Genomic DNA, 57,671 nt, shown 5'->3' with positions numbered 1-57,671 from the left:
ATCGTTTGGACTAACGCAGAGAAAAATTGACGTGGGATCGCGGCGGAGATCATAAATTGAAAAATCCGACTTCGTTGTAGCTGCCTTGATTAAGGGGTCCGCCCAGAGATTCAGGCCGCCGTCACCAAGGACAGAGGTGTAGGAAGTCAGGATCTTTGTATCATTACCGGCCATGTTATCGAAGATTCGCTGTGCCTCTTGATTTTGCGTTTCCTCAGCTAGCTGGGCGAAAAGCTTGTATTTCTCACCGGGCTGGGTGAATAGGTCGTAGACGGCACCGATCGTCGGCGTACCGCGTTCGATGCAGGCGAGTATGCCGGCGATAAAAAGGTCTCGGGCGCCCTCAATAAAGCCTTCCGATCCCTTCCCCTTTGCAACGATCAAGTTAACGGCCAGCCGCCGCGTCTCGCTGAAACGGCGCTCCGGCGGCATGTTGACGATGTCAAGCACAGGGTTGTAACTGTGGGTCCGTCCCGCACTGTCGAGTGGCGCGAACTTGAAAACCCGATCGCCCCGCGCCATGCGGGCGCGCGAAGTGAGCTCGAATAGCTCCCCCTTCACGTCGAGCGCCAGAATCGAACCGTTGAAGGTCAGAAGCGTCGGGATGACCACGCCAACGCCCTTGCCGGCGCGCGTCGGGGCCACGACGAGACTATGCGGTTGTTCGCCGTTAGTTAGATATCGACCCGGCCAACGCGGCCCAACCGTTTTGCCAAAGATCGGTCCGGTTATGTTGCGAAAACGCCTGATATAGCCCGCTCGCTGTAGTTCCTGCCGCGTGGCCCAGCGCGCTGTGCCATGATAATTCCGCTTTTTTAAAATCACAATGGCGCCCACCATTGTAGTGATTACGGCAGTACTGACGGCGATGGTCAAGCCACGGAGGAACACCGGTGTGGCGTAGCCAACATAGAGGGGCGTTTCGTACCAGAAGGAGAAGATGTCGAAGCGATTGATAGTTTCGCGGCTGATGCCGTGCCGACAGAAGCTTGCATAAATACTCGCGAACAAAAGCCCCATCGTCAGCGAAAAAAGGAAGGCAAACAGTAGCGTGTTCAATTTCCGAGTCGTGCTCCCGTCCATTCCTCTAGACCTCCGCGGCGCTTCTATGCTCACCCCAGCTTCGCTGCGGTCCCTCGAGCGTTTAAGTCATTAGCCGGGCATGCGCCCCGGGAACTGATGCAGAATGCCCGCGAGCAACGTCGGCGTGGCTACTCCTGATATTCGTTCCAGTAGCCAGTTGGATCGTCGTACATGCCGTTGCGCTCTTCGCCTGGCCTGCTGTAGGATGTTCTGCCTGGAACGTTGGTCTCGGCGAGTTCACCCGGATGGATCAACCTTGTACCCATCCGCCGACTGTCCCCATGCGACGGGCATCGAAGAGCTAAGATAAGGCCGGCTTCTCATCATAGGTCATAGACAAGCGGACCGACGGTTACGGCGAACAGCTTACTGCATCCAGACGCTCATCTTTCACGAAGAGCGCTTGTCGATATAAACAAACCGCCCGCAGACATTCAAGAATGTACGGTTACAGTTGCAATATAATTCCCGCTTCTGCGTGCTGTATTCACAATCTTTCAGGCGGTCATTTTGGTATAGAACGACCAATTTACATACAAATTCTCGTAGGGAAGACGCGGCCGCACCAAGGAGTTTTCAATGCAACTTGTAACCTGCTGCTCATTTAAAGGAGGCGCTGGGAAAACAACAGCGCTGATGGGCCTCTGCTCGGCACTTGCCGCAGATGGTAAGACAATTGCACTTTTCGAAGCCGACGAAAATCGGCCACTCAGCAAATGGAAAGAAAATGCGACGCGACGTAACGCCTGGGATCCACTTTGTGAGATCTTCATCACGGACGAGGTGCCGCTTCTTGAGGTCGCCTACGAAGAGGCAGCAGGCCGCGGGTTCGACTATTGCCTAGTGGAAACTCACCATGGATCCAGCGAGCTCAATAACACAGTGTTCGGCGATGTCACGTTGTTTGATCAACGGCCGTAAAGTCGCTTGTCGGTAAACTCATGCAATTGCAGCGGTCACGGCTTTCCACTGCGCCATGGCGCGGATCCGATGAATATGGGTGGCTAGGGCTGAGTGTCTCTGGTGCGGCGCGACGAAAAGATTTCGGACTGCTGAAAAGACCGAGATGAAACGTTGCAAACCTCCGACGGATCGAAAGCCCTGCATCATCCGCTCTCGTTTTCGAAGCGGCACGTGAGAATTCTCTGCGCGATTGTTAAGACCCTTGTGCGATCGATGTTCGACGCCGGGCATTACATCCCGTTTTGCCGCGCCGTATGAGCGCAGTTTGTCGGTGACGATGCGCTTCGGTGACAGGCCCTGCTTCTTCAGCAGCCTGACCAGCAATCTCTTGGCAGCCTTGGTATCGCGGCGGGTCTGGACGATCTCATCGAGAACGTAGCCGTCCTGGTCAACGGCGCGCCAAAGCCAATGTTTTCGGCCGCCGATGGAAATCACGACCTCGTCCAGATGCCAGATATCCTTTCGCGACGGCTTCTTTCTATGCAACTGCTTGGCGTAGGCCGCCCCGAATTTGCGGCCCCATCGCCGTATCGTTTCGTAAGAGACGACGATGCCGCGCTCCAGCAACATTTCCTCGACCAGCCGCAGGCTCAACGGGAACCGGAAATACAGCCAGACCGCACGGGCGATGATCTGCGCCAGATATCCTTCCGCGACGGCTTCTTTCTACGCAACTGCTTGGCGTAGGCCGCCCCGAATTTGCGGCACCACCGCCGTATCGTTTCGTAAGAGACGACGATGCCGCGCTCCAGCAACATTTCCTCGACCAGCCGCAGGCTCAACGGGAACCGAAAATACAGCCAGACCGCACGGGCGATGATCTGCGGTGGAAAGCGGTGGTTCTTGTAGCTGATGGTCGATGAGGTCATCTCAACCGAATTATCCGCCACCCGTTAAGTTGCCGACAACGTGACATCGCCGACGGCAGGACTGTTCATCCCAACCCATTATCCGACAACCGTTAAGCCGCTCACAACGTGACATCACCATCGTCCCTACCGGGACCAACAAACGGCGCACGAATGCACAAACAAAGAAAGGCTACAAAGCGATATATCCTGCCAAGCCAAGCCAAGCCAAGCCAAGCCAAAAGTTGGATGTGACGCGTTGTTGACTTAGCAATCCCGCTGCCCTTTGCAGTTCGCTAAAGTCGTGCCCTTTGGACTGCACGGAAACGGCGATTTCTACGGCGACCCTAGGGACACGTCCAAAGGATGCCTTTTATTGGACCGAAACGGCAACAACTGGACCTTTCAAGATTTTCAAAATTCGGTCCAATAAGGAAGAGCACCCCTCTCTATATAAACCTCATTTTATCCTCACAGACAATCAAACCTCCTCTGCCTCCATCTTTACTCTCGCCGAATACCACCAGCGTTCTCCCCCTCCTTGTCACGATGGCTGCGTGGGACGTTCCAGAGGCATTCTTGGTTCCCGATTGTGACGAGCTGGCGGCGCACCTCAATGCCCAAAGGTCGGCGTACGCAGTCGCAAACAATATTGCTGATGTCCATAGTTTTAAGCTCATCTACCTCTACACGTTCAATGAGCATGCTATTGACTGTGTTCAGAACCGAAATTTTCAAGGCCTCCCTATAAATCGATGGACTAATACGATAAGGATCCCGCTTTTTGGTCCAATAGGCCCGTGGAACTGGTTCCTAGCTGTCCCACTGGATTGGTACACTGCTAACGCCACAAACGACCAGACCCTCCACAACGCCGTCGGTTTTCCGGTGGTCGCATGGGGGCCCGTGTTATTGTCACGAACATAAAAGCCGCCACAGACCGGCTGGCGCGTATTTGTAATGTTGTGGGTTTTGTTCAGTGAGTTTTTATTTCCAATGGTTTGTAACGTTTCCTATTGTTGTTTTTCTTGTTTTCGTTAGGCTTTTGCGCCTATCGTACATGTTATTGTACTGTTCGCTCAATTCAATAAGCCAGCCACGTTTGCACGTCTATATTATATGTATTTTGTAATGTTGCGTTTTGTTAATCAGTTGTTCGAGTTTTACTTGGCTTGCAAGCGTTGCCGTCGTTGTTGTTCTTTGTTAGTTTTGTTTTTGCCCGAGAGCGCGCTCGCTTATGTATACCTCTGTTCAATTAGTGCTTCTAAGGCCGAACAGATAACTACATACCCAAACGCAGATTGCGATATATTATACTGCATACAAGACACCCTTTACGAGTTTAGATATTGTACAATACTAGTAAATATTTTTTGAAAGGTATCCGCGGTCAATGCTCTCTGCGGCGGGCAGAAAATGACCTATCTGACGTAGACTGAAAGCGACGTCATATGTCGTGCGAGACAGAAAATGGCAACTTCCGGGCTCGCGCTGGGCGCGAGCCCGGCATGACATTTACATCAGGATATATCCTGCCGCCTCCGCCTTGCCGCCTCCGCCTTGGATTGTGACGCCCGCAGCGGCTTAAGCGAAGAAGGCATGCCCTTTGTGGGCACCAGTCCATTGAGCTGCCGGATCGGAAGGCGAGATGAACTTCGGCCTCACCGGTGACGCAGCACCAACAGCCGCGTCATCGAGGACCGCCAGATATTCCTGCACCGATCGGCCGGCATCCTCTTTAACTTCCCATTCCGAGCCAGGCACTGAGCGCTGCTTGTTGGCGTCCGCCGCGATCAAGCTGGCATCGACGGCAAAGCCTTCAGCGCCGCTTCCCTGGCTTCGACGAGAAGATCGTGTCGATGTATGCGCGTGGGATGAGCACGCGTGAGATCGTGGGGCATGTCCAGGATCTTTACGGGATCGACGTGTCGGCCGACTTGATCTCGGCCGTCACCGACGCGGTGCTGGACGAAGTAGCGACCTGGCAGTCGCGGCCTCTGGAGCCGGTCTATCCGTTGGTGTTCTTCGATGCGCTGCGGGTCAAGATCAGAGACGAAGGCCATGTCCGCAACAAGGCGGTGCACATCGCGCTCGGCGTGGCGGCGATGGCACGAAAGAGATACTCGGATCGAAACGAATGAGGGTGCCAAATTCTGGCTGCGGGTGATGAACGAGATGAAGAACCGCGGCGTCGAGGACATCCTGATCGCCGTCGTCGATGGCCTGAAGACGCCATCAATGCCGTCTTCGCGCAAACGACGGTGCAGACCTGCATCGTCCATCTGCTGCGCAATTCTCTGAAGTTTGCATCATGGAAGGACCGCGAGGATTTGGCCCGCGAGCTGAAAGCAATCTACGGAGCCATCGATGACGGCGGCGGAGGCGGCGCTGACAACGTTCGAGGGTGGCTTTTGGGGCCGGAAATTCCCAGTCGTCGCCCAGATCTGGCGGCGAGCCTGGCAGGAGGTCATCCCCTTCTTCGCCTTTCCAAAGGATGTTCGCCGGATCATTTACACCACCAACGCCATCGAAGCCCTAATTCCAAGCTGCGTCGCGCCGTCCGGGCAAGAGGTCATTTTCCGAGCGATGAGGCGGCGACAAAACTGCTCTACCTGGTCTTGAACAGATCGGAGAAAGAGTGGAAAATGCCGCCGAGGGAGTGGGCGATGGCAAAATCTTAATTCGCCATTCTCTTTGCGGACCGCTTTCAGGCCGCAAGGGCCTAAGAGCAAATGTTCAACCGCACGCCCGTACACGAAATTCCTGACAGTCCCGCAGTGAAGGTTCTTTCCAACGGGAAGCGGCGTTTCGATCCGGTCGAGAAAGACCGGCTGATCGACGCATCGACGCCAGGCAATGGCCGCGTGGGAAGCCGTGAGGGCACGGCCTGCCTGAAAAGCGCAGGCTCGGCCTCACGTGGCCACATTCGAACAACGTGACAACGCCTTTCGATCAGCTCTTACCACTTAAATTGAGATCGCCCTGATATCTATCAGCAACATCGCCATGCGACAGAGCCCTTGCCTGTTGATCGATTGAAAATCAGAGAAGCCGGCGCCCAATGACTTGGTCTGCATATCTCCATTGTTGGAAGCTTCCAACAATGCGTTTCCGTCCAGATCCAACGGATATCCCTACCCCGACCTGGTCCGAGTTGGCGCAGCGGTCCGCATCAGCGCCATCAACATGGGACCGAGGCTAAATTCGCCCCTTCCCGCCCGCGCGGTTAGATCTCGAAGATATGCGCCGGCTGAATTAATGTGGCCCGCCCGCTCCAGGATGCAGGCCATCGCAACTGCGGCATGTTCCGGCCCCATGACCTCGCAAGGGGCCTGTCGCAAATTTTTCCGCTTAACCCTATGTTGACCATCCGCAGAGAATTTGCCGCTCCGAAAGTTGCGGAGCGAACCGATGATTCTGAATGCCATAGCCGAAAAGCTGAAGCGCCAGTCGAAGGATGATTTCAAAGGCAGGCATTTCGAGGCATGGCTGATTGTACAGGCGGTCGCTTGGTACCTTCGTTATCCGCTCAGCTATCGGGATATCGAGGAGATGTTCGGGGAACGCGGCTTCGTGGTCGATCACAGCACAATTAATCGGTGGGTATTGGCCTACGCGCCGATGATTGAGAAGCGGCTGCGTCAGTTCCGCCGGCCACATTGCGGCTCTGTTCGCGTCGATGAGACCTATGTCAAGATCCGCGGCAAATGGCGATACCTATATCGGGCCATCGACAAACACGGCAATCCGATGGACTTCCTGTTGACGGCGAAGCGCGATCTCGACGCCGACAAACGGTTCTTCCGCAAGATGCTCAAAGACGAGCCCTTGTTGTCGCCGAATAAGATCGGGACGGACGGGGCCAACACCTTCCCGTCAACGATCAAAACGTCGGTTGATGATGGGCTTCTACATCCGGACCCCGTCCACTATGTCACCAAGCACCTCCAGCAAGGCATCGAAAGTGACCATTTCCGGGTAAAGAAGAACATGCCAAAAATCGGTGGCTTCCAATCTTTCAACACGGCGCGGCGAACCATCGCGGGTTTCGAGGCGATGCTGTGGCTGAGGAAAGGCTTCGGCCTCTCGGGCAGTTGGACCATTAACGATCAGAACGATCTGCTTGCGCGCCTCTTCGGACTGCAGAAAGTTAACAAAGCATGAAACTGAAGATGCTCAAGGGATAATCGCGCGCTCCGAAAATGTTTGCGACAGGCCCATTCAGAATCATCCGTACGCTCCACAACATTTGGAGCGGAAATTTCTCCTCCGACGGTCAACATACCGTTAAGCGCAAAAATTTGCGACAGGCCCGGCAAAATCCAAGGAGTTTCGCAGCAGATGAACGATGCAAGTCTGTACCGTCGTTTCTGCGAAGACAGCATTGATAGCCTCGGGAAAGCCCTTTAGGCCGTCGACGACGGCGATCAGGATGTCCTCGACCCCGCGGTTTTTCATCTCATTCATCACCCGAAGCCAGAATTTGGCACCCTCGTTGGTTTCGATCCAGAGGCCGAGGATTTCCTTCGTGCCGTCGCCGCGCACGCCGAGCGCTATGTGCACTGCCTTGTTCCGGACGTGGCCTTCATCCCTGATCTTGACCCTCAAGGCATCGAAGAACACCAACGGATAGACCGGCTCCAGAGGCCGCGCTTGCCATATCGCCACCTCGTCCAGCACCGCATCGGTAACGGCCGAGATCAGATCGGGAGAGACGTCGATACCATAGAGGTCATGGACATGCCCGGCGATCTCGCGCGTACTCATCCCACGCGCATACATCGACACGATCTTCTCGTCGAAGCCTGGGAAGCGGCGCTGGTATTTGGCCAGCAATTGAGGATCGAAACTCGACTGCCGGTCGCGTGGGATGGCAAGCTCAAGCGAGCCACTATCCGTCAGCACCGTCTTGCGGCCATAGCCATTGCGGCTGTTGCCGGCAGTCCCTTCGCCGGAGAGGTGATGATCCATCTCCGCGTTCAAAGCCCTTTCCGCCAGCGCCTTCTTCAACTGATGGAGAAGCCCGTTGCTCTCAAATGCCGTCTTCGCGTCCGAACCCGCCAGAAGCTGGTCCAAGATGCTATCCGGGATAATCGGCTCTTTCCGTCGTGCCATGGGTGATCTCCTTTGTACCCATTATGCACGCCCGTACACGAAATTCCTGACACTCCCCCGGGCAATGGCTTGAGGAGAAACATGGCGCCAGATCACGCCGCAACTGGCGCAAATTCCATCTGGCAGTGGATGCCAATGGTGGCGAGATCATTGCCCATAGGCTGACCGATCAGGGCACGGATGATCCTTCCCAGGTGGAGCCGTTGCTCAGCCAGATCGACGGCGAGATTGACCAGTTCACAGCCGACGGAGCCTATGATGGCAAGCCAACCTATCAGACGGTCCTGCAGCACAGAGCAACCGCGAACGTCGTCATTCCACCGCGTTCGACGGCGGTGGAAAGCAATGGTGATACAGGGCCACCTGATCAAAGAGACAAGCACATAGCGGCGATCGCAAAAGACGGTCGGCTGCAATGGCAGGCGGCCACCGGCTACGGCAAGCGTGCACTGATCGAAACCGCCATCGGGCGATACAAGGGGCTGATCGGGCGACGTGTGCGGGCTCGTTCGTTCGCCACCCAGCAGACAGAGGTCGCCATCGGTTGCATCGTTCTCAACCGCATGCTGGCATGTGGACGCCCGCAGTCTGTCCGGCGTCAAGTCAGGCAGGCATAACCGACAACATCAAAGGCCGAAATGCGTTCGATTTCATATCCGCGCACCAACGCCGCGCTTACGCGCCATTCAGTATGAACGCATGCACAAAGAAAGGCGACACGGCAATATATCCTGCCCAATGTGGACCCCACAGCGTCTCCCCACCGAAGGACATTCCACTCTCTTTAAATGGCGTTCAATAATAGCCAATCACTCAATATCACAGATTCCCAAGAGCGGTGGGGGACGCCGCTAAGCTGGCTCTTCAAGATCCATTGGATCACCGATAATCTTGAAGAATGCGACGCGTGTTGACTTACCAATTCGGCCGGCCTTTATAGAACGCTACAGTTTTGCCCTTTGACCTGAAGCGAGAGATAATGGCTGCACAAAAGTTGCGACTCTACGCAACCTAAATGGACACACAGCCAGAACATGACATTTTATTGCACCGAAGAGGCAACAATGGCGACAGTTGTACATTATAAACTCTTTCCAATAACAAAGAGTTATCTCTCAGCCTATATAATCCTAGCTTCTTCCACCGCAGAGCTCCTTGCTATCTCCTAACTCTCTTGCACATCACCACAAGCACTCTTCTGCCGCTATAACATCGTATTCATTCCTTCCCTTCCCTCACGATGACCTGGAACGTTCAAGGGCCATACAAACAATCTGATCCTTCCATACTTGCGGCTCTTCTCGAGACAGACAGATGTATTTACGCTGTTGGGCACGGGCCTGCTACTCTCTCTTACGTGTATCTGCCTCTGGTGGAGGCAAGGAACTGTGTAGCGGCTGGCAGCTTTAGCGGAGCGACCACCGCGATCGTCGTGACGAATTTGTCTCCGGCCGCTGCTTGTCCTGCTACTCACAATCAACAGCTTAATTGCTTCATCGCAGTTACTGATCTGCTCACAATGGTGTCATGGGGACACGCCAGCTGGGCGGTATAAAGTAGCCGTACAATGGCCCTACTGTATTTGTGTTTTTTATGTTCTTGTTAAATCTTCTATGTTTACCGTTATAAGCTTTTCCGTACCATATCATTCCATCGTGTAACGTTATTGTATTGTCTTAATATTAATAATAAAGGGCCTGGCAAATTATCTAATCTACTTGTTGACCATATTCTTGCGTTTATGAAATATATGAGTGCGCATATACACCTGTGGTGTTGACGCATATAACCTGCGGTACAAACAATCAATTAAGGCCCCCTGAGCACTGCCGGCCAACCCTGGCACTTAATAGTATAATAATGATTAGTACATAACCCATCAACAGCACTCTGATGTAGACAGAAAATTGCCCTCTTGAGGTAGAACCCTGTCTGCCTCGCAGATTTACATCAGGATATATCCTGCCGCCTCCGCAACTGCGACTGGGGCCTGTCGCAAATTTTCCGCTTAACCCTATGTTGACCATCCGCAGAGAATTTGCCGCTCCGAAAGTTGCGGAGCGAACCGATGATTCTGAATGGGCCTGTCGCAAACATTTTCGGAGCGCGCGATTATCCCTTGAGCATCTTCAGTTTCATGCTTTGTTAACTTTCTGCAGTCCGAAGAGGCGCGCAAGCAGATCGTTCTGATCGTTGATGGTCCAACTGCCCGAGAGGCCGAAGCCTTTCCTCAGCCACAGCATCGCCTCGAAACCCGCGATGGTTCGCCGCGCCGTGTTGAAAGATTGGAAGCCACCGATTTTTGGCATGTTCTTCTTTACCCGGAAATGGTCACTTTCGATGCCTTGCTGGAGGTGCTTGGTGACATAGTGGACGGGGTCCGGATGTAGAAGCCCATCATCAACCGACGTTTTGATCGTTGACGGGAAGGTGTTGGCCCCGTCCGTCCCGATCTTATTCGGCGACAACAAGGGCTCGTCTTTGAGCATCTTGCGGAAGAACCGTTTGTCGGCGTCGAGATCGCGCTTCGCCGTCAACAGGAAGTCCATCGGATTGCCGTGTTTGTCGATGGCCCGATATAGGTATCGCCATTTGCCGCGGATCTTGACATAGGTCTCATCGACGCGAACAGAGCCGCAATGTGGCCGGCGGAACTGACGCAGCCGCTTCTCAATCATCGGCGCGTAGGCCAATACCCACCGATTAATTGTGCTGTGATCGACCACGAAGCCGCGTTCCCCGAACATCTCCTCGATATCCCGATAGCTGAGCGGATAACGAAGGTACCAAGCGACCGCCTGTACAATCAGCCATGCCTCGAAATGCCTGCCTTTGAAATCATCCTTCGACTGGCGCTTCAGCTTTTCGGCTATGGCATTCAGAATCATCGGTTCGCTCCGCAACTTTCGGAGCGGCAAATTCTCTGCGGATGGTCAACATAGGGTTAAGCGGAGAAATTTGCGACAGGCCCATTTTCGGCGCGCGTGAGCAAAACAGAAGGCCGGCGTCACAGGGTTCTGCTTTGACACCGCCTTCCGCCTGGCGAAGAATGGCAAGGATTTGTGGTTCGCTAAATCTGCTCGTCTTCATCGAAATCTCCTCGATCATAAAGCCCGAGAAAATTCCACTTTTGAAGCCCCTTAATGGCGGGGAGGATTACCGAGTGAACGAATACACAAACAAAGAAAGAAACAAAGAAAGGCGACAAAGCGATATATCCCGCCAAGCCAAGCCAAGCCAAGCCAAGCCAAGCCAAAAGTTGGATGTGACGCGTTGTTGACTTAGCAATCCCGCTGCCCTTTGCAGTTCGCTAAAGTCGTGCCCTTTGGACTGCACGGAAACGGCGACTTCTATGGCGACCCAAGGGACACATTCAAAAGATATAAAAAAAGCGGTCCAATAAGGAAGAGAGCCCCTCTCTATATAAGCCTCATTTCGTCAGTGCATCCACCACACAATCAACTCTCCTCATTCTATATAAACCACACTCTTATCTTCCATCATACCTTCACCATGGCAGACAACTATCCAACCTACACGCGCCCCACCTTTGACAGCATCTGCCTGACGCAGTTGTCCAAAGACGAGCGCAAAAATGGCCTTCAGGAGGCAGTCAATGCATATCGTGCTTACCTCGAGACGGTCATGGAGGCTCAGAAAACGTGGCTGGCTGAGGCGCGGGCTCATGAACAAGCTGAGGGACTTCCTCAAAGAGATTTTGGGGAATTCGAAACGGAGCCCTGTATGACCGAAACTCCAATGGAAGAGATCGTGTTTGAAACCATCCATCAAGATCCCTACCCCTTGTATGCCTATTTGCCCACAGGTATTGTAGAAACCTGTGTTGCAGCCAGGAACTTAGAAGCAGTCCCAGAAAGATATTTTCCTTGGGTGGTGCTGGCGTTCGAACTCCGTCCATACGATCCGTGGATCTCTCCTAAATCTATAAGTGATAAGTACCACCGGCGATGGTGCTATCAAGTGGAGCGTGAAGACATGGAGTCTTTCATCGCTATCTTTCCCACTGACCGCTTCCAGGCACAAGGAGAGGGTGTATGGACCCGCTATTCAACAAAAGGGCACTTCGACATCGTGGCCCATGGAGAGATGAATTGGCCCTCCCGTATGCCTGAATCTTACACTCCGGCTGCAACTGGTTGGGAGGAGGAGGAAGAGGAGGAGGAGGAGGAGGAGGAGGAGGAGGAGGAGGAGGAAGAGGAAGAGGAGTAGTGTCACTCTCGCAGCCAACACGCGGTGCTGGTCCTGGCCCTCATCGCAATGTTTACGTCCGTCTCGTTTGCTTGTTATAGCATTTATGTTACCGTTGCTGTTATTTATCTTTTTTTGTTTTTATTTCTCGTTTTGCGCCAGCGGCGTTATGTTGTTGTACTGTTCATTGCTTTCAATTCAAAGCCAGGCAAGTTTGCATGTCTATATTATTTATTCTTGCATTTAGTCCTTTTTTACAAACGCCTGTACGCACCGTTATCTGCACTAAGACGTTGCACTAACAGGAATCACAATATCGTCTATTTCATGCATAGTACGCTATGGAGCCATGTTGTTGCACTGTTCCGTGACTACAATAACGGCCTGACATACTTTCGTATATATACTTTTATTATTATATTTGTTACCTCTACGGACGAGCAGATAGCTTCCTCTCTATGCCGGTATTATTATAAACGCAAATGGAGATATACTGTACTGTACACACGACAAATTTATCAACTCTAGATATCGTAAAATACTAGTGCATATTTTTTTGAGAGCACCTGGCATGACATTTACATCAGGATATATCCTGCCGCCTTCGATTGGAGGTAAATTGGTCCCGGTAGGGACGATGGTTACCCATCGTCCCTCGGCCAGATCCGTACGTGCGGCACTACCGCATACGGCTCCTATCGGATGTTGTGACGGTGAACCGAGCATCTGGATGCGGGTGCAACAAGCGACATGGCGGCAGGTATTTGCGAAGCAGCCTTTGGAAACGATCCCAAGACAGCCGGTTTCGTTGGCTTCGACGCATCAAAGCGTGTCGCCAAGTTCGACCAACTTCCCAACGGAACCCTCCCAATCGTTATACCAGGGTGAGCGATCTGTGACTCTTTTTGAGGTTTCCAAATCAGTTGAGTTCTGAATCAATACCGCAAACGGAGGTTTGCGGATGACATCAGGACTTCCACTGCGCGATGACTTCGACGGCTGGGCTCTTCGGGCGTTGGCCAAAGGCACGAAGGATGCGGCACAGGCTCGGCGGCTTCTTGCCCTTGCCGAAATCTATGATGGCCATTCCCGCAGCGATGCGGCCAGGATCGGAGGCGTGACCCTGCAAAGTAAGCGACAAGCCGGGGCCGTTCAGGCGGCGTAGTTCCATGGCATGAGGGCGTCGATTTCACTGTTGGGCCATCCATTCGCAAGGCGCTCAAGCGTCTGGGTCAACCAGGCTTGCGGATCGACGGCATTCATCTTTGCCGTTTGCAGGAGCGTCGCGATGGTCGCCCAAGTCCGGCCGCCACCGTCGCTTCCAGCGAATAGACTATTTTTTCTCGTGATCGCTTGGGGTCTGATTGCTCGCTCGACTATGTTGGAGTCGAGTTCGATGCGGCCGTCGGTCAGGAAGCGCTCGAAGATGTCTCGACGCGAGATGGCATAACGCAGAGCCTCGGCGAGTTTGGATTTTCCAGAGACCCGCGGCAGGGTCGCCTGCCAGAGAGTGAAGAGGTCACGGACGATCGCTGCGGAGATCTCCTGGCGTGCAGCGACACGAGCTTCAGGGCTTTGGCCGCGCACACGCTCCTCGATCTCCCATAACCTCGCCATACGCTCGACGGTGTCGGTAGCGACTTTCGAGCTCTTTGCGACATGCAACTCGTAGAACTTTCTCCGGCTGTGCGACCAACAGCCGGCCAGGATGGCGCTGTTATTGCCTCCATCTTTCCGGACGAGCTTGTTATAAGCGGCATATCCATCGACCTGCAGGATTCCACGATAGCCGTTCAGGTGTCGTGCGACACACTCGGTGGCTCGACTGTCCTCGAAGCGATAGGCTACCATCGGTGGACCGCTGCCCCCAAAAGTCCGGTCATCCCTGGCATACGCCCATAGCCATGCCGTCTTCGCTGATCCGGAACCAGGAGCAAGTGTGGGCAAGGTCGTTTCGTCGGCAAAGATCCGTTCGGCCTTCTTGATCTCATCGAGGATGTAGTCGGCGAGGATATTGAGCTCGAACCCCAGCTTGCCCATCCATTGAGCCATTAGCTTGCGGTCGAGTTCGACCTTGTCGCGTGCGTAGATGGCTTCCTGGCGATAGAGTGGCAGCCCGTCGGCATATTTGGAAACGGCGATCTGGGCCAGAAGTGCTTCCGTGGGAATGCCACCTTCGATGATGTGTGCCGGAGCCGCCGCCTGGACGACACCATCCTCGTTCCTAAAGGCATACTTCGGCCGGCGGGTGACGATGACACGGAACTTCGCTGCCACGACATCCAGCCGCTCGGAGACGTCTTCGCCAATCAGGATCTTGGTCTTACCTGCATGTTCTGGAAGCTCTTCCGGTTCGATCACGACCTCGACGCGCTCAAGATGAGGCGCAAAGCCCTTGCGTGGCCGCGGAGCGCGTTTGCTGTCCGCGCTACCGCGGCCTTTCGTGACCTGAGCCTTGATCGTCGCAATGCCGGTCTCGATCTCTTCGAAGACAAAGGCATGCTGCTCGTCATCGACGGTGGATGATGCAAGCCTTTCCGAGCGTCGGCCAAATCGGGCGCGATCGAAAGCCTTCAGGATCTGCGTCAGCCGCTCGATGCGCTCATCGGCGTCCGCGTTGCGGGCCTCTAGATCGTCAACCTGTTTCTCCAAAGCCTCGACGCGGGCTGCTTTTGCAGCCATGGCAAGAACCATGGCTTTGAGAGCCTCTACATCATCCGGGAGCTCAATCTCGGGCCGCGTCATGGGTATGATCAGAGCATATTTTGCCGCGCTCCGCCCATGCTTTCAGGGACCTGATTCACTTCGCCGCAGCGGTTTTACCCAACAATCTCGGGAGGCTTCACCGGCGCGGATCGAACTCGCTTCCAGTCCATTCCGTCGACCAAAGCCAGAAGCTGGGCATGATTGAGCTGGACGCGATGATGGCCGATCCGGGGCCAGCAGAACTGGGCTTTTTCCAGCCGCTTCGCATAGAGGCAAACGCCGGAGCCATCCCACCACACGATCTTGACTCGGTCTGCTCTCTTGGCCCGAAAGACATAAAGTGCACCGTTGAACGGATCACTGCCAGCATCCCGTACCAGCGAAAGCAAGCTGTCCGGCCCCTTTCGGAAGTCGATGGGATGGCTCGCAAGAAAGACCTTCACGCCGGACGGGATCATGCCGACCGCACCGCTCGGATCACCCGCTGCAGCTGTGCTTCGCCGATATCTGCGTCGGCACGGATAATGACGTCGCCGATCACAAGCTCGATCATCGCACGTGTGCCAATCGTCCTGGTCCCTGTCTGACCAGCCCGATCTTGCGAGAAGGATCGTTGTCCGTCACGAGCATCACGACGCCAGCCAAATAGCTGCGAGGGATGTATGCCGATGCGATGCGCAATGGCCGAGACGCTTGCGCCGGGCTCCATTGCCTCAGCCACAGCCTGCGCTTTAAAATCATCGGACCAGCGGCGCCGAAATTGCCGTGGGGCGCCCTCAAGCCGTTCCGGAACAGCCTCAATCATATGGAAGTTTCTAGTTCCAGAGCTAGGCGCAGACATAGAAGCTCACAGTTTGTGAATCGTCTGTCCGCAATACAGCGGCCAACGCTACCGACGCCAGATGGGGTCAGCTTGTCGCTTACCCTGCAAATTGTCCGCGACTGGGTTATTCGCTTCAATGCGCGTGGCCCGTCAGGGCTCATCAATGGCAAAGCACCCGGCAATCAAGGAAAGCTTTCCGACGTGCATCGCCAGGCTTTGGCAAAGATCGTCGAAAGTGGCCCGATACCGGCGGTGCATGGCGTTGTGCGCTGGCGGCGCAAGGATCTTGTTCAATGGCTGTTCCAGGAATATCGGATATCCGTCGATGAAACGACCATTGGCCGCGAATTGACGGCGCTCGGCTTTGCAAAGCTGTCTGCCCGCCCGCGCCATTACGCCCAGAACGAAGGCGACCTGGAGAGTTTTAAAAAAACTTCCCCGCCACACTGGCAGCCATCAAAGGCAGGCTCCCGAAGAACGTCGAGATTGAGCTCTGGTGGGCCGACGAAGCTCGGATAGGCCAAAAGAACAAGATCACCCGGCGATGGGCACGCAAGGGAACAAGGCCTTCGGCACCACACGATCAACGCACGATGTGGACCTATATCTTCGGCGCTATCTGCCCCAAGAAGGGCAAAGGTGCGGGTCTCGTTCTTCCCTACTGCGACACCAGCGCCATGAACCAGCATTTGCTCGAAATCAGCCAGGCCGTCGATGACGGCGCTCATGCCGTGCTGATCGTTGATCAGGCGGGGTGGCATGTCACGCCGAAGCTCGACGTGCCCGACAACATCACACTGCTCTTCCTGCCGCCACGCTCGCCCGAATTAAATCCCGTCGAGAACGTGTGGCAATTTCTGCGTGACAACTGGTTGTCCAACCGGATCTTCAAAGATTACGAGGACATCGTCGCCCATTGCTGCGACGCATGGAACAAGCTGGTCGCTCAGCCGTGGAAGATCATGTCGATTGGAATGCGTGACTGGGCGCACCGGTTTTGATTAGCGCTCGTTGGTATTAGATTGTCTGGCACCGCATGGTAGTTCAAATACCCTTGTAACACTTGCCGTAGCCATCGACCTACTACTGCGATCGGTTCATGGCGTCTTCGCATTAGCGTTTCCCGAATGGCCATCAGCGTCGTGCGCATGCGCTTCTTGATTGTCAGACGGACAATCTTGAAGCCCCGGACCATCACGAGGTCCAAATTGCTGCTTTCCAGACTTGGCTGAGACGGCATCGAGGGATATCCGAGCGCACAGTCCATCGCCCATGGTCACGCGTTTGCTTGCCGGCCTCGGTCGTGATCCAAAACTGTACGACGCCCGTCTTGTTCGGCAAGTGGTTCTTGACGAGGCCCAGCGAAGTTCGCGCGCCAACCTCAAAACGATGACGATGGCGTTGCGAGGCTACCTCAAGTATCTGGCTACCCAGAGTTTGTGTCAACCGGGGCTTGATCAGGCAATACCGACGGTCCCGCAATGGCGGTTATCGGCCTTGCCGCTCTACATCTCCACCGCCGACGTTGATCGGGTGGTTGCGTCGTGCGACGTCACGACACCGGTGGGCATGCGCGATCACGCGGTTCTGCTGCTGCTTGCACGTCTCGGCCTGCGCGCCGGCGACGTTTCGAGCATGTGTCTAGAAGACATCGACTGGCGAGAGGGCACTTTATGTGTGCGCGGCAAGGGCCGCCGCGAGATCCGGCTTCCGCTGCCTCAGGACGTCGGTGAAGCGATCATCGACTATTTGCGGGAGGCCCGTCCGCCCGCCGCCTACGAGGAGATCTTCCTGCGGGCTGTCGCGCCGCATCGGCCGTTAGCGAGCGCGACTGTCTCTAGCATCGTCAAGCTTGCGCTTGTTAGGACGGGTATCGACAACGCTCCCTCCCGAGGCGCCAATCTCCTGCGGCACTCCGCGGCGACCAGCATGCTTCGGGCCGGCGCCACGCTGGATATGATCGGGACAGTGCTTCGCCATCGATCGGTCGACACGACTGCCCACTATGCGAAGGTGGACATCAACATGCTGCTCCAGATCGCCCAGCCTTGGCCGGGGAGTGCGTCATGCTGAGCCAGGATCTGTCGCGATATGTGGAACTCCAGCGCACGGTGGGCTTCAAGTTCCGCGTCCAGCACACGCTCTTGAGGAGCTTCGCCACCTTCGCCGAAAGGCATGGCGATCGGCACATTGAAGTCACTCGTGTACTTGAATGGGCGACGCTTGCGCCATCCCCACAGCAGCGCCGCAACCGGCTGGTGACGGTCCGCCGCTTTGCGTTGGTAATAGCAGCCGAGGACCTGCGCCATCAGGTTCCTTCCGCAGAAGCCTTGGGGCGCAACCTGCTCAAGCGGCGGATCCCGCACATCTATACGCCGGATGAGATCAGCGCGTTGTTGCAGGCGGCCGCACGATTGAAGCCGTCAGACACGATCCGGCCGCTGATGTACGAGACCCTGTTCGGATTGTTGGCCACCACCGGAATGCGCATTTCCGAAGCCCTCGCGCTTCGACTTGAGGACGTGACCGCCGATGGGTTGGTTATCCGACAAACCAAGTTCCAGAAGAGCCGCTTACTGCCGCTCCACGACACGACGCGGGACGCCCTGGATAAGTATTTGTTGGCGCGTCGTCGGCTCGGAACCTTGAACAGCATGCTGTTCGTTTCCGCTATGGGCGCGCCGCCGGCCTACAGTACCGTGATTGCTGTCTTCCTCCGCCTCGCACGATCGCTCGGTTTGCGGGGAGAGCCTGGGCAAACCGGCCCCCGCATTCACGATCTGCGGCACACATTCGCCGTGCGCTCCCTCGAGCAATGCCAGCCCGATCATCATGCCGTTGGCCGCCACATCGTCGCCCTCAGCACCTACCTCGGCCATGCCCACGTCACTGACACCTACTGGTATCTGCAGGCAACGCCGATCCTGTTGAGGCAGATCGCAGCGGCTGGCGAGGCCTTGCATCAAGGAGCCGTCACATGACCGCGCTGGCTCCGCATCTCACCACCTTCCTACGAGAACATCTGCCGCAAGAGCGGCGGGCAAGCCCACACACCTGCGAGGCTTACGCCTACAGCTTCCAACTGCTGCTCTGCTTCGCCGCTAGCCGATTGAAGACCACCCCGTCCCGCATCGAGGAGGCGCTCGTCAGCCATCTCAGCCGCGACGAGATGCAGGCTTTGCTTGATGCACCGAACCCGCGTCAGGTATCCGGCATTCGCGATCGAGCGATGCTGCATCTGGCCTTCGCTGCCGGGCTGCGCGTCTCCGAGCTCGTCAGCATCCGCCTCGACCAGATTGACCGCCAGACGGTCACCAGCATCCACATCATGGGTAAGGGACGCCGCGAAGGTGTGTTGCCCTTGTGGAAAGAGACCACGGCGGCGTTGACGGCTTGGCTGGCAGTCCGCCCGGCGAGTGGCGACACCGAACTCTTCCTCAATGCCGTGGGACGCGCGATGACCCGGGCCGGATTCGAATATATCCTTGCCAAGCACGCCGCTACCGCGGCGCAGAAGCTCCCCTCTCTCGCCGATAAACGCGTTACCCCACATGTTTTGCGCCATACCTGTGCCATGCACACTCTGAAAGCGACCCGCGATGCGCGCAAGGTGTCACTCTGGCTCGGCACGCCAGCCTGCAAAGCACGGAAATCTATCTGCGGGCTGATCCAACCGAAAAACTGGAGGCGCTTGCAGCGATGGCGCCGCCGTCGCTCAAGCCGGGTCGCTTTGCTGCTCCCGACAAGCTACTCGCGATGCTGAAGTCCATCGGACGATCGAAAAATTATGTCGAGTAATCCCACTCCCAAACGCCGCAGGCGGCAAGTAGTTGTCGCGGCGGACTCCACATAACTGCACGCTTCACATAATTGCGGAAGTCGACGGGCTTGTTGGCGATCATCACCTTTACCGCACCGGACGTACCGATCACGATTGAGCCTTCAAGGCCTGGATCACGGCAGCAATGGTCGCGCTGTCCGTGCCAGATGCGATCCTGAGTATCGCACCGCCAACCTCCAGCTCGATTGCTGCAATTGGAAGTGCGCTCCTCCTTATCGTCTTTCGCCGTGTCGGGGGTGGCTCTCCCGGACGATCAATTACCGCTGGCACAAACATGGACGGCGAGTCTTGCTTCGCAAGACTTCGCACCTGCCGACGCCAGGTAAACAATTGTCCGGGCGACAACCCATGCCGACGCGCAACAGCACTGACCGACATCTCGCCGCTATAGCTCTCGGCGACAATGCGGTCCTTCTCCTCGTCGCTCCAGTCGCGGCGACGGCCTGTTCCCGTGAAAACCTCAAACCGTTGCAACGGCACATCTTCACTGGTGTCATGCGTAAATCCTGTAATCGTCATATGTCGAAGCCTCGTTCGGCAACAACATCAACAATCACACGCTGATCCGGACCGGTCAAGGCACCGCTTACTATCAGTCACCCCGCAGGCCAGATAAACCTGCACATTCCCCGAAGGCCCGATCATGCCGCCTCCACACAAGCGACCAGTGATGATAGCACTTCGAGATCCATGTCCGCTGCAATTCTCAGTAAGCGGCCGTTCCTCAGGACGATTTCAACGTCTTTCCATCTCGACCGAGCACTGCTCCTCTTGGAACCGTCACTCACGCTCTCAGACGCTCCGATAAGCGATACCGGGATGAACGATGCGGCCTGGGGAGATTCGGGTGGCAAGAGCTTCTTTCGCCAGGCGTAAATCTGCTGCGGAAGAACGTCATGCCGGCGCGCGACATCCGAAACGGTGCCATCCGCGCTGAACGCTTCTTGCAGTATTGAAAGCTTCAGTTCCGTCGAACATCGCCGTTGTCGCTCAGCACCCGTCAGGATCTCAACCTTGGCCATTCATACCCTGTTACGTCACAAATGAATCATCTGTGTCGTAACTTGAGCCAATCCCGCACCTAACCAAAATCCGCTCACCGGACGCTCACACTTAGATTGAGATCGCCGTGATATTTATCAGCAACATCGCCATGCGACAGAGCCCTTGCCTGTTGATCGATTGAAAATCGGAGATGCCGGCGCCCGATAGCTTGGTCTGTATATCTCCATTGTTGGGAGCTTCCAACAAAGCGTTTCCGTCCAGATCCAACGGTATATCACTACGCCGACCTGGTTCGAGTTGGCGCAGCGATCCGCATCAGCGCCATCAACATGGGACCGAGGCTAAATTCGCCCCTTCCCGCCCGCGCGGTTAGATCTCGAAGATATGCGCCGGCTGAATTAATGTGGCCCGCCCGCTCCAGGATGCAGGCCATCGCAACTGCGGCATGTTCCTGCCCCATGACCTCACAAGCCTCCTGATATCCCGACGGCGAAACACCCAGCATGGAACGAACCACTACAGCAGCGGCCATTAAATCGCGCCATTGCCCAATTCGCCCGCCGGGGGCGTAATCTGATATCTGCGGGCACGTTCGAACGACCATCCCAAGCGGAAAAGATCTTATCGGCTCGCGTTGTCGCTTCGCCTTTCGGTTCGGCCTCTCGCCCTGCTCAGTTTCGGAGCTAGGTTCAAATTCGAGGATGGATTCGGTATTTGAATACTGTATGTGCTGACGGTTTTCGGCACCATTGGTGTCGGATTTTTCTGAAATAAGCTGAACTTCCAACAAGTTGACGATCCCTTCTCGCAATAGTGTGAGTTCGTCGAGGCTTTCCGCCAGGCCTGCGTCCGCTTTTACCGTTCGAAGACCCCTGGTGATCGCAACGAAACGGTCCTCAATGCTCTGCCAGTCGCCCGCAGCGCCCTCCTCGGTCGCGGCGGAAATGAGCTTACGTATATCCCGACGAGCAATGGTGATCTTCTCCTTGATCACCTTCAAGCGCAGTTTTCCTTCGGCAACCCGCTGAGCCAAGAGGGCGAGTTCTTCGGATCGCGCGAGCAGCGGCGCAAGGTTGAAGCCGTAAGCGGTTTCAATGGAACCGTCTCGTCCCTTTCGGGCATAACGCTTGCCGTTTGGGCTATCGTTTCGATGAATCAGACCAGCCCGCACAAGAAACCCAAGATTCTCCCGAAGAGTCGTGCCGGCGATGCCATTGGCACGAACAATTAGCTGCGCGTTTGACGGAAACACAACAAGATTGCTGCCCTCGATCAGATCGGTTTCGGGATAGAACGACAGAAGTGCGTTTAGCACTGCTAGCGCCCGATCGCGCAGCCCGAGCAGGGAACGCGCCTCACAGGTGTCACGGTAGATCTTCCACTTACTAGCAGATTTTCCCTTTTTGATCCTCGCGGAATCGAACTGGCTCTTCACTGACGCAAGCGTCATCCGCCGCCGCCCAAAGGGCGTCGCTATGTGTTCAGTCTGCATTTTCGTCTACCTTTCGAAAGGCAACAGAAAAACGCTCACCAAAACGATGCCAAAGACTCTTGACGTGGATTCCCAGCAATGTGGTTCTCTTAGCTGTAACCAATTGAGAAGGGCTTCCGGGATCCGTTTCGGCGCCTTTTTCTTTGCCGTGTGGATGCAGTCTAGCTACTTTCGTTTGGGGGGCGTCCTGTGGCTCGAACCGCGTCAGCAAATATCGGATGAAATGACACTTGAGGTCACTGCCGGCATCACGAACGACACCGAGGAGGTCCCGGATCATCAACAGAAACCAGCTCATCGACGAGATATCGAGCATCTGCGGGTGCACGGTTACAATCATCGCGGTCGCTGCGCACAAACCGCTTAAGGTAAGGAAGCCGAGCTGTGGCGGACCATCGATCACCATGACGCCGTAATTGTCGGCAACCTCGTCGAGTGCCTCCGTGACACGCGTAAAGAAAAGCGTTTCACCGCCAGCGCCAGTGCTCAACGCCTTGGGCGTCGTGTGCTCGAACTCCATCAGCTCAAAATTGCCCAGTACGAGATCGAGGCCATCGAAATAGGTCGGGCGAATAACATCAGAGAGACCGCGGCGGTTCCGGTCGTATCGAATCGCAGCATAGAGCGTCTGGTTGGAAGCAACATCCAGTTCGGGGAGAACGCCGAGTAGGGCAGATAAGCTCGCTTGAGGCTCGAGATCCACCGCAGGAACGCGATAACCCTGCAGCGCTTGATATTGCACTAGATGTGCCGACGTTGTCGTCTTACCTGAGCCACCTTTGAAGTTGGTTACGGCGAGGACCTGAAGATGCCCTCCGGGACGGCGATGGGGAGCGAACTCGATGCTTCCGCGCCCGCGGGTTGATTGCGCAAGCAAATGCCGAATTTGATTTATGTCAGGCAAAGTATAGAGCCGCCTGCCGTTGCTAGTCGTTTCAGGCTGCGGGCCTTCGCCAACCAAGCTCATCTTTCTCAACGTGGAATCAGATACATTCATCAACCGCGCGGCTTCGCCGGACGTGAACTTCCGCAGAATCTTCTGAGACGTAAGCGGAAATGCTTCACTCATCGACTGAAGGTGCGAGCTTAGCAAATCAGCCTGCTCACCAATTGTTTCATAGACGCTGGGCAACGCCCTACGGTTTGGGTTTGTCGCGACGGTCACGTTAGAATCTCTCATCACGTCAAATTTACCGCTCCAAACCCTCTCGTTTGCAAGTACTTAATGGTTAACAGCTGGTTAATCAGAAAAATCTAGCCAGCCAGAATTCGACATGTATTCAGATAGTTAACGAGGCGAATGCCCTGCTTCTCTCCCTACTTGTTCTTCTGTGAATCCTACAAACGTAACGCAAGATCGCGACTATTACGCAATTCCATCGCGTTTTTGGCTAACTGGTCCATGCTGCGAACGTAACCGCCCGATTGCTACCGCGGCGATTTTGCTTTGATGCGAGCGACGAGCAGTTCGTCGTCAACAAAGCTGTCGAGGAAGTCGTTCCATTCTTGGGATGTGCGGCGGGCATCTTTGATGCATCTGCTCCAATTCGTCCATGCCGTCGTCCGTCAGTGCGGTCACGGATTCGTCGTCTCCGGTGTACACGGAGATGATGCTGCCGTAGCTCAGATTATCATCGTTGGAGACGATTGCCTGAAGAAGTTCCGGGTCCTCTTCGAGAATTTCGGCAACAAATTTGATCGTACGGACGTAGGTGACTGTCGCCATCAGGCTGAGCTATGGTGGAAAATGGGTGATGACGGTTTGAGAATGGCGGCGTATCGAGGCGGGTGATTGAAGCCAGCCAGACCCTCTCAAGGAGAGCGATACGCCATGAATGAGATGTCAACGGCGGAGTAAAAACCGGCCAGGGGGCGGAGCAAAACCAGGCCACTGGTGGGGCGCGCATGAGACCTCCGGGAGGGCGTAGCCCGAGCGGGGGTCTCATGCGCGCGGCGATTTTTTGAGAGGGTTTCAGCCGGGCTTGCGGGCTCGACTTTGAGCGAGACGATAGCTGTCGCCGTTCATCTCGAGGATGTTGACGTGGTGGGTGATGCGATCGAGAAGAGCGCCAGTGAGACGCTCGGATCCCAAGGTCTCCGTCCATTCGTCAAACGGACGATTGCTGGTGATCAGGGTGGCACCGCGTTCGTAGCGTTGCGAGATCAGCTCGAACAGTAACTCCGCGCCGGTTTTGGAGAGCGGCACGAAGCCCAGTTCATCGATGATGAGGAGCTGGTAGGCGGCCATCTGCTTCTGGAAACGGAGCAGACGCCTTTCGTCGCGCGCCTCCATCATCTCGCTGACCAGCGCGGCGGCGGTCGTGAACCCTACCGAGAGGCCCTTCTGGCATGCGGCCAGGCCGAGGCCGAGTGCAACAGGGGTCTTGCCTGTACCGCTTGGACCGAGCGCAATGACATTCTCGCGACGCTCGATCCATTCGCATCGCGCCAGTTCCAGCACCTGCATCTTGTTGAGCTTCGGGATGGCGGCGAAGTCGAAGCTGTCGAGGCTCTTGACGACAGGGAACCTGGCCGCCTTGATGCGGCGCTCGACCTTGCGGCGATCCCGTTCGATCATCTCCCGTTCGGAAAGCCGGGTGAGGTATCCGACATGATCGACGCCCTCGGTGGCACATAGCCGTGCTAGCTTTTGATACTCGCGCTGGAAGGTCGGAAGTTTGAGGATTTTGAGATAATGGGACAGCAGGATCTCCGGGACTTCGGTGCTCATGCCGCTTCTCCCGCATCCGACGACAAGAGGCGCATGTACGCTTTCGTCGAAGTCGTCTCGACCGTCGCCCTCGGCAGGTAGGGATAAATAGACAGGTCCAGTCTCGGTGGTCGGCGCTCCACCCGGCACAGGGTCAGATGCTTGACGGCGTCGAAGCCGATCGCGCCGAGATGCAGAGCTTGCTTCACAGCCGCATGCAGGTCTGCAAGCTCGAAGCTTTCCAGCAAGCGCAGAACTTGCACATACTCACGCCGGCCATGCTTTGCCATGCGCCCTTCCATCAGGCGGCGCAGCGTGGCGAATTCCTCTGGCAAATCCCAGCCCTGGAGAGGCGCTGCCTGATCCAGCGAATTGATCTTCTGCTCGATCAGCGGCAGGTAATGCACAGGATCAAAGACGACGTCTTCCCGTTCCCAGCTCCGGGGATGGCGGGCGATGATCTCGCCGCGGCAGCCGATCGCCACTTCGTCGACATAGCCCCGGACCCAGACGTCCTGATGGCCGTAGGCGACCGGAACGGAATAATCGTTGGTCTTGTAGCGGACCAGCGACTGAGCCGTGACCTTGGCACTGGCCTGATCGCAGGCATCGAAGGGCGATGGCGGCAAGGAACGCATGACAGCCAGATCCCGGTGCAGCCGTTCTCCGATCGTCTCGCTCTCGCCGCGCAGCCTGTCGCGCTGGCGCTTGCGGCATTGCTCTTCCAGCCAGGCGTTGAACGCCTCCCATGTCGCAAACTGCGGGATCGGAACCATGAAGTTGCGGCGTGCATAGCCAACGAGCCCCTCGACGTTTCCCTTATCGTTGCCCTTTCCCGGACAGCCATAGCGGTCCCGGATCAGGTAGTGGGACAGGAAGCCGCTAAACAGCGCTGCCCGCTTGCGCGTGCCGTCCGGCATGCCCTGGCGGATGAGCCAGTGGCACGAACACCTCCTGGCGGCGCTGATCCCGCTCGCGCACGTAGTCCTTGATGATCGTGTAGCCGCCGGTGAAACCGCACTCGTCCCGAAGACGGTCGAACACCCGCTTGGCAGTATGGCGCTGCTTGCGCGGCACCTTCACATCCTCATCAAGCCAATGCTCGATGGTTGAAACGAACGCATCCAGCTTGGGCCGCTGGGTCGGTGACCGGCGCTGATAGCCGGGTGGTGTCGAATACGACATCATCTTGGCCACACTGTCGCGAGATATGTTGAAATGCTTTGCTGCCTGACGCCGGCTCATTCCTTCAGAACAAGCCAGACGAACCTTCAGATAAAGTTCCACGGTGTAGATCCTCTGACCCTCCTGCATTCATCGCAGAAGGGTAAATAGGTGGCCGACTTTTCCACCGCCGCTCTCACGAGACCCGCACCTTTGCCCTTCTTGGGGCAGATAGCGCCGAAGATATAGGTCCACATCGTGCGTTGATCGTGTGGTGCCGAAGGCCTTGTTCCCTTGCGTGCCCATCGCCGGGTGATCTTGTTCTTTTGGCCTATCCGAGCTTCGTCGGCCCACCAGAGCTCAATCTCGACGTTCTTCGGGAGCCTGCCTTTGATGGCTGCCAGTGTGGCGGGGAAGTTTTTTTAAAACTCTCCAGGTCGCCTTCGTTCTGGGCGTAATGGCGCGGGCGGGCAGACAGCTTTGCAAAGCCGAGCGCCGTCAATTCGCGGCCAATGGTCGTTTCATCGACGGATATCCGATATTCCTGGAACAGCCATTGAACAAGATCCTTGCGCCGCCAGCGCACAACGCCATGCACCGCCGGTATCGGGCCACTTTCGACGATCTTTGCCAAAGCCTGGCGATGCACGTCGGAAAGCTTTCCTTGATTGCCGGGTGCTTTGCCATTGATGAGCCCTGACGGGCCACGCGCATTGAAGCGAATAACCCAGTCGCGGACAATTTGCAGGGTCACGCCTCCGATCCTGGCCGCATCGCTGCGGGAATGGCCATCATAGATTTCGGCAAGGGCAAGAAGCCGCCGAGCCTGTGCCGCATCCTTCGTGCCTTTGGCCAACGCCCGAAGAGCCAAGCCGTCGAAGTCATCGCGCAGTGGAAGTCCTGATGTCATCCGCAAACCTCCGTTTGCGGTATTGATTCAGAACTCAACTGATTTGGAAACCTCAAAAAGAGTCACAGATCGCTCACCCTGGTATGAGCATGTCGAAGACAGGCTTCGTGATCATGTGAACGGCATCGCAAACAAGTGGTGGGCATCGATGCGGCCCCGGAAATAGCGCTGATCGACCTTGTCGGGGACGCCCTGTGTTGCAGCGAAGCGCCGCCGCATCTTCACGACAGCGGTCTTTGAACGGCGGGTGCTTCAAGGTGGGACGTAGACAGCGCTTACATCTCACCGGCGCAATTGTCGTATTTGTTGTCCGGGATCGACTGGCGTAATCCGCAGGAAACCTGGCGTCCGACACGGATCGGATAGCATTATTACATTGAAAATATTGAGTGAATCTGATCGAATGGCTTCATGACCTCGAAGCCTGTTGACCTTGCCCCGTTGAAATAATCCATTTTGAAGTAAGCTCTGGCCCATTGAGAGGACCAGAGGATGAAGCGCAATCGTTTCACGGACGAACAGATCATCGGCATATTGAAGGAGCACGAGGCAGGCACGCCGGTCTCGGAGCTTTGCCGCAAGCATGGCGTCAGCGATGCTAGCATCTATAAATGGAAGGCCAAGTTCGGCGGCATGGAGGTGTCCGAGGCCAAGCGGCTGAAGACGCTTGAGGACGAGAACACGAAGCTGAAACGGCTTCTGGCGGATGCGATGCTCGACAATGCTGCCTTGAAAGACCTTTTGGGAAAGAAGTGGTGACGCCCGCGGCCAAGCGGAACGCTGTCGCGCATCTGATGAGCCATCATGAGATGAGCGAACGGCGGGCGTGTAAAGCCATTGGTTTTTGCCGAATGACGGTCCGTTACGAGACCAGGCGCGACAATGATCATGAGCTTCGCGAGCGAATGAAGGCGTTGGCGCATGAACGTCGCCGCTTCGGATATCGGCGCATTCATGTGCTGCTCCGGCGGGAGGGTCACCTCGTGAACCACAAGAGGCTCTTCCGGCTCTATCGGGAGGAGAAACTGACGGTGCGCAAGCGCGGCGGTCGCAAGCGAGCGATAGGCACGCGAGCGCCGATGCTGGTGCCGATGGTGGCCAATGATCGTTGGTCGCTGGACTTCGTGTCGGATCAGTTCACCGATGGGCGCAGATTGCGGATTCTGACCGTCGTCGATGATTGCACGAGGGAGTGCCTGGCGCTCGTCGCCGATACATCGCTTTCCGGTCTTCGCGTCGCACGGGAGCTTGACCGGATTATCGAGGAGCGCGGCAAGCCGAGGATGATCGTCAGCGACAACGGCAGCGAGTTCACCAGCAACGCGATCCTGCAATGGGCGGACCGGACCAAGGTTGACTGGCATTACATTGCGCCTGGCAGGCCTATCCAGAACGCTTTTATCGAAAGCTTCAACGGGCGGCTGCGAGACGAGTTCTTGAATGAAACTCTGTTCTCGTCGCTTGCTCACGCCCGGTCTGCGCTTTCAAACTGGCGTAGCGATTACAACGATCAACGCCCTCATTCAGGCCTTGGCTGGCTGACACCGGCCGAATTCGCTCAGACACTCAACCCGCGACGTGATGCGGTGCTGCGCAGCCGAAATGGCTCCGCACCGCAACCCGCCGCTACCGAACCAACAACAGCAACCAAAAACCGCTGGAGCGAACTCAAAACTGGATAAAACTTGGGGGCAAGGTCACTGTGGATCTTCCTGCGGACCTTGCGGGCGCCTATCTGGCGCTGCTTTCCGAGCGTGAGATGTTACAGGCTGAACGTGATGTCGTTGTTGCTGAGCGCGACACCGTCGTCGCCGAGCGGGACATTGCGGTGGCGCAAGCCGCCAATGCGCAGGCTTGGGGCGGTTCACACCGTCGGCTGTGAACTGTCCGATCGGACCGCCAATCTGGTCGAGGAGTGGCGCAACTTGAGAGACATCGCCAGCATCCTGATCCGTCAGGGTATGGGCAACGATCTCGCCGCTATCGGCCTCCAGTGCCAGATGCAGCTTTCGCCAACCTCGGCGGGATCTGGCGCCATGCTTCTCCTCCAGCCACTGGCCCGCGCCGTAAACCTGCAGGCCGGTGCTGTCCACCAGAGCATGCAACGGTCCGGCAGGTGGAACCTGATTTCCGGGCCGCTCCCCGGCAGATCGCCATGCGCGCGCCCGACGGCTCAGCGTGGTGTGATCGGGGATCCGATCAACGGACTACATCAGCGCCAGCGGCATGAACGCGCCGCAATCAAAGGCCGTATACATGCCCGCACCCGACTAATCGTCAGAAACGCCAAAAAGCCCTTGCCACGCGGAGGCCGTCCATACATGCCACTGAAGTTTCATCCGGCTGCGACGATGATCCCGGCGTAGCCTGGCGGGGTCTGGTATCCGAGCGACGAGTGTGGCCGGAAATGGTTACCGTTCGCTCTGTACAAAAGCTGCGCGCAATCGCGGAAAGGACGGGAGCCAATGTCGTCACCGGTCCGAGCCTGCACTCTTGGCTGCTTCATCACGGCGTTTCGCTGCTAAAATCATAGCCACTCGCCTATCATTAAATGATTGGTTATTCGAGGCCTGCAGCTTAACCCCGGCAACAGGGTTCGCCTCGTTGTGTGAGAGCACGGCATCCCCGTCTGCCTGGGTTCGCCCTATAGCCGCCATAATTCTGGCGAGGTTGTCGTTGGAACTCTCCTTCGATGACGCATTTGCGTCTCTAGCATTTCTTCGGTTGGCGTTGTCCACGAACGTATCGTTGTCAAATTTGCTTTGTCCACCGGGAGGTTGCGGTTTGTTGAGATCATGTTGACCCGCGTCCCGGCCCATCTGTGCCAACTCTCTTCCGTCCGACGCAATTGGGTTTGTCTGGGGGGGCGGTCGCTTGGCAGTTAACGTTCTTGATGGACTTGATGTCGTGTAAGGGGGCGGCGTTGCGTGTGCCTCGCCCAGTTCCCCACTGCCGTCGAGTTGAGCTACCCCGCTCCCAAGCTCCTTCGTCATGCTGGAAGGCGGCAATTTTGGCGTGATCACGACACTCTTCCAAGCTTCTTTATGCTGGGCTGCTTCTTCGGCTCCCATCTCGAAAGCCTTACTCTCGTCGCTGGTGAGCTTTTTCAGGTCCGTACGAAGCTTCATTCCAAAAAAACGTTTTGATACGACCTTCATGCCATTGGAAAGATACCTGGTCTCGCTTTTGTACATTTTACCAACCGTATGCTTGGCCTCGGTTAGTTGATTTGTCTTCTCATCGAATTTCGCCGATCGTTTGTTCAGCAACCTTCGATGGGACCTAATGTTTCTGCCCACCTCATTTCCATTCACATCTAGGAGAGACTGGTATGTTTTGCTACCGAAGAGACTCTTTCTCTCCGTTTCCTTGGTTCTCCCATCTCGCGATTTTGTCGAAAATTCCCGAAACCCACGCGCTTTGCGTCCAACCAGTTCCAGATTGGCATCCTCATCCCGCTCGAAGACCTCTGTTTTGGAGCCTTTCCTGCGGGCCAGAAGGCGATACTTCTTGTTGTCAGGACCACTTTCGTACGGGGCGCTCAACTCCTCTGAAATGGAGCCGAAAATCCTACCGTCCCGCAAACGGTTCGTGAAATAGCTTGTGCGGACCAGATTGCCGGTTTCATCGCGTTCCCATCGTTCGCGGAAACTCCCGTCTTTCCGCTCGCGGCTTAGAGAGTGAAGTTCACCCTTGGCGCCAAACTCGTAACTCCTCTTTTTCCGCCAACCCTCCTTCCCAAGTCGGCTGATGTAAACACTCCCTGAGTCGGGGTCGCGTCTTAGGACCTCCGTCTTCCTGCTAACAATGCCACTCTTGTGAGTGAGCTCGCCATCCCTGGCGATATTCAGCCTCTTGTTGCCTATCAGCTTATAGCCGACCTCTCCGCGATAGCCCTCCCCGACACTGTCAAAGATGTCCATCACTTTAGCATATCGCTTTTGCTTGCTTGGTCGCTCAAGCTCACGCTTTATTCCGCGCGCCTGTTGGGCCGTCTCCAGCGCTCGAAGCCGTTGCTCCTCTTCACGCCTAGCTGAACGTGCCTGCTTATAGGCTGGATTCCGCAATTTAACTGGTTTCTTTCCAATATCTGCCATAAGCGTTACTTTCCTACAAAGAACGTCGATTGACAACGACAGCAAGGTGACTGATTTTGCTCAGCTCATTTTCAACTGAACCCGAGCCGGCCCACGATTCAAACACTGTTGGCGGCGTCACGTATTCTGTTGTGACGCGCGTCATACCTGCTATCCGCAGTCGGAGGAGGCTGCGGGCTCGCCACGTCTATGACGTCGCCCAAGTGGGGTCCGCTACGCCCTATGAGGATATCAGTTACGCAATTCGGAATATCCAGTCGTTTACCTTCATTCTTCTGCTGAGTAGCTCTCTGCAGAGTTTGAGCTAGAGACGTAAATGAGGGTTTCGTATATATTCCGCCTCTATCGGTTTTTCCGTCATCTGCGTAGAAAATCCTGTCTGAAGCATAGGTGTCCACTATGGACGCACGATCTTTAAGTTCAATGGAACCGGCGTTAACTAGCGTTCCATCAACCTCCACAAGGACACGAGAATCGGAGGCATATTTATCAAGCATCTTATTCCAGTCAGGCTTAAATTTACCCCATTGTTGGTTAATCTGGTGTTCGTTGCACACACTTTTGAAGTATTCCGGATGATGACTCGCTACAAAATCCGGCGTGGCGAACGTATTGCCCTCAGGCATTCTGATGATCATCCGGTGCTCCATCGCATCCATGGAGGGCTTTCCCTGGACGGCCTTCGCGGCAGGGTCGTCGGGCAATCCCTCTACAACCTCGTTGATTGGAAAGTACGTCGTGTCGATCTTTACGTAGGCACTATGCGTATTCCCGTTGTAGCCTCGGTCTTCACCGACATAGTCCCGCAAACGGTAGGTGGCTTGATCTGTACCCTGCGTGCTCTCGATGTAGTCGATTGTTTGGTAGCCGTGAAGTTTCGACTTCAGCCAAACCTGGCCGCCAAGATCGGCCTCCATTTCCCAAGCGCTAACCGTCTCATAACCATCATTCGGAAGTCGCGAAAACCCCTTTATCTTACCATCCGACCTTCGATGCAGGATGTCAGGCGCCTGCTCGCCGCTTGTGTGATAGTCCCTGTGAGCAAATTCGCGCCTTCTATCCCCAGCTGGGGTTTTATAGATCTGCTTCTCGCCGTCCAGTCTATATAACGGAACTTTTTCTGGTTTTCCGTCCTTGAATACCGTTTTTCCGTTTTGATCTTTCTTAACGGCTTCGCCGTTTTGGTAGAGCCTGTTGTCTCGCTCTGCGGTCAAGCCTAATGATGTTGTTATGGTCCTGAATTCATAGTCCTTATAGTCTTTTGTTGTCTGTTGGCCGTCTGGCGCCTTTATCGCATGCCATAGGCCGTTCTTAGTGTAATAGTTTCCGTGGTACATTATGTACACAAGCTCGTGGTCAAGCTCTTTGGGCGTTTTGTTGCCAACCCCATTAAGAGCCTGAAATTCTGTCCCCTTGAAGAAGGTATAAGCGTTTTTCGCTGGATCGTCCTCTGAGGCGTCCCGACCCACTGGCACTACAGGAATACCGAGCCTTTTAAGTTCGATGTCTTGAACCCCAATCAACATAATTTCATTCGATGGGAGTCTGGCGGCCTTTGGAGGCCGACTGGCCACCACTTTAAGCCTTGACAACCGCTTAGCAACGGCCTCGATCTTGTCCTCGTCAGAGTCCGAGGACTCGTTCTTGACCAGGCCGTCGATCTTGTCCTCGTGAGAGTCCGAGGACTCGTTCTTGACCAGGCCGTCGATCTGCATATTGTTGTCTTCACTATCACCCACAGAAATCGTCCTTCCGTAGCTTATTGCAAGTATTTCACTTTATATTCTTGTGTTTTTCGTCCCGAGCCTTAACTGCTCTTTTCATTGCCATAAGGCGGCGCTCTCGATCAGCCATGAACAACTCCGGATTGTCCATTGGAGGATAGTCGTCCGAATTCTCGATTGTATTATTCCTCCCCGCAGGCCATTCGGCGGTACGAGTGCGTTTGATACCTGACGTTGACAATTTTATTTTCATGTAGTGCGTTACCTTTTCCCTTGCATATCGTGAGCTATTCCGCCTTCCTAATTGCAATAGATTGTGCATGTATTTTGAGTGGTCAATCTAAATTGTGTTACGTCTGAAAGTAAGCGTTGAGCTCAGACCGTCTGAGCGTCTGTTCAAGAATGGCTGGCGGTCGTGGGGTTGAGTGAAGGGCGGCAATCAGATTCTTTGTATTTTGCGACAAATACGGAGACATCGAATGGCCTGGACACCCTTCACGGGCCTGTCGCAAATTTTTGCGCTTAACGGTATGTTGACCGTCGGAGGAGAAATTTCCGCTCCAAATGTTGTGGAGCGTACGGATGATTCTGAATGCTATTGCCGAAAAGCTGAAGCGGCAGTCGAAGGATGATTTCAAAGGCAGGCATTTCGAGGCATGGCTGATCGTACAGGCGGTCACCTGGTATTTGAGATATCCCCTGAGCTATCGAGATCTGGAAGAAATGTTCGAGGAGCGCGGCTTCGAAGTCGATCATAGCACGATCAACCGCTGGGTATTGAGCTATGCGCCGATGATCGAGAAGCGTCTTCGCCAGTTTCGCCGGCCGCATTGTGGATCGGTTCGGATTGACGAGACCTACGTTAAGATCCGCGGCAAATGGCGCTATCTGTACCGAGCCATCGATAAGCATGGCAACCCGGTGGATTTCCTGCTTTCCGCAAAGCGAGATCTCGAAGCCGCCAAGCGGTTCCTTCGCAAGACGCTGAAAGATCAGCCCTTACTGTCGCCGAACAAGATCTGCACAGATGGTGCCAATACCTTCCCGTCGGCGATCAAAGCTTCGGTTGAAGACGGGCTTCTACAGCCCGACCCCGTGCACTATGTGACCAAGCACCTGCAACAAGGCATTGAGAGCGATCATTTCCGTGTGAAAAAGAACATGCCGAAGATCGGCGGCTTCCAATCCTTCAACACGGCGCGGCGAACGATTGCCGGTTTCGAGGCGATGCTGTGGTTGAGAAAAGGCTTCGGCTTTTCCGGCGGCTGGACGATCAACGATCAAAACGATTTGGTTGCGCGCCTCTTCGGACTTACAAAGGTTAACAAAACATGAAAATAGCATCCTTCAGGGGATAGCCGAGGCCTCTGTGGAAGTTTGCGACAAGCCCGGTAAAAGCCTCCCCGCTAAAAGCAGCCTCGACGTTCATTCGCAAGATCGCTCATCCGCGCAATCGCCGAACCGTCGGTTCGCGAAGCTACCTATCGGTTCATACTCCCAATCCGCAAAAAGCTAATTGGCTCAACCACCTATTCGCTGAAATCGTCTATGAGCAATAAGCGCGATCGCCGGTTTGCCGATGCGCGCAGTTGGCGAAGCACCCCCTCACCTATTCTCCGAGCCGCACAATCGCTGACGAACCTATTCGCTGATCCACCGACCAGCCCAACCGCCGAAACGCGAGAACGCCTGATTGGCGAAGCGGGGGAATTGCCCGCTCGCCGATTCACAGACCAGCGATCTAATGTGCCGCCGTGAGAAGGTGCCTCTTTCTGCCGCCGAACGACCTCTACCAAGACCAAATCCATGTCCCCGGCAGACCCTACCCCTGCGAATAAGCGGCGACAGATTCCGGCACTGATCACGCCTCTCGGCCATCGCCCCTCGGGCGAAAACGGCTAACGGTATACCGATAGCCTATCCTGCCATCTCCCATCAAATCGGCCTGGACACCGTGCCCGAGGCGCTGATGCTGTTGCGAGTCGTGAGACAAAGCAATAGCGCTCACAGGGGCAAGCCTGTGATCCGCGCCGGAGGAACAGCACGGTGTCCAGGCCGATTTGATGGGAGATGCTGAAGCGAGCTGTCGTCGTGAGGAGTCGAGAGGACCGTGACCGGAGGGAACGGGCATCGACGACATGCGAACGATGAGACGGCGAGCGCACTGCAGGAGAGGATGAACACCTGGAGCGGATGCCCGAAGAATGCGGGCGTAGCGCAAGGAGTTCATCCTCTCCGTCTTGTTTGGGGAAGTCGCGGCAGCGTCCGCCAACCGGCCCGAAAGGCCGGGCGGGTGTCATCCCGCACCACAGGGAGAGGGGTGTTTGAGGGGAGAGGCGGCAAGTTTCTCCCCTCAGGAACGCGCGCTGGCTCGATGCCTGCAAGCGGTCAAGCCAGTGGGAAAGACGAGAGGCGGAACGGCCTCTCGTCCCATCAGCTTAATCGTAAACGACGCGCACCACGCTGATGGCAATACCTGTTTCCCGCGCAATCGTGGATGATCGTAGCGAGGGGACCGATCTCCGTGTCGCTCACCGAGACGGTCGTCGGATAGCTGATCTCGATGCCGTCGTAGTCTGCCGACAAGGCGTTGTGCCATTCACCGTCGTTGACCCGATACTCATAGGTGAAGTAATCGATCTCTAGCTCATCGAGGAGCACAAGCGTGCGGCGGGCGAGGACTTCCTCCTCGCCTTGGAGTTGGCATGAGATCACCCCGTCGGTATCGTCCTCAGCGATCAATTCACGCTGCAGGGCCACGATACGGCGCGTCGAGCGGATCGCCCCATCAAGGCCGGCCATCAGCCGGTCGTGGAGCATCTTTGAGAATTCATCCTCGCAGCCGATACGGTTCGCGCTCACGAGAAGCTTGAAGCCGGCGAGCTTGGCATGAAGCATGAGAAAGTTGAAATCAGACATAAGAAGTCTCCTTTTCGTTCTGACGAAAAGGTGCCCGCATTGGCGACCCAAGGGGTCAAGGATCGCGAAAGCGACCGCCAGCGGCGGCGAGCGGAGGAACCGATTTTTTCGTCGTGTCGCGTCAGCGGCGCGGCGGAAAAATTGGAGGGGCCGCGATGTCCTTGAGGCCGCCGGGGCGAATGCGACAATAGGAAGTCAGAGAGAGATAGACCACGTCGCCGACAGGCGACGTGACCGTTTGCCGAGCGCAGCCGGCCCTGCCGCCTTTTAACCTGGTTGCCCGGCAGATAATCGCACTGAGGGTGCGGCAGCCGCGAGAGGGCGTCACCCGAATGGGCGGAGACCGCCTTCGGGCTCCGTGAGCGCCAGCGAATAGCACCGTCCGCCGCAGGCGGCTCGCCCGGATCATGCTGCCCGTCGGGGCAACTCATCACCATCATGAATCAATCGACACGGACCGATTCAAATGTCTCGTTGGACGTCGAGTCGGCTCTCAGCGATCCTGCCGCCATGATCGCGCAACCCTACCAGCTCTATTTCGAACGCACGGACGCCACGAAAAATATGGCCCGCTACTATGCCATGTCGATCGAGCCCACCCTGTTCGGCGAGGCCTGTCTCATCCGCCGATGGGGCCGTATCGGCGCAAAAGGGCAAAGGCGGGAGCATCATTTCGCGCGGGAGGAAGAGGCGGTCAGGCTGTTCCTTCAGCTTTTGCGAAAGAGGCGGTCGCGCGGATACAGGCCGAAACCGCATATACGGCAAGATGCATCGGGTGATCGATAGCGAAGGGAGTGCCGCGGAGGCGGATGCCATCTTCATGTCGATCGTATGGGATCGAAACAGGAGTTGGGGTATCCCACCGCTTCCGCTCTTCCCGCAAGAACCTCCGCAGGTTCTGACATCTGCGGGTTGCGCGCGAAGCTGGCCTGAAGCGCCGGTCGATCCGGCGCGTCAGGCCAGGCGACATGGCGAAAGCCACCCTCAGAAGGGTGGCTCGGTGTCGATTGCGCCTTCCTGCTCTGCGGTGATCACCGCCAGTTCGGCACGCGCCAGCTCCAGTTCGTTTTCGATCTCGCGGCGCTCCACCGGGTCGATTGCTTCGCGCAGTTCGAGGCGAAGCTCTTCAATGTGTTGTTCCAGAAGCATCGTCGTCTCCTTGACGTTTGTGAAAGACGACGCGCACGGTCATGGGTGCATGGCGGGGTCAGGGATCGCGGAACGCGACCGCCAGCGGCGGCGAGTGGGGGTGCCGATTTTGTCGGAGTGCAGGGAACCGGAGCGGAGGCAAAATTGGGGGCACCGCTCGTCCTTGAAGCCGTCATGCCCCCATGACACCCTCGGACGGACTGAGCAGACATTTCCTCAGGTATGGCACCAGAGATCCGCAAGCGGGCTCGATGCCCGCTTGCAGATCCACCATGCAGACCCACGGAGATGCCTCAAAGTCCTTGGTAGTTGTGGAAAAATGGGCAAAATTGTTGATCTTGACGCGGTGCGTCGATGACAGCGCTTTGATCCCCTGTCAGGGATTCTCGCATTAACGTTGATGCGGAGAAGAAAATGACCACAACCAATGAAATCGCCGACAAGATCGCCGGCGAACACAGCCTCACCAAGGCTCAGGGAAAGGCGATCGTCGAAGCGGTGATCGCGTCCATCACCGAAGCCGCGGTGGCCGGCAACGAGACCTCCCTCCCAGGCTTCGGCAAGTTCAAGGTGAAGGCGACACCGGAGCGCGAGGCACGCAACCCGTCGACCGGGGCGACGATCAAGGTTGCCGCGGCCAAGAAGCTGGCCTTTACGCCGGCCAAGGCATTGAAGGATGCGCTGAACAAGTAATCTTGTCAGCCAAGCAAAAAATAGCCCGGCGCCGTGGCGGGCTATTTTCGTTTTGGTTTGCGTCAGCGAGCGGATGTCCGCTCAAGAAGATCCTGGATGATCGGGTCGCTGACCGCGTGACGCGCTTCACGGGCATGGTCGTCCAGCAGCCTGTGAAGAATGCCGGATGCCAAGGGTATGAAGTCGAAACCGCGTGCGATTGCAGCGGACCGCAGTTGCGACAGTGTTTCGAATTCCCTCAAGTCCGTGCCAAGCCAGAGTTCGAGATCCTCGCCACCGGCGTCCGGAAATGCCTGGAGGAAAAACGTCTGAAGCGGGCGGTCGTAGCCGATAATGGCATCCGGGTCGGTGTGGCGGGATGCGGTCCTGGTGACGGTAATTGTGTAGCGGCTCATGGCGGCCTCCTTTGGAATGGGGAGGCCGGCCCCGATTTCGGGGCCGGCGGTCCGGTTCAGGCAGGGCTGTTCCAGAGGATGACCTTCTTCCCGGGCTCGCCGCCGGGCGCCGGGGCGACGTTGCCGAAGATCACGCCGATCTCGGGCGCTTCGAGCTTCGTGGAGATGTATTCCTCGCCGGTCTGGCGGGAGATGCGGTTCCAGGCCGCGCCGATCTCAAAGCCGGTCTTGCGGTGGATGATGCGGTAGTCCGGGGCTTCTTCGCTCGCCTTGCTGGCGTTCGGGACGAGGGCGATTGGGGCGTTGACCCGGATGGTGGCGAAGACGCCTTCGAGAGTGCCGTCGGTCTTTTCGGTGAGGGTTGCGATCGTGGTAGCCATGGAATTGTCTCCTTCGTTGCATCGGGACCATTCCCGATGGCGCCCGAAGAAGGGGCCTGCCGCAGGCGTCACCGGAGCGTAGCGAAGGGGAACCCCTTGCGGGTTGACGCTGATCGCGGCCGGTCCCTTAGAAAGGCGACATAAAGAACGGGAATGGTCCTTGATTGCGACGTCAGCAGGAGACCTCGCCTTGGCTGCCGGTTATGGCCCCGCCGAGTACCGCGCACGTGGCATGCGTCGGTGGTGTTCGGGTCAACGGACTGGCCGTCAACCAAGCGGACGCGACGCGGGAGATCAGCACCGACTCGATCTCATCCTCATCATCAAAGACGGCTTCGGTGGCGTGGCACGCGAATTGTCCGCCTCTCCTAACGCAACTGCAGTTCTGCGGAGCCGGACCGCGTGACGGAGGTGATTTCAAGGGATGTCGCTTCGGAGGGCGGTGGGGATGCGGGAAGTCTCAGTCGAGGCGGTTGACCCGGCCGGTTCGGCCGCGCGCCTCGGCAAACAGTCTGGCGATCTTCACCATGAAGGGTTTGCTGAAGCGGCCGAGGATGTCCTGATCGGGCTCAATGTACCAGGAGCGCTCGACGATATCGTAGTTGTATTCGTCGACCATGATCCAGCACTGCTTCAGATCGCTTAAGCCCGCACGCTTGCGCTCGATCTCCGGGATCTCCAGAGCGATCCGGCCCGTCTGCGGCAGTTGAGTGGTGATGGCGAGAAGGGCAAGGTGCGTGTTTCCGTCGGCGGCATTGCGGATGGCGATCACGACGCAGACGGGGCGCTGCTTACGGCCCTCGGTTTCCCCGCGCTGCTGCTGCCAGGCCCATAGGTACGGATAGGAGATGACCTCGCCGGGGTGGAATTCACGGCTCATCGTCGTAGCCTTCGCCGCGCGCCAACTTATCGAGCGCCTCGTCGAACAGTTCTGCATGCTCGGCGGGCATCTCCGAGATATGATAGGCCCTGCGCGTATCGCCGCCGGTGCGCATGCGCTCATAGTGCTCGTAGCTCATCAGCACGAAACGCGGCTTCTTGTGCCGGGTGAGCATCACCGGCTCGCGGCTCGCCGCGTCGGTGATATCGCCGATTTGTTTATTCAAGTCACCTGTCGTGAATTGCTTCATCGCTACGTCTCCACTTCAGTTTCCATATAATCCATCTTCTCCATGTTTTCCATATATTCAGGAAAGCGGCGCTCACGCGCCGTCTCCTGATGCCTGCCAGACCGAAATGCCGAGCCGGCGTGCCTTGTCGGCGAGATTGCCTGTGATGCCGTTTCCGGGAAAGACGATCAATCCGGAGGGCATGACCGACAGCATATCGTCATTGCGGCGGAAGGGTGCTGCCTTGGCGTGCTTCGTCCAGTTGGGCTTGAAGGTGATCTGCGTCACCCGGCGGGCTTCAGCCCAGCAGGCGGCGATACGTTCTGCACCCTTCGGCGCGCCACCGTGCAGCAATACCATGTCAGGATACTTCGCATGCGCCTGATCGAGCTTGGCCCAGATCCGCTCATGATCGTTATAGTCCATGCCACCGGCGAAAGCGATCTTGGTGCCGGCCGGGATTAGCACCTCGGTCTCGGCGCGGCGTCTGGCCGAGAGGAAGTCACGGCTGTCGATCATCGCCGCCGTCATGTTCGCATGATTTACCTTGGATCCGGTGCGCGGTCGCCAGGACGAACCGGTCTGCGCCTCGAACAAGTCGGCCGCGTAGTCGCGCATGAACTCGAATGCGTTGCGGCGCTCCAAGAGCGTGATGCCCTCGGCAATGAGGCGCTCAAGTTCGACACTCTTCACCTCCGAGCCGTCCTGCTCGCGCTGGCCGGTGAGCTGTGCCTCCTCGTTTCGGTCGAGCTCGCGCTGAATGCGCTCGCCGGCGCGATGGAAGAGATTGGGGATCGACCAGAACAGGTCTTCGAGATCGGGCTCCAGCCGGGTGTTGCCGAGCATCTCGGCGAAGGCTTCGAAGATCGCGATGATCGATGACTGGACCTGCGGTTCCTCCGGCAATGGCCGCGGGTCGGGCTCGTCCTGGAAGGGGCGATAGCCGAAGACCTGCATCTCGTAGATGAAGCGGTCGGTCGGAGAGGACGCGTGATGGGGCTCGAAGCCGTCGTCGGGGGGAAGGATCAGGTCCATAGTGGTCTCCGTTTCGTGGGCCGCGCCTCTCGCGGCCTGACGGCGAACCCGGTCACGCGGGCCGAGGCCGGAACCGCGAGCGAAGCGCAGCGGCCCAGCGAAGCGCCGGGCGGCGGAGGAAGGGTTTCTTGATCCGCGAGGAATGACGGGCCATCGCATTGGCCGAAAAGTGGGAACCGGTTTTAGGGGGAGCCGATGCGCGGAAATGGCCCGGCAGGGGAAGAAACCCGACCGACCCGCTGAAGGCCCGGAGGCCCGCGTGGTAAGGGTCGCCCCTCGGCAGGCCCGCGGGCGCGTATCCACACGGGGAGCCGGCACCACGGACCGTCCTCTCGCCCACGCCGCCTGCGTCCCGCCCTCCTGCGCCTTCCGGCAAGGCTCATCGGGGCAGGAAGGTCACCGCATCTTCCGGAGTGAGTTGAAGCCGCAGACTTGCGGTCATCTGGTCCGGACCCAGCCAGCGCAGATCCTCGTTGAAGTCGCCGAGTTCCGGCGACAGCACCAACGGCAGGATCCCGCATTCCTGCGCCCTGCGGCTCAATCCCTCGATCCCATGCCGGCCGGCCGCATCCGCGTCGGCGGCGATGTAGAGGCGCCGGCATTCGGGCGGGACGTTGAAAGCCGCGAGGTGATTAGCAGTCAGGGCCGCGACCATCGGCATGCCGGGCATCACGTGTGAGAGGGACAGCATGGTTTCGAGGCCCTCACCTGCCACCAGGACAGGCGCGGACGCATTGACCGAAAAGCGGAAACGGACGCCATTACCGAGCAGTCCGCCGAGCGCGCGGCGGGGATCGTCCAGCTTGGCCTTGCCGACTCCGCTCGGGTCGAGCCCCGGGGACAAATAGGTGCGGTGCACGCCGGTGATCACTCCGGCGTCGTCGGTGACGGCTGCGATCAGGGCCGGATAGCTCGTCGTCCGGCCAGTCATGAAATTGCGATAGTAGCATGACGGGTGGAAGCGCAGCGCCGCGTGGGTCGACGCCCGCAAGATGCCACGCTCGCGCAGATAGATATCGGCGAGCGTACCCGCCAACGGCTGCGCCATTCGAAACAGCCGTCGTGCCTGCTCCGTCGCCGGCCGCTCGACCGGAGAGGCATCACCGACGTCGCCCCTGAGGTCCGACACCGGTTCGCGTTGGGGCAGACTGAGAAAATGACGCGCCTCCTCGGCAACGTCACGGAAGTCCACGAGGCCACAGGTCTCGCGGAGGAGATCGAGCAGGTCACCGAACTGACCGGTCGCGGCATCCGTCCACCTGCCGGCGCGCGGGCCGATCAAATGCACATAGAGCGACCGGCCCCTGCTGTTGGCGACGTCGCCGACGAGCCAGTAGTTGCCGGCGCGGCGGCCGGCGGAAAGATAGTGACGGCAGACCGCCTCCGCGTGTTGCGCGAGACGGCCCGCCAGGTCCGACGCGGAAAGCATGGCAGACCTCCGTCACGACCGGCGCGCGACATCGACGAGGCGATGACGCTGCATCAGGCTCGACAGGATCTCCGCACCCTCATCCGTCAGCGGCACGAAGAAGCGCAGCTTCCAATTGATCATCTCGGAGAACAGACCGATCGACCGCAGCCAGTCGCGCATGCCGTCGGTAAAGCCGGTCAGTTCGACGCGGTACTCGTTCATCACACGCACGCGGCGGAGCGTCATGTCACCGGCAAGACCGACAATCGAGGATCCGTCGACCAGCGCCACCCACGCTTGGTCGCCGCTCAGCACTTGCGTCTGATCGACCCCGAAGTTGCGGCAAAGGCCAGCGAGCCGATCCGGAGCAATGACGCGGCCGACGATCCGCTCGCCGTCATCGGTCTGAAGACGCCGCACCCGGCAGAAATCCTGTGGCAGCAGTTTCCAGATCGGCAGCAGCAATCCGCTGACGATGTGCACCGTGGACGTCGAGAATTCGGGCACGGCGGCAACCTCGGCATCCCAGGCATTTGCGAAAGCCTGCTCGTCTATTTCCTGCCAGCTGGTCTCTTCGAGCTGCCGGACTTCGAAGCGGAGCTCATCCGTCGGCCGGATTAGCGAGACGCGCGGCTGAATGGAGCCGTCTTCCAGCATGATGGAGCGGGTCGGGACCATCACGGCTGCCCGGCCCGAGTTGCCGTTGATCATCAGCTTCGCGCGCGGATCCTGCCTCACAAGGGTCTGAACATCCTTGAGCTGCATCGGCGCATTGCGATCCCTGCGCTCGATGGTCAAGAGGTGCGACCGCGCGCCGGTGACCGGATGGGTGTAGATCAGCCGGCGGTCGGTGACCGTCATGCTGTCTGCGGTGATCGTCTCCAGGCCCTTGTCGTAAATGCCGGCAGCAATCGCCCCCTCGATGCGGGCGGCGAGCAGTTGCTCGAAGGCCTCGAACAGCACGTTCTGCATGGTGATGGTCAGCGCCAGCATGCGATTGAGGAAGGTCTGGATGGGTGGCAGCTCATCCTTCAATCCGCCCTCCTCCGAGGTGAGCGACAGGCCGGTGATGCTTTCGAACGTTTCCAGCGAGCAGCCTTCGATCCTGCCAGCATGCAGCAGTCCGTAAAATTGCCGCAGCGCGTCGCGGGCATATTGCGATTCGAGATTGTCCTCGGATCGGAACATCCCCTGCCCGCCGGTCTGGCGCTGGCCGCGGGTGATGGCGCCTAGCGTGTCGAGACGCCGGGCAATGGTCGAGAGAAAACGCCGTTCGGCCTTGACGTTGGTGGCGATCATCCGGAACCGGGGCGGCTGCTTCTGATTGGTGCGATGGCTGCGCCCGAGGCCCTGGATCGCCACGTCGGCGCGCCAGCCGGCTTCCAGAAGGTTGTGAAGACGCACGCGCTGATTCTTGGCGCCGAGATCCGCGTGGTAGGATCTGCCGGTCCCGCCGGCGTCGCTGAAGACGAGAATGCCTTTTTCGTCGTCCATGAAGGCGCGGGCCTCATCGAGATTGGCGCTGCCCGGCCTGTTCTGCACGGCATAGCGGGCAATGGAGCTGTTGTTTTCGCGGCGGACGATGCGGCGCGAGCGGCCGGTGATCTCGGCGACCTGGCTCGTTCCGAAGTGCTGGACGATCTGGTCGAGCGCCGTCGGGATCGCCGGCAGGCTACCCAAGGTTTCGACCAGTTCGTCGCGCCGACGCTCGGCCTCCCGGCAGATCACCGGGTTGCCGTCCGCATCATGAACAGGCCGGGAGCTGAGATTGCCCTCGGCGTCGGAGAATTCCTCGAAGAGCTGCACCGGGAAGGAGTGTAACAGGTAGTCGATCACATATTCCCGCGGCGTGACGTCGACCTGCAGATCGCCCCATTCCTCGGTGGGGATCTGTGCCAGTCGGCGCTCGGTCAAAGCCGCGCCCGTCGAGACGAGCTGGACGATCGCAGCGTGACCCTCTTTCAGATCTGCAGCGGTCGCTTTGAGAAGGGCCGGCGCCTTCATCGAGATCAGAAGATGATTGAAGAAGCGCTGCTTCGAGCTCTCGAAGGCCGAACGTGCGGCCGCCTTGGCTTGTCTGTTCAACGTCCCGGTTTTGCCGGTTATACCGGACGCCTCCATTGCAGCATCCAGGTGATTGTGGATCACCTGGAAGGCCTCGGCGTAGGCATCGTAGATCCTGACTTGCTCCTCGGTCAGCTCGTGCTCGAGGATCTCATATTCGACGCCCTCGAAGGAGAGCGACCGCGATGCGTAGAGACCCATCGCCTTCAAGTCTCGGGCCAGCACTTCCATCGCCGCAACACCGCCATCCTCGATAGCCGCGATGAACTCGGAGCGGCTCGGGAAGGGAAAGTCGCTGCTGCCCCAGAGACCGAGCCGTTCAGCATAGGCAAGGGATTCCACATCAGTTGCGCCGGTCGCCGAAACATAGACGATACGGGCGTCCGGAAGTGCACGTTGCAGGCGAAGTCCCGCCCTGCCCTGTTGCGATGCCGCCTTGTCGCCGCGCTCCGTCTTGCCGCCGGCGGCGTTGGCCATGGCGTGGCCTTCATCGAAGACGATGACGCCGTCAAAATCACTCCGGAGCCAGTGGACGATCTGCTGCACGCGCGATCGCTTGCCCTCGCGCTCATCGCTGCGCAGCGTCGCAAAGGTGGTGAAGAGGATGCCTTCCTCCAGCTTGATCGGCTTGCCCTGTCGGAAACGCGACAGCGGCGTCACGAGCAGCTTTTCTTGGCCCAACGCGCTCCAGTCGCGCTGCGCGTCCTCGATCAGCTTGTCTGACTTGGAAATCCAGACATGGCGACGGCGGCCTTTGAGCCAGTTGTCGAGAATGATGCCGGCAGCCTGGCGGCCCTTGCCCGCGCCCGTGCCATCACCGAGAAACCAGCCGCGGCGGAAGCGGACGGCATGTTCTGCATCGGATCCGACGACCTTGGGATTGTCGAAGGAGCCATCCACTGTCCAATGGCCGGCGAGATAGCCGGAATGGGCTTCGCCGGCATAAATGACGCTCTCGAGCTGGGCATCCGAGAGATCGCCGCTGGTGACGATGCGCTTCGGCAGATGCGGGCGATAGCTCGGCTTCGGCGGTGCGACCGAGGCCATCGCAACGGATTCGACCAGCGTGTCAGGATGAGGTTTTGCGTCGGGAATGTGGATCGACTGCAGCCGGTAGGTCTCGTAGATGCCGTCGGCAGCGTTTGCCTCATCCTTCGGCCGAGCGTCCCGCAGCTCGTAGGAGAGTTCGATGATCTCGTCATCGACGGGTATCGGACGGACCGTTGCTGCAGGCTGCGCCTGTCCTCCGACCGCGGGGCGATGCGTCGGGGTGGCAACCGCTGCTGGACGCATCGTGTCCGCGCGCAGGCTACCGTTAGAGAGCGCACCGATGGAGTTCGACGCCGCCGCGGGCGCGCGGGGCGGAAGGCCGGTGATCCAGGTGAGCAGTGTTCCGAGATCGTGCGCGGTACCCTTCGACGTCACCAGCTTCGAAGGATCGCCCGCCGGGATCTTGTCGATCACGATCAGGCGCGTTTCCATCGTCGTTCCATGACGGGCGTAGATGCTCCCGTCGATCGCCGCGGTGAACAGCACCGTGCCCTTCTCCTGCAGCCGTACGAAAGCATCCCGCCAGGCGGGATTGTCGGGAGAAAGACTCGCGCCGGTGATCGCGACCAACCGCCCACCGGGAGCAAGCCGCGCCAATGCGGAGGCCAGATGCCGCCAGGCGGCATCAGCCACGCGACCTTCGACGTGAACGCCGGCTGAGAAAGGGGGATTCATCAACACCACGGTTGGGCGAATGGGACGATCGAGGTAATCGTCGATATGCGCGGCATCGTGCTGCGATACCGGAACGCCGGGGAAAAGCCGCTGCAGCAGCGGGTGCCGGACCATCGCGTATTCGTTGAGCGTCAGGTGTGCACCCGCGAGTTCTGCAAAGATCGCCATTATGCCGGTCCCAGCCGACGGCTCGAGCACCACGTCAGCGGCTATGATGCCGGCAGCGCGACATGCGACGTAGGCAAGCGGGATGGGGGTCGAGAATTGCTGCAGTGCCTGGCTCTCCTCGGATCGGCGTGTATGGGTCGGCACGAGGTTTGCCACTTTCGTCAGCATCGCGAGCGTCGCCTGGGGCGACGGGGTACCGGATACGATCGCGCGGAATTTGCGGAGGAACAGGACCTGGGCGATCTCGGTCGCCTCATAGGCCTCCTTCCAGAGCCAGACGCCCTCTGCGTCGCTGCCGCCGAAAACCTCGGTCATGATCTGCCGCAGGTCAGCTGTGCCGAGGACTCTACCTTGCTCCAGCAGCGGCGTGATCCGACCGCCAGCATTCATAAGTGCGTCAGCGCCGGTTTTGGTCTCAAGACGTGGAGAGCTGGAAACGATTTGCGGATGCGAGATGATATTCATCGAAGGATGCTCCAAGAGTGAGGAAAGAACAGGGGAACCCAGCGTCCTGCCGAAGGGCGGAGGAACGAAATTGGGCTGCCAGGGCAGGATCGGGGATCGCCGGCTTAAACCGCCGGTTATCGTCAGCGTCTAGGTCGCCGGGCTTACGAGCAAGCCAGTCGGATCATCGGGATCGGGCGGCAGATAGGCATCGTAAGGATTGCCATCGGCGAGATGGCCGAATGGCGTAAAGACGTATTCGCCGTCAGTGCGGCCGACGGCGCAGAGCACGTAACGCGGCTCGCGCGTCACCGCGTCGAGACACTCCATGAGCGCCAGATTGCCGTCGGCTGCTGCGCGCAACAGCGTATCGAAATTCGTGCTGGCATGATCGGGGATAGCCATTGCAGTTCTCCATGAAAGAAAATGCCCGACACGGCGGCCGGGCTGACGGTGATGGTGATGTTGATGTTGAGGTTAGTTTTGATCTGTCTCGAGGCGCGTCAGGAGGCACTCTCGAGCAACTTCTTCGCTTTGCCTTCGAGTTCGAGACGCGTCTCCTGATTGGTCTTGGTGCGCGCCAGCGCGGTGATGCCCTGCACGAAATCGAAGACTGACTCCGGTGGCCGTCCCTCCTCCGACAGCACCATCTCGATCACCTTGCCGGTCTCGCCTTTCGAAAAGCCGCGCCGGCGCAGGAAGGTTTCGCGGTCGTCGTCCTCGCGCGCGACGATCCGCTCGCGCGCCGCCCTGATGCCGGCGATGAAGGGCGCAGGCGACGAATTGGCGAAGCTGGTCAGCGCGGGTGCTGCTTCATGCGCGAACCGCTGAGCAGCAAATTTCGAATGCCGGATGGTGATTTCCTCGAAATTCTCCGTGCCCCAGAGATTGCGGTTGGCGCAGACCGCTCGCAGATAGAAGGAGGCGATGCCGAGCGTCTTCGATCCAACTTCCGAGTTCCAGGCGTAGAAGCCGCGGAAATAGAGGTCGGGCTCACCGTTTGGCAGGCGTCCGGCTTCGATCGGATGGGTGTCGTCGACCAGGAACAGGAAGACGTCTCGATCACTGGCATAAAGGGTGGTCGTGTCCTTGGTGATGTCGACGAAGGGATTGTGGGTCATCGTCGCCCAGTCGAGAACACCTGGTACTTTCCACATCGTGTCGCCGGTCCCGTTGCCGGCGATCTTCATGACCGACGAGACCAGTTCATGATCCCAGATCCGACCGTATTCCGGTCCGGTCACTGCGCGCAGTTCCAGCCGGCCGTCATCCATCTCAAGCGTCTTGACGAGCTCGGCACGATGGTTGAGCAGGCCATGCTGCAGGTTGATCGCCGCAAGCGGCGCCGGCAGTTGCCGCATATAGGTGGCGGGTGCGCCAATGAGACTGCAAAGCTGGCCGTAGCTCCAGTGGGTCGGTGCGATCGCTTGACGCTGACCGGGAACGAGAAGCTCAAGCCGCTCCGCATTGTCGCGCGTTGCTTCGACGCGGATCGCAGCACTCTCGATGGTGCGGGCATGGGCGCGCTCGGCGCGGGACCGGACGGTGTCGTAGAGATCGCTCAGCGACAGGAAGCGTTCATCGTCGGGGCGCGAAAACCATTCCGACGAAACGCGGCCGATCCGCTCACCGCGAGAGAGATCGACCTTGAAGGGAGAACGGGCGGACGGGTTGTTGGACGTGAGAGTAGTCATAAGCTGTCTCCTTAAAAGCGGAAACCCGGCGCGGCAGCCGGGTGAGGTTCAGGGATGTCTCGGGAAGAAGAAGGATCATTCGGAGGCCAGCCGGCGATGCGCCGACTGGATCGCTGAGAGCGCTGCCTGGAATTCGGCGCTTCCGACCACGTCGGAAAAATCCATCGTGGTGGCGACAGAGAGGCATGCAGCATGGACCTCGTCGTCGGTCACCGCCTCGGATGTTAAACCCTTAAAGCTCGGGTCGGCATCGAGCACCGCGGTGATTGCGTCGCGCACACCACCCTCCTGCAGCCTGACCAGGACGTGGGAAGGCTTTGGCGGATCGACCGGCTCTTCAGGATCCGGGTCTCCGGCGAGAATGGCTTCTCCTCGGGCGATCGCCCAGGCAGATCGAGCGAGCCATCGAGCGACGGTGGCCGGGCCGCACGGACGTCATCGAACAGGATCTTCAACAGGCCGAGCAGGATCTCGAAATGACGCGCCCGGCGCTGGACAGGTTCGTTGAACTGCGGAGGGATCTGGAGCGGCGGCCCCGCATAGGCCGCATGTGCACCGTCCCAGATGCCGGTGATATGAATTGCGCCCGAGGAATCGACGTCCTTCTCGGCGATATCCCAACTGTCATCTTCGATGGCAGCACGGCACGCCTCGTCCAGCGTGTCAGCTTCATAGGTGCGATGCCGGAAGACCGGCAGGTGATAGGTGGTCTCGATGGTGAAGTCAGGCATAGGTGCCTCCTGAAACGGAAAAACCCGGCGCTATGGCCGGGCTATTGGGAAAGCAGACCCGACCGCAACGGCGATCGGGTCAGCTGATGTGATGCTTGTGAACCTATTCGGCGGCGGCGAGATGCTCGCCGTCGATTCCACTTTCCTTATCGCCGGCGTCATCGTCCGACGTTCCCGGCTCGTCGAGCAGGAAGGCCGGCAGGTCGGGGAGTTTCGAGGCGGTCTCGCCCTCATCGGACCCGACGGAGGCATCATCGGCGACAGCGTCACTTTCGCTGATGCCATCCACGACCGTCATGCGAAGCGGTTCCGGCAACCAGCCGCAGCCTGTGATCAGCCGCTCGGCCTCGCGGGCCATGTCGGTCTTTTTGAGATGGCCGATCAGCTCCGCCGCCTGGTAACCCTTGGCTTCTCGGACCGCCTGTAGGATGTGCGCCTTGGTGACACGGCCGAGATAGTTGTCGGCGGTCGGCGTCCAGCCGACTTCCACCATATCGAAGCCGATGGAGCGGGCCAGCTGCTCGGCATGAGCAATCGCCCGGGTCCGCTTGTTCCAGGGCTCGATCACCGCGTTGACCGACAACGAGGCGCAATGGGCAAACAGCGCCTGCCGGCTGACCTCATCGAGCTTGATCAGGAAATCCCACAGATCGTTCGGATCCTTGGGCAGATCCTGGCCCCAGCCATCGTGCCGCTGATCGATCTCCTTGGCCCAGACCGCATCGCCGAGGCTGGGCGTCTGGCTGAAGCGAGCGCTCTGCAGCGTCACCTCCAGGCATGAATCCGAGCCGTAGACGTAGAAGGTTTTCAGGACAAAAGCATGCAGGACAGCGACAAAGGCGATGACGGGATCGTTCGCGAGCGCATTGCGCAAAGCGATCGTCCGAGCTGCCGTGAGATCGAGAACCAGGCGATCGGGAAGTGGCTTGATCGCTTCGTCCTCCTCGTCCGGTTGGGTGCCTTCCCCGCCGGCGGCGCCGGTTACCGGGCGAGCACTGTCATGAGCGTCATGATCGTCACCGCCATCAGTCGACGGATCGGCCTCATCCTTCGGCTCATCCTCGGGCCGCACGAATCCTCGCTCGATCTTGAGCTCGCCAATGGCGCCGAGCGACACGAAGACACCGCCGCGAGCGACCTCCTGTGGCTCGAACACGTACGGACGGTCGTTGAGCCGGTCGAGTTCGCTGCCGAGCTCTTCCAGCTTCCGTTCGGTCGCTTCTGAGTACTCGCTTGCCTCCGCATACTCTGCGTCGAGCTTGTCGTATCTGGCGCGGGTGGCGTCATAGCGTGCCAGCTCATCCTCAGTCATTTCGGCCTGCTCGCCGTAGAAGCGGCGCAGGCCGGACGTGTGGCCGTAGGGGAAATCGAAGGCCGCTTCGACCCATTTCCAGCCTTCGCTCACCTGGATCGCGTCGGCGTCAGCCTTGAGCTTTTCCATCACGAGCTGCTCGAGCAGCGCCGGATCCTGCAGCCAGCCACCCTGATCCTGGTCGAACAGATCGCGCATGGTCACACCGCCCGCGGCCTCGTAGGCTTCGATGCCGACATAGACGGCGCGGCGGTCGCTGGCGCGGATCGCGGTTTCTGTCAGTAGCCGGCGGATGTAATAGGGCTCGCGGCTATGGGAGCGCGAGATCGTGTCCCAGACCTGCTCCTGGCGAACGTGGTCGTTGGTGATCGAGAACGCCATGATCTGTTCGAGCGTCATCTCATCCTCGGCATAAAGATCGAGAAGCCGCGGTGAGACGGATGCCAGACGAAGCCGCTGCGTGACGGTCGCGACCGAGACGAAGAAGCGCGCGGCGATCTCCTCCTCGCCGAGCCCCTGCTCCCGCAAAGTCTGGAAAGCGCGGAACTGGTCGAGCGGATGCAAGGATACGCGCTGGACGTTTTCGGCGAGCGAGTCCTCGACTTCGGGGGTTTCGCCTTTGCTGACGATGCAGGGAACGCCGGCGGTTTTGGCCAATCGCTTCTGCGCGACAAGGCGCTCAAGGGCGCGATAACGGCGCCCGCCGGCCGGGATGCGGTAGACGCCGGTCTCGTTGCCATCGCCATCGAGTTCGGGGCGGACGTTGAGGCTGGTGAGCAGACCGCGATGGGCGATGTCTTCCGCCAGGTCCTCGATTGAGACGCCCGCCTTGATCTTACGGACGTTCTGCTGGCTGAGCACCAGCTTGTTGAAGGGAATATCCCGGGCTGCACTGAGGGTGATTTTCTGAATGGCCTGGGCCATGTCGGTTTCTCCATGACGGACCGGGCGGAGCCTCTCTCCAACCCTCTCAATCCGTCACAGCTTTCCGTCCCTCCTCTTCCTCTACCGCCTTCTCACCATGTCCCACCGCTTCCACTGGCGAAGCTTCCCTTTCGGCCAAGATCCGGTAATGCTGCGTCAGGGATCGAAGCCCTCGGGTGAAGACTGGCACGGCCATGCTTCAGCGTTGCCGACAGCCCGGGCCGAAGACGATGCCAGTCGAACCGATCCGCGACGCGTTGTGCACGAGGTGCTAAAGCGAAGGGAGCGTCCAGGTGTGCAATCCGCTCCCTCAGTTCCTCCCCCGGCGTTGCGCTCGAGCGACATTGTCCACGGCCTTCCCCAGGATCGCGTTGAATAGGACTTCATGCGCGTAAGAATACTAATTGTGTTCTTCTTTTGTTCCCCTCCGCATTAGGAGCCAGGCCAAACTAAAATAGGAAAATCACCCCAACGAGCAAACCGCAGCCGATAGCGCAGAAGAGCCAAGGGACTAGCGAATTTGAGAAATTATGTGCGGTTCGGGACCGGGATAAGAACGTGTCAGTGGACCGGGATGGCGCGCTCGCCCGAGCGTTCGATCGCCAGGAGATGAACGCCGATGAGGCATACACTCGGGCATTTGAACGACAGCGTCCTAAGCAGTCGATTGGCTGCGGCAATTCGGAAAAACATCGGCGAGCAGCCGATCTCCCAAGTGCCATTCTACCAACCCGACGTCTGGCGATACCACCATCTACCGATGCGGAACGGGCCTCCCGACCTTTCGAAAGGAGGTCTGCCTGCCGACGTGAGAGCTGCTCTCGAATTGCCAGCGGGACTGACTGCAGGGGCTGTGCTAATGGCAGCGTGCTGTACCTCGCCGAAGATCGTCGAAGCACATCTGGCGTCCCGGGCCGGGCGTTCTGCTTCGTGAATACGAAAGGGAAGGATCGCAAGGTCGAAGCCGGCATTTTCTGCGCGTGGCCATGAAGAACTGTCGCGCCTTCCTACAGCCTTGGGCAAAATGGCTTCAAAACGAACGATGACGGGCGGGCTTCACCGCCGCCAGATCGGCCTTGAAAGTCCGTTTGGAACGGACAATTTTCCTTTCTTATAAAGTCTCCTTGCGCACCACTTTTAAAGGTGCCATTTTTGTCCGTCATGAGCGAACAAAAACGCGATAAGTTAAAGTCGATGCTGGACGAGGTCCCGGCAGGCTTCATCGTGGATTCTGCATGGATGCGGAAAATGGAAATCCGCCGGAGCTCGACACATGACTATCTCCGCCGAGGCTGGCTCGAGCCCGTCATGCATGGCGTTTATCGGCGTCCCTCAGGGCGGGATGGTTCGGCAGAAGAACGTATCGACTGGCGCATTGCGGTCATGTCTGCACAGACGATCATGAATTACCCGTTCCATGTCGGCGGCCGCACGGCGCTCGGACTTCGCGGGCATGTGCATTACCTGGCGCTAGGGGCCGCCGAAAAAGTCTTCATCTATGGCGATGCTCCCCGATGGCTCGCGAATCTCCCCACCAATGGCCTCCCCGTCCTGCGCAGCACGCGACTCTTCAAGACGGCGAATCTTGGGATCGAACCACTGGCGGCTGAACCGGACGGCAACGCCATTCTGTTTCTACAGAACTGGACGATACGCGCTTCAACGCCGGAGCGGGCCATCCTCGAAGCGCTGGACGAACTGCCGGACAACGAAAGCTTTCATAACATCGATACGATCTTCGAGGGTCTGACCAACCTGCGCCCGCGCCGTATCACCGAGCTTCTGGCCGACTGCACCAAGGTCCAGGTGAAAAGGCTTTTCTTTGTCTTTGCCGACCGCCACGAGCATGCCTGGCTCAAGCATGTCGAGCGGTCGATCATCGAACTTGGAAGCGGCGACCGCTCATTCATCAAGGGCGGTAAACTGCATCCCACATACCGCATCACCATTCCCGAAGAGTATCTTCCCGGGAAGCCGGAGGGCAACGATGGCCCGTGACCAGTATATTTCCCAGCTCGAGCTCCTCGTCCAGGCTTTGCCGATGATTGCCGACGAACCAGTTTTCGCCTTGAAGGGTGGAACCGCCATCAATCTCTTCTACAGAGATCTCCCGCGTCTCTCGGTCGATATCGACCTGACCTACCTTCCGCTCAAACCAAGGGACGAGAGTTTGGCCGAAATCGACGCGGCCCTCGACCGGATCGCTGGGGAGGTCGAAAGCATCAAGGGCGTCCGGGCTAGGCGAATAGCCGGCGGTGGCGGCGGCGATACGCGCGTCGAGGTGAGGCGGGGCCACACCGCAATCAAGATCGAAACCTCTCCAGTCGCCCGTGGCACGGTGCACCCCGTCGAACAACGCAGGGTCAGCGAGCGAGTCGAAGACCAGTTTGGCTTTGCAGAAATGCAGGTTGTCGCCTTCGAAGATCTCTTCGGTGGCAAGATGCATGCAGCAGTCGATCGCCAGCATCCGCGCGATCTATTCGACATCAAGTTGCTCTATGAACACGAGGGACTGACGGACCCGCTGTTTCGCACCTTCCTCGTCTACGTGGCGAGCTCCGGACGCCCGCCCCACGAGCTGCTGCAGCCAAATAGGGCCTACGTTGCACATGTCTTCAATCAAGAATTCGATGGGATGACAATCGAGAAGGTCTCGCTGGACGAATTGCTGGATGTCCGGGAGCGGTTCCTGAAGGACATCCAGGCGCGCCTTGATGACAAGGCCCGCACGTTTCTGCTGTCCCTTCACGATGGTGACCCCGACTTCGAGGCCATCGGCTTGCCGCACGCCCTCGCCTTGCCGGCTGTCCGCTGGAAGATCCTCAACCTGCAAAAACTAAGGAACGACAATCCGCCTAAACACGCCGAACAGCACGAGGAGATCGAGCGCCTCTTCACACGATGATGCGCCTTTGGCAGATCTGCAGGATCGATGATCCGACGGCTGGCTCGCTTCTCCTAGCGCCCGACGCCGCGCCTATCGGAGATTACCCCTTCGGTCTTCCTCGAAGGCCGTACTTCCAGCTGGTGATTTCGCTCAAAAATGTCGAATTTCAAAAACCCAGCGACTACAAAGGTTTAGCAGAGTTGGTCGCGACCAACTTCTCTACGGAGCCAACCGTCCCCGCGGTTCTCTTCGAAATGGCCCGACCGCCCTACCCCGCTCTCGTTTGCGCCAGACCATTCACCTTCAACAAGGCCATGATCATCGGTCCCAGCGAAAATTCGCCTCGCTCAGACCGCCGCGTGAGATCCCGCAAGTATCCGCCCGGAGAATTGATCATGTTTGCTCGCTCCAGAATGCCGGCAACCGCGACCGCCGCATTTTCCGGCCCCATGACCTCACACGCCTCCTGATAGGCCGATGGGCTGATCCCCAGCATCGACCGGACCGCGACTGCTGCGGACATCAACTCGCGCCAGGTCCCGATCGCGCCGCCAGCCCCATAATCGATAATCTGCGGGCAAGCTTTCAACACCAGGCCGAGTGGAAACGCCTTTAACGGCTCTCGCTGGCCCCCATTTCCTTCGCTCGATTTTGCCCCCCGCTCTTTTCTTGAGCTAGGTTCAAGTTCATTGATGGATTCGGGTTTTGAATTCTGTATGTGCTGCTCGATATGGGCAGCATTGCCGCTAGATTTTTCCGCTTTTTCCTGATTTTCCAGCCGGTTGAGCACCTCCTCTTTCAGCATCTGCATTTCTTCCAGGATTGCCCGCACATCAGCGGGCGATGGTGTGCGTGGTATTCGAGCAATCAGCCCGACGTAAATGTCTTCGATAGCCTGCCAATCGCCTTCTGCCCCTTCCTCCATGGCAGCCGAAATCAGCTTGCGCACGTCGCGCCGGCAGATCGTCAGATTCTCTTTCATCCTCTTGAAGGCGGCGCGCTCCGCGACGATCTGCTGCGCCAACATGGCGAGCTCTTCCGCGCGAGACAGCAATGGCGAAAGATCGAAACCGAAGGCGTTCTCGATATCACCCGTGTGGTCTCTGCGTACGTAGCGCTTGCCGTTGGCGCTATCTTTTCGAACGATCAGGCCGGCCTCAACAAGCACGGCAAGATGCCGTCGGAGGGTGGAACCCGCCATGCCATGGGCACGCAATGACAGCTGCGCGTTCGACGGAAAAACGATCAGCGGCACGTCTTGGCGCAAATCGTTTTCCGGATAGAAGCTCAGCAAGGCGTCAAGCACCGCCAAGCTGTTGGACTGAATGCCAAGCAGAGCCATTGCCGCCGAAACGTCGCGAAAGACTTTCCACTTCTCTGCCGACTTCCCCGCCTTGATCTCGGCAACAGTTTGCTGTCGTCTGACCAGGGCAAGCGAAATCGGCCGCCGCCCAAAGGGCGTCGTCACATTTCCCGTTTGCATCGTCTCTTACCTTTCAGCAGGCAAAAGAAATTTGCTCACCAGATCGGTTCCAAAGACTCTTGACGAGGATTCGAGGAAATGCGATTCTGTTCGTGCTAAAGAGACAGAAGGGCTTCCGCGACGGCAACGTTGAGGGGGCTCTTTTCTTTTGCGCGTTACGCTTCCTTCTTCTGTTTCTGTTTCGCACGGTGCGCTTCATAAAGCGCCGGCAGTTGTTCGAGCACGAAGGCCGCAAAGTCCGGCATCGCCTTCCGATCGATCATGATTTCCACCTTCGCCTTGCTCTGCTTCACCTGCGCCAGGCGCTCGCCAGCAGGGCTCGACATGACCTCAGGGAGACCGCGTTCCAACCGGCGCGGCTTCAGATGTGCAATCAGCGCCTTGAATCGCTCTGCGGACTGAAGTGACTGCAACTCGCTGGAACGCACGTGCTCGAGGACGTTGTCGGCCGAGGAGGTCTTATCGATCAGCTCTGCCAGTTCCTGCCAGCTTCTGAGGCCGATACCGGGGGCAGGGCCGATGGCATCGATCAAGTCCGAGGGAAGGGCCTCGATGATGGAGAGCATCTTGGAGAGATCGCCTTTGTCGACTGACATCGATGAGATGATCAAGTCGCGGGTAAAACGTTCTTTCAGGCGGGCGGCAAAGCGCGCCTTCTCGATAAAGGATAGATCCTGGCGCTCGTTATTTTCCTGACCTTGGGCAACCACCAGCTGCTCGTCCGTCAAATCCCGCACGACCGCCTTGACCGCTAGACCGAGTTCCGTCACCGCGCGCAAGCGGCGATGGCCGAAGGCAACTTCATAGCGGCCGGACGTCTGCGGATGAGGGCGCACGAGGATTGGCACCTGCTGACCCTGTTCCTTGATAGACGCGAGCAGCCCATCAATGTCACCCGGCATCCGATCCTGCATGAACGAAGGGTCAATAACCTTCGGATCGAGATCGATCACTGCCTGTCCCTCGGCAAGACGCCGTTCAATTTCCTCGGCTCGTTCCACGCGATCGTTCTGCTCGCGCAAAGCGTTGCCGATATTGGCGGTCAGCTTGGTCGCGGGGTCACGGTCTTTGCGGGCCACGCCGAGAAGCGGCATGGTTCGGCTTTTTGGCGCTTGCGGATCGTGCGGCGAAGGCGCGGTCGGTATAGTTGCGGAAACGCCCAAAATGTCCTTTCGGCTCATGTGGATCTACCCCACGCTTTTTTGATCAAAGATTCGATCTCGTCATTGACGGCGTTCATCGCCTCCAAGGCGCGATCGTAGGTGGAACGCGTGAATTGGCCCCGCTCGACTTCGAAAAGAGTCTGGTTTGTCAGCCCGGCATCGGAGACAGCCGTCGTTTTCAGCATCGGAAAATTGAGCACGTTCTCGCCGAAGATCGACCGGAGGTAACCTACCATCTGGTTTTGTGGGCCGTCGCTCGGCTCGAAGCGGGTGATAAGATACCGCATCCAGTTGAAGTTGAACCTGGCGCCAGCATTTTCGATTTCCCGCAGCAGGTTTGACGTCATTGCCAGAAACTGGTTCATCGACATGACATCGAGCATCTGCGGATGCACGGTCACCAGGATCGACGTTGCGGCGGTCAGCGCCGAAAGCGTGAGATAGCCGAGCTGGGGAGGGCAGTCGATGACGACGACGTCGTAATTGTCCGCGATGTCCTCGATGACCTGGCTGATCCGCCCGTAGAAAAGCGTATCGCCTTCCTTGCGGCTCATTAGGGCGCGCGGTGTGTCGTGCTCGAACTCCATAAGCTCAAGATTGCCGGGAATGAGATGGAGATCGGGTATGTAGGTTCCCCGGACTACCTCTTCGATCGGGCGCTGCTCTTCATCGTAGCGAATGGCGCCGTAGAGCGTTTCGTTTGGACCTACATGAATTTCCGGCTGGTTGCCGAACAAGGCGGACAGGCTGGCCTGAGGATCGAGATCGATCGCGAGCACGCGATATCCCCGCATCGCAAGATACTGGGCCAGATGTGCCGACGTCGTGGTCTTGCCCGACCCACCCTTGAAATTCATCACGGAAATGACTTGCAGTTGCTCGCCATCGCGCCGGTGGGGCAGGTAGCGTCGATTGCCGCGACCCACCTGATCCATATGCTTCCGGATCTCATGGATATCCTCGATCGAAAATATACGACGGCCGCCCGCACCCGTACTGACGTTCAGTTCCGGCATGTCGGAAGCGATTTGGCGAAGATAGGATTCTTTGACGCCGAGAAGCTTTGCGGCCTCCGACGGCCCAAACCCTCGGATGCCTTTCTCTGCAGACGGCGGAAAGACCTTGACATGATGCGCTTGCAATTGTCCCGACAGGGCCTCAGCATGCCGCTCCATCAAAGCGGTCAATCCTTCGATTTCCGACGCTGCCTTTACTGCGTTTTTCGCCATCCCATAACCCGTTTCCTGCCAGTGGCGGTTTGAAGCGACAAATCGAAAGAATTCCGCCGATGGCAA

Annotated in this window: 43 protein-coding genes and 16 pseudogenes (1 of these 59 running past the window's edge); 19 read left to right on the top strand and 40 right to left on the bottom strand. The window is 58.0% G+C overall.

From position 1 onward, the window contains the following. Window positions 1–1,083, bottom strand: partial view of a type IV secretion system ATPase VirD4 gene (virD4, locus tag RL_RS24675; protein WP_011654552.1) — the 5' portion only. The gene continues 972 nt to the left of window position 1, outside the view; 1,083 of the gene's 2,055 nt are visible here — the first part of the coding sequence; it begins with the start codon at window positions 1,081–1,083; its stop codon lies beyond the left edge, outside the window. A 128-nt stretch (window positions 1,084–1,211) separates the two neighbouring features. Beyond that, window positions 1,212–1,349, bottom strand: a complete 138-nt coding sequence (locus tag RL_RS39895; RefSeq protein WP_011654551.1) for a hypothetical protein — start codon at window positions 1,347–1,349, stop codon at window positions 1,212–1,214. A gap of 313 nt (window positions 1,350–1,662) precedes the next feature. Here RL_RS39895 and RL_RS24670 point away from each other — a divergent pair, with 313 nt between their 5' ends. Then, window positions 1,663–2,004 carry a hypothetical protein gene (locus RL_RS24670; RefSeq protein ID WP_306465271.1) on the top strand — a complete coding sequence of 114 codons (342 nt, stop codon included), beginning with the start codon at window positions 1,663–1,665 and terminating at the stop codon, window positions 2,002–2,004. Window positions 2,005–2,022: 18 nt separating this feature from the next. On the opposite strand, the gene RL_RS24665 is transcribed toward RL_RS24670, so the two are convergent. The 3 genes and pseudogenes from RL_RS24665 to RL_RS24650 all read right to left on the bottom strand — a co-directional run. Then, entirely contained in the window at window positions 2,023–2,688 is a 666-nt protein-coding gene (locus tag RL_RS24665; RefSeq protein ID WP_049778425.1) for an IS6 family transposase, read from the bottom strand. An 8-nt stretch (window positions 2,689–2,696) separates the two neighbouring features. Then, a pseudogene (locus tag RL_RS24660) lies at window positions 2,697–2,915 on the bottom strand (IS6 family transposase); the annotation flags it as partial. 1,566 nt (window positions 2,916–4,481) lie between these two features. Then, window positions 4,482–4,721 (bottom strand): annotated as a pseudogene (locus RL_RS24650) (IS5/IS1182 family transposase); the annotation flags it as partial. Between RL_RS24650 and RL_RS24645 the strand changes: the two are divergent. Both RL_RS24645 and RL_RS40690 read left to right on the top strand, forming a co-directional pair. Beyond that, window positions 4,715–5,575, top strand: a pseudogene (locus RL_RS24645) (IS256 family transposase); the annotation flags it as partial. The pseudogenes RL_RS24650 and RL_RS24645 sit on opposite strands and share 7 nt — an antisense overlap. A 51-nt stretch (window positions 5,576–5,626) precedes the next feature. Next, window positions 5,627–5,833, top strand: a complete 207-nt coding sequence (locus tag RL_RS40690) for a hypothetical protein (RefSeq protein ID WP_244432383.1) — start codon at window positions 5,627–5,629, stop codon at window positions 5,831–5,833. 195 nt (window positions 5,834–6,028) lie between these two features. Here RL_RS40690 and repC (RL_RS37955) read toward each other — a convergent pair. Continuing rightward, window positions 6,029–6,229, bottom strand: a pseudogene (gene repC / locus RL_RS37955) (replication initiation protein RepC); the annotation flags it as partial. A gap of 76 nt (window positions 6,230–6,305) precedes the next feature. Here repC (RL_RS37955) and RL_RS24640 point away from each other — a divergent pair. Further along, window positions 6,306–7,058, top strand: a complete 753-nt coding sequence (locus RL_RS24640; protein WP_011654541.1) for an IS6-like element ISRle7 family transposase — start codon at window positions 6,306–6,308, stop codon at window positions 7,056–7,058. Between the two features lie 153 nt (window positions 7,059–7,211). On the opposite strand, the pseudogene RL_RS24635 reads toward RL_RS24640, so the two are convergent. Beyond that, window positions 7,212–8,009: pseudogene (locus tag RL_RS24635) on the bottom strand (IS256 family transposase); the annotation flags it as partial. Window positions 8,010–8,068: 59 nt separating this feature from the next. Between RL_RS24635 and RL_RS24630 the strand changes: the two are divergent. Next, window positions 8,069–8,626: pseudogene (locus RL_RS24630) on the top strand (IS5 family transposase); the annotation flags it as partial. A gap of 1,518 nt (window positions 8,627–10,144) precedes the next feature. On the opposite strand, the gene RL_RS24625 reads toward RL_RS24630, so the two are convergent. Beyond that, window positions 10,145–10,897, bottom strand: a complete 753-nt coding sequence (locus RL_RS24625; RefSeq protein ID WP_011654541.1) for an IS6-like element ISRle7 family transposase — start codon at window positions 10,895–10,897, stop codon at window positions 10,145–10,147. After that, window positions 10,848–11,099 carry a hypothetical protein gene (locus tag RL_RS39890; RefSeq protein WP_157865232.1) on the bottom strand — a complete coding sequence of 84 codons (252 nt, stop codon included), beginning with the start codon at window positions 11,097–11,099 and terminating at the stop codon, window positions 10,848–10,850. Before RL_RS39890 ends, RL_RS24625 begins: the two co-directional genes overlap by 50 nt. Window positions 11,100–11,327: 228 nt before the next feature. Between RL_RS39890 and RL_RS24620 the strand changes: the two genes are divergently transcribed. Further along, window positions 11,328–12,239 carry a RolB family protein gene (locus tag RL_RS24620; protein WP_244432382.1) on the top strand — a complete coding sequence of 304 codons (912 nt, stop codon included), beginning with the start codon at window positions 11,328–11,330 and terminating at the stop codon, window positions 12,237–12,239. Window positions 12,240–13,179: 940 nt separating this feature from the next. Continuing rightward, a pseudogene (locus RL_RS24615) lies at window positions 13,180–13,335 on the top strand (IS630 family transposase); the annotation flags it as partial. Window positions 13,336–13,370: 35 nt separating this feature from the next. On the opposite strand, the gene RL_RS24610 reads toward RL_RS24615, so the two are convergent. From RL_RS24610 to RL_RS41025, 3 genes and pseudogenes are all read right to left on the bottom strand, one after another. Continuing rightward, the gene (locus RL_RS24610; RefSeq protein ID WP_011654537.1) at window positions 13,371–14,963 is read right to left on the bottom strand and encodes an IS66-like element ISRle3 family transposase; all 1,593 of its coding nucleotides are present in this window, start codon (window positions 14,961–14,963) and stop codon (window positions 13,371–13,373) included. Between the two features lie 74 nt (window positions 14,964–15,037). Next, a complete protein-coding gene (gene tnpB, locus RL_RS24605) occupies window positions 15,038–15,382 on the bottom strand; it encodes an IS66 family insertion sequence element accessory protein TnpB (protein WP_011654536.1) in 345 nt (114 codons plus the stop codon). 158 nt (window positions 15,383–15,540) lie between these two features. Then, window positions 15,541–15,729, bottom strand: a pseudogene (locus tag RL_RS41025) (transposase); the annotation flags it as partial. 108 nt (window positions 15,730–15,837) lie between these two features. Here RL_RS41025 and RL_RS40680 point away from each other — a divergent pair. Then, a pseudogene (locus RL_RS40680) lies at window positions 15,838–16,748 on the top strand (IS630 family transposase); the annotation flags it as partial. Window positions 16,749–16,765: 17 nt separating this feature from the next. On the opposite strand, the pseudogene RL_RS41165 reads toward RL_RS40680, so the two are convergent. Further along, window positions 16,766–16,933: pseudogene (locus RL_RS41165) on the bottom strand (RNA-directed DNA polymerase); the annotation flags it as partial. Between the two features lie 86 nt (window positions 16,934–17,019). Between RL_RS41165 and RL_RS24585 the strand changes: the two are divergent. From RL_RS24585 to RL_RS24575, 3 genes and pseudogenes are all read left to right on the top strand, one after another. Next, entirely contained in the window at window positions 17,020–17,820 is an 801-nt protein-coding gene (locus RL_RS24585; protein WP_122330884.1) for a tyrosine-type recombinase/integrase, read from the top strand. Continuing rightward, window positions 17,814–18,728 carry a tyrosine-type recombinase/integrase gene (locus RL_RS24580; protein WP_041936627.1) on the top strand — a complete coding sequence of 305 codons (915 nt, stop codon included), beginning with the start codon at window positions 17,814–17,816 and terminating at the stop codon, window positions 18,726–18,728. Before RL_RS24585 ends, RL_RS24580 begins: the two co-directional genes overlap by 7 nt. Beyond that, window positions 18,725–19,545: pseudogene (locus RL_RS24575) on the top strand (tyrosine-type recombinase/integrase). Before RL_RS24580 ends, RL_RS24575 begins: the two are co-directional and overlap by 4 nt. A gap of 130 nt (window positions 19,546–19,675) precedes the next feature. Here RL_RS24575 and RL_RS24570 read toward each other — a convergent pair. The 8 genes and pseudogenes from RL_RS24570 to RL_RS24535 form a co-directional block, all read right to left on the bottom strand. Then, a complete protein-coding gene (locus RL_RS24570; protein ID WP_011654530.1) occupies window positions 19,676–20,107 on the bottom strand; it encodes an IS66-like element accessory protein TnpA in 432 nt (143 codons plus the stop codon). Between the two features lie 122 nt (window positions 20,108–20,229). Next, entirely contained in the window at window positions 20,230–20,610 is a 381-nt protein-coding gene (locus tag RL_RS24565) for an IS66-like element accessory protein TnpA (RefSeq protein ID WP_011654529.1), read from the bottom strand. Between the two features lie 260 nt (window positions 20,611–20,870). Next, window positions 20,871–22,085, bottom strand: a complete 1,215-nt coding sequence (repC, locus tag RL_RS24560) for a plasmid replication protein RepC (RefSeq protein WP_011654527.1) — start codon at window positions 22,083–22,085, stop codon at window positions 20,871–20,873. Then, entirely contained in the window at window positions 22,075–23,250 is a 1,176-nt protein-coding gene (repA, locus tag RL_RS24555) for a plasmid partitioning protein RepA (RefSeq protein ID WP_162039383.1), read from the bottom strand. Before repA (RL_RS24555) ends, repC (RL_RS24560) begins: the two co-directional genes overlap by 11 nt. A 263-nt stretch (window positions 23,251–23,513) precedes the next feature. Then, window positions 23,514–23,811 (bottom strand): annotated as a pseudogene (locus tag RL_RS24550) (hypothetical protein). 246 nt (window positions 23,812–24,057) lie between these two features. Beyond that, window positions 24,058–24,816 carry an IS21-like element helper ATPase IstB gene (istB, locus tag RL_RS24545; protein WP_011654524.1) on the bottom strand — a complete coding sequence of 253 codons (759 nt, stop codon included), beginning with the start codon at window positions 24,814–24,816 and terminating at the stop codon, window positions 24,058–24,060. Continuing rightward, a pseudogene (locus tag RL_RS24540) lies at window positions 24,813–26,040 on the bottom strand (transposase). Before RL_RS24540 ends, istB begins: the two are co-directional and overlap by 4 nt. A 116-nt stretch (window positions 26,041–26,156) precedes the next feature. Beyond that, a pseudogene (locus RL_RS24535) lies at window positions 26,157–26,869 on the bottom strand (IS630 family transposase); the annotation flags it as partial. A gap of 492 nt (window positions 26,870–27,361) precedes the next feature. Between RL_RS24535 and RL_RS24525 the strand changes: the two are divergent. Both RL_RS24525 and RL_RS24520 read left to right on the top strand, forming a co-directional pair. Continuing rightward, window positions 27,362–28,551 (top strand): IS3-like element ISRle4 family transposase gene (locus tag RL_RS24525; protein ID WP_122330883.1). Its coding sequence is split into 2 segments (ribosomal slippage): window positions 27,362–27,611 and window positions 27,611–28,551, totalling 1,191 coding nucleotides; the frame shifts between segments, so codons are not numbered across the junction. 20 nt (window positions 28,552–28,571) lie between these two features. After that, a complete protein-coding gene (locus RL_RS24520) occupies window positions 28,572–28,751 on the top strand; it encodes a hypothetical protein (protein WP_041936626.1) in 180 nt (59 codons plus the stop codon). Here the strand turns inward: RL_RS24520 and RL_RS37915 are convergent. The 3 genes and pseudogenes from RL_RS37915 to RL_RS24505 all read right to left on the bottom strand — a co-directional run. Next, a pseudogene (locus RL_RS37915) lies at window positions 28,738–29,064 on the bottom strand (transposase); the annotation flags it as partial. The gene RL_RS24520 and the pseudogene RL_RS37915 overlap by 14 nt on opposite strands. 276 nt (window positions 29,065–29,340) lie before the next feature. Further along, the gene (locus tag RL_RS24510) at window positions 29,341–30,966 is read right to left on the bottom strand and encodes an effector protein (protein ID WP_011654520.1); all 1,626 of its coding nucleotides are present in this window, start codon (window positions 30,964–30,966) and stop codon (window positions 29,341–29,343) included. A 98-nt stretch (window positions 30,967–31,064) separates the two neighbouring features. After that, window positions 31,065–32,705, bottom strand: coding sequence for a hypothetical protein (locus RL_RS24505; RefSeq protein ID WP_011654519.1), 1,641 nt, complete (start codon window positions 32,703–32,705; stop codon window positions 31,065–31,067). 464 nt (window positions 32,706–33,169) lie between these two features. Here RL_RS24505 and RL_RS40010 point away from each other — a divergent pair, with 464 nt between their 5' ends. Continuing rightward, complete coding sequence (locus RL_RS40010) at window positions 33,170–33,322, top strand: hypothetical protein (RefSeq protein WP_162039381.1); 153 nt, start codon at window positions 33,170–33,172, stop codon at window positions 33,320–33,322. Further along, the gene (locus tag RL_RS24500) at window positions 33,273–34,025 is read left to right on the top strand and encodes an IS6-like element ISRle6 family transposase (protein WP_041936623.1); all 753 of its coding nucleotides are present in this window, start codon (window positions 33,273–33,275) and stop codon (window positions 34,023–34,025) included. The genes RL_RS40010 and RL_RS24500 overlap by 50 nt, the downstream gene beginning before the upstream one ends. Before the next feature lie 1,098 nt (window positions 34,026–35,123). On the opposite strand, the gene RL_RS24495 is transcribed toward RL_RS24500, so the two are convergent. Then, window positions 35,124–35,609 (bottom strand): hypothetical protein, encoded by a 486-nt coding sequence (locus RL_RS24495; protein WP_368372880.1) that lies wholly within the window; start codon window positions 35,607–35,609, stop codon window positions 35,124–35,126. A 438-nt stretch (window positions 35,610–36,047) separates the two neighbouring features. On the opposite strand from RL_RS24495, the gene RL_RS41160 reads away from it, so the two are divergent. Then, window positions 36,048–36,395 (top strand): WGR domain-containing protein, encoded by a 348-nt coding sequence (locus RL_RS41160; protein WP_011654512.1) that lies wholly within the window; start codon window positions 36,048–36,050, stop codon window positions 36,393–36,395. 198 nt (window positions 36,396–36,593) lie between these two features. Here the strand turns inward: RL_RS41160 and RL_RS40250 are convergent, their stop codons facing one another. After that, entirely contained in the window at window positions 36,594–36,758 is a 165-nt protein-coding gene (locus tag RL_RS40250; RefSeq protein WP_165419125.1) for a hypothetical protein, read from the bottom strand. Window positions 36,759–37,172: 414 nt separating this feature from the next. Between RL_RS40250 and RL_RS24485 the strand changes: the two genes are divergently transcribed. Then, window positions 37,173–37,451 carry an HU family DNA-binding protein gene (locus tag RL_RS24485; RefSeq protein WP_011654510.1) on the top strand — a complete coding sequence of 93 codons (279 nt, stop codon included), beginning with the start codon at window positions 37,173–37,175 and terminating at the stop codon, window positions 37,449–37,451. Between the two features lie 62 nt (window positions 37,452–37,513). Here RL_RS24485 and RL_RS24480 read toward each other — a convergent pair whose 3' ends face one another. From RL_RS24480 to RL_RS24430, 11 genes and pseudogenes are all read right to left on the bottom strand, one after another. Further along, window positions 37,514–37,846 (bottom strand): hypothetical protein, encoded by a 333-nt coding sequence (locus RL_RS24480; RefSeq protein WP_011654509.1) that lies wholly within the window; start codon window positions 37,844–37,846, stop codon window positions 37,514–37,516. 56 nt (window positions 37,847–37,902) lie between these two features. Continuing rightward, the gene (locus RL_RS24475; protein WP_025398107.1) at window positions 37,903–38,226 is read right to left on the bottom strand and encodes a DUF736 domain-containing protein; all 324 of its coding nucleotides are present in this window, start codon (window positions 38,224–38,226) and stop codon (window positions 37,903–37,905) included. A 460-nt stretch (window positions 38,227–38,686) separates the two neighbouring features. Then, window positions 38,687–39,106 (bottom strand): hypothetical protein, encoded by a 420-nt coding sequence (locus RL_RS24470; RefSeq protein ID WP_011654507.1) that lies wholly within the window; start codon window positions 39,104–39,106, stop codon window positions 38,687–38,689. Further along, on the bottom strand, window positions 39,096–39,356 hold the full coding sequence (locus RL_RS24465) for a type II toxin-antitoxin system Phd/YefM family antitoxin (RefSeq protein WP_011654506.1): 261 nt from the start codon (window positions 39,354–39,356) through the stop codon (window positions 39,096–39,098). The genes RL_RS24470 and RL_RS24465 overlap by 11 nt, the downstream gene beginning before the upstream one ends. 72 nt (window positions 39,357–39,428) lie before the next feature. Next, a complete protein-coding gene (locus RL_RS24460; protein WP_011654505.1) occupies window positions 39,429–40,370 on the bottom strand; it encodes a DUF2493 domain-containing protein in 942 nt (313 codons plus the stop codon). A 379-nt stretch (window positions 40,371–40,749) separates the two neighbouring features. Continuing rightward, on the bottom strand, window positions 40,750–41,799 hold the full coding sequence (locus tag RL_RS24455) for a DUF7146 domain-containing protein (protein WP_011654504.1): 1,050 nt from the start codon (window positions 41,797–41,799) through the stop codon (window positions 40,750–40,752). Between the two features lie 12 nt (window positions 41,800–41,811). Continuing rightward, entirely contained in the window at window positions 41,812–46,203 is a 4,392-nt protein-coding gene (locus RL_RS24450) for a bifunctional class I SAM-dependent methyltransferase/DEAD/DEAH box helicase (RefSeq protein ID WP_041936622.1), read from the bottom strand. 129 nt (window positions 46,204–46,332) lie between these two features. After that, complete coding sequence (locus RL_RS24445) at window positions 46,333–46,587, bottom strand: DUF6117 family protein (protein WP_011654502.1); 255 nt, start codon at window positions 46,585–46,587, stop codon at window positions 46,333–46,335. 98 nt (window positions 46,588–46,685) lie between these two features. Continuing rightward, a complete protein-coding gene (locus RL_RS24440) occupies window positions 46,686–47,876 on the bottom strand; it encodes a hypothetical protein (RefSeq protein WP_011654501.1) in 1,191 nt (396 codons plus the stop codon). 75 nt (window positions 47,877–47,951) lie between these two features. Then, window positions 47,952–48,607, bottom strand: a pseudogene (locus RL_RS24435) (hypothetical protein). Between the two features lie 103 nt (window positions 48,608–48,710). After that, complete coding sequence (locus RL_RS24430; protein ID WP_011654499.1) at window positions 48,711–50,843, bottom strand: ParB N-terminal domain-containing protein; 2,133 nt, start codon at window positions 50,841–50,843, stop codon at window positions 48,711–48,713. 1,161 nt (window positions 50,844–52,004) lie between these two features. Between RL_RS24430 and RL_RS24425 the strand changes: the two genes are divergently transcribed. Together RL_RS24425 and RL_RS24420 are read left to right on the top strand one after the other, a co-directional pair. After that, window positions 52,005–52,841 (top strand): type IV toxin-antitoxin system AbiEi family antitoxin domain-containing protein, encoded by an 837-nt coding sequence (locus tag RL_RS24425; protein ID WP_041936621.1) that lies wholly within the window; start codon window positions 52,005–52,007, stop codon window positions 52,839–52,841. Beyond that, window positions 52,831–53,748 carry a nucleotidyl transferase AbiEii/AbiGii toxin family protein gene (locus RL_RS24420; RefSeq protein WP_011654496.1) on the top strand — a complete coding sequence of 306 codons (918 nt, stop codon included), beginning with the start codon at window positions 52,831–52,833 and terminating at the stop codon, window positions 53,746–53,748. The genes RL_RS24425 and RL_RS24420 overlap by 11 nt, the downstream gene beginning before the upstream one ends. 250 nt (window positions 53,749–53,998) lie before the next feature. On the opposite strand, the gene repC (RL_RS24415) is transcribed toward RL_RS24420, so the two are convergent. From repC (RL_RS24415) to repA (RL_RS24405), 3 genes are all read right to left on the bottom strand, one after another. Continuing rightward, window positions 53,999–55,213, bottom strand: a complete 1,215-nt coding sequence (repC, locus tag RL_RS24415; RefSeq protein WP_011654495.1) for a plasmid replication protein RepC — start codon at window positions 55,211–55,213, stop codon at window positions 53,999–54,001. Between the two features lie 155 nt (window positions 55,214–55,368). Next, window positions 55,369–56,394: a plasmid partitioning protein RepB gene (repB, locus tag RL_RS24410; protein WP_041936620.1), complete on the bottom strand. Its 1,026-nt coding sequence runs from the start codon at window positions 56,392–56,394 to the stop codon at window positions 55,369–55,371. Continuing rightward, window positions 56,391–57,605, bottom strand: coding sequence for a plasmid partitioning protein RepA (gene repA, locus RL_RS24405; protein WP_011654493.1), 1,215 nt, complete (start codon window positions 57,603–57,605; stop codon window positions 56,391–56,393). The genes repB and repA (RL_RS24405) overlap by 4 nt, the downstream gene beginning before the upstream one ends. Window positions 57,606–57,671: the final 66 nt, after the last annotated feature.

Origin of the sequence: Rhizobium johnstonii 3841, from assembly GCF_000009265.1 — a bacterium.
GTDB classification, from domain to species: Bacteria; Pseudomonadota; Alphaproteobacteria; order Rhizobiales; family Rhizobiaceae; genus Rhizobium; species Rhizobium acaciae.
The sequence above is the reverse complement of the archived record's forward strand: the minus strand, read 5'-3'. Positions and strand labels throughout refer to the sequence as shown.

Excerpts from the sequence above, each read along its gene's own strand:
- RL_RS39895 (WP_011654551.1), bottom strand. The coding sequence starts at position 1,349 with ATGGGTACAAGGTTGATCCATCCGGGTGAACTCGCCGAGACCAACGTT.
- RL_RS24670 (WP_306465271.1), top strand. The coding sequence starts at position 1,663 with ATGCAACTTGTAACCTGCTGCTCATTTAAAGGAGGCGCTGGGAAAACA.
- RL_RS40690 (WP_244432383.1), top strand. The coding sequence starts at position 5,627 with ATGTTCAACCGCACGCCCGTACACGAAATTCCTGACAGTCCCGCAGTG.
- RL_RS24640 (WP_011654541.1), top strand. The coding sequence starts at position 6,306 with ATGATTCTGAATGCCATAGCCGAAAAGCTGAAGCGCCAGTCGAAGGAT.
- RL_RS24625 (WP_011654541.1), bottom strand. The coding sequence starts at position 10,897 with ATGATTCTGAATGCCATAGCCGAAAAGCTGAAGCGCCAGTCGAAGGAT.
- RL_RS39890 (WP_157865232.1), bottom strand. The coding sequence starts at position 11,099 with ATGAAGACGAGCAGATTTAGCGAACCACAAATCCTTGCCATTCTTCGC.
- RL_RS24610 (WP_011654537.1), bottom strand. The coding sequence starts at position 14,963 with ATGACGCGGCCCGAGATTGAGCTCCCGGATGATGTAGAGGCTCTCAAA.
- tnpB (WP_011654536.1), bottom strand. The coding sequence starts at position 15,382 with ATGATCCCGTCCGGCGTGAAGGTCTTTCTTGCGAGCCATCCCATCGAC.
- RL_RS24585 (WP_122330884.1), top strand. The coding sequence starts at position 17,020 with ATGGTCACGCGTTTGCTTGCCGGCCTCGGTCGTGATCCAAAACTGTAC.
- RL_RS24580 (WP_041936627.1), top strand. The coding sequence starts at position 17,814 with ATGCTGAGCCAGGATCTGTCGCGATATGTGGAACTCCAGCGCACGGTG.
- RL_RS24570 (WP_011654530.1), bottom strand. The coding sequence starts at position 20,107 with ATGACGATTACAGGATTTACGCATGACACCAGTGAAGATGTGCCGTTG.
- RL_RS24565 (WP_011654529.1), bottom strand. The coding sequence starts at position 20,610 with ATGGCCAAGGTTGAGATCCTGACGGGTGCTGAGCGACAACGGCGATGT.
- repC (WP_011654527.1), bottom strand. The coding sequence starts at position 22,085 with ATGCAGACTGAACACATAGCGACGCCCTTTGGGCGGCGGCGGATGACG.
- istB (WP_011654524.1), bottom strand. The coding sequence starts at position 24,816 with ATGAGCACCGAAGTCCCGGAGATCCTGCTGTCCCATTATCTCAAAATC.
- RL_RS24510 (WP_011654520.1), bottom strand. The coding sequence starts at position 30,966 with ATGGCAGATATTGGAAAGAAACCAGTTAAATTGCGGAATCCAGCCTAT.
- RL_RS40010 (WP_162039381.1), top strand. The coding sequence starts at position 33,170 with ATGGCCTGGACACCCTTCACGGGCCTGTCGCAAATTTTTGCGCTTAAC.
- RL_RS24500 (WP_041936623.1), top strand. The coding sequence starts at position 33,273 with ATGATTCTGAATGCTATTGCCGAAAAGCTGAAGCGGCAGTCGAAGGAT.
- RL_RS24495 (WP_368372880.1), bottom strand. The coding sequence starts at position 35,609 with ATGTCTGATTTCAACTTTCTCATGCTTCATGCCAAGCTCGCCGGCTTC.
- RL_RS41160 (WP_011654512.1), top strand. The coding sequence starts at position 36,048 with ATGAATCAATCGACACGGACCGATTCAAATGTCTCGTTGGACGTCGAG.
- RL_RS40250 (WP_165419125.1), bottom strand. The coding sequence starts at position 36,758 with ATGCTTCTGGAACAACACATTGAAGAGCTTCGCCTCGAACTGCGCGAA.
- RL_RS24485 (WP_011654510.1), top strand. The coding sequence starts at position 37,173 with ATGACCACAACCAATGAAATCGCCGACAAGATCGCCGGCGAACACAGC.
- RL_RS24480 (WP_011654509.1), bottom strand. The coding sequence starts at position 37,846 with ATGAGCCGCTACACAATTACCGTCACCAGGACCGCATCCCGCCACACC.
- RL_RS24475 (WP_025398107.1), bottom strand. The coding sequence starts at position 38,226 with ATGGCTACCACGATCGCAACCCTCACCGAAAAGACCGACGGCACTCTC.
- RL_RS24470 (WP_011654507.1), bottom strand. The coding sequence starts at position 39,106 with ATGAGCCGTGAATTCCACCCCGGCGAGGTCATCTCCTATCCGTACCTA.
- RL_RS24465 (WP_011654506.1), bottom strand. The coding sequence starts at position 39,356 with ATGAAGCAATTCACGACAGGTGACTTGAATAAACAAATCGGCGATATC.
- RL_RS24460 (WP_011654505.1), bottom strand. The coding sequence starts at position 40,370 with ATGGACCTGATCCTTCCCCCCGACGACGGCTTCGAGCCCCATCACGCG.
- RL_RS24455 (WP_011654504.1), bottom strand. The coding sequence starts at position 41,799 with ATGCTTTCCGCGTCGGACCTGGCGGGCCGTCTCGCGCAACACGCGGAG.
- RL_RS24450 (WP_041936622.1), bottom strand. The coding sequence starts at position 46,203 with ATGAATATCATCTCGCATCCGCAAATCGTTTCCAGCTCTCCACGTCTT.
- RL_RS24445 (WP_011654502.1), bottom strand. The coding sequence starts at position 46,587 with ATGGCTATCCCCGATCATGCCAGCACGAATTTCGATACGCTGTTGCGC.
- RL_RS24440 (WP_011654501.1), bottom strand. The coding sequence starts at position 47,876 with ATGACTACTCTCACGTCCAACAACCCGTCCGCCCGTTCTCCCTTCAAG.
- RL_RS24430 (WP_011654499.1), bottom strand. The coding sequence starts at position 50,843 with ATGGCCCAGGCCATTCAGAAAATCACCCTCAGTGCAGCCCGGGATATT.
- RL_RS24425 (WP_041936621.1), top strand. The coding sequence starts at position 52,005 with ATGAGCGAACAAAAACGCGATAAGTTAAAGTCGATGCTGGACGAGGTC.
- RL_RS24420 (WP_011654496.1), top strand. The coding sequence starts at position 52,831 with ATGGCCCGTGACCAGTATATTTCCCAGCTCGAGCTCCTCGTCCAGGCT.
- repC (WP_011654495.1), bottom strand. The coding sequence starts at position 55,213 with ATGCAAACGGGAAATGTGACGACGCCCTTTGGGCGGCGGCCGATTTCG.
- repB (WP_041936620.1), bottom strand. The coding sequence starts at position 56,394 with ATGAGCCGAAAGGACATTTTGGGCGTTTCCGCAACTATACCGACCGCG.
- repA (WP_011654493.1), bottom strand. The coding sequence starts at position 57,605 with ATGGCGAAAAACGCAGTAAAGGCAGCGTCGGAAATCGAAGGATTGACC.